The following is a 57,671-nucleotide window of genomic DNA, read 5'->3' on the forward strand; positions in this document are numbered from 1 at the left end:
AAGAGAGCATTCCAACGGGCGCTTAATTTGTGTATTTGGGTGTGGTGGTGATAGGGATCGAGGCAAACGACCTTTGATGATGGCGGCCGCCATGCAAAACGCAGATTATGTTTGGTTGACGTCGGATAACCCACGTACCGAATCAATAGACCAAATTTTTTCCGATATTTTGTCGCAGACGAATCAGGGCGAGGCGTTTAGCTTTGAGCCGGATCGTAGAGTGGCAATTCAACAGGCTATTTTATCTGCCGGACCTAATGATGTTGTATTAATCGCAGGAAAGGGGCATGAATCTTATCAGGATATAAAGGGTGTGAAGCACCATTTTGATGATAAAGAAGAGGCGCTGAAGGTGGTGAAAAGCTATGTTAATTAATCTGACTCTTTCGGATATTGCTCAAGCTTGCGATGGTGAGCTTGTAGGTGCAGATTGTTTGATAGGTTCCGTTGTTACAGATACACGAAACATTTCGCCTGGTTGTGTCTTTGTTGCTCTTCAAGGTGAGCGTTTTGATGGACATGATTATGCCAGTCAGGCGATTGATAACGGAGCACTTGCTGTGGTCTCTGATCGAGAGATTAATGTTCCAAGTTATGTCAAAGTGCGCGATACGACATTGGCTTATGGTGCAATAGCTCGCTTGGTTAGGGATGCGTTCCAAGGAGATATTGTATGTATTACCGGCAGCAATGGTAAAACAACCGTAAAAGATTGGTTGGCTCAGTCCCTTGCAGATAAAAATGTGTTAAAAACACGCGCCAATTTAAACAATCAAATTGGTGTGCCGCAAACATTGCTTGAATTGGAGGCTGGTCAGGAGGTAGCAGTCATTGAAGCGGGTACCAGTTTTACTGGCGAAATTCCGCTGCTAGCGAGGATTGCGTATCCAGATATAGTGATATTAACGAATGCCAGTGGAAGCCATTTCGAAGGTCTGGGTGATCTTGAGAGCATAGCCAAAGAAAAAGGTGGCTTAATTTCAGGGGCATCGCCTAATGCTAGAGTGGTGTTAAATGCTGATGATGCATACTTTCATTATTGGTGTGAACTAGCTGAGCAGCGCGAAGTTTATTCTTTTGGTTTTACTGAATCGGCTAGGCTTTATGCTTCTGATATAGAATTAGGCTCAGAGTCCAGTTCTGCATTGTTTCATTATGATGGGGAGGCGTTACCGGTGACTATTGCGGGTGCCGGGAAACATCAAATTGCTAATGGTATGGCGGTTGTGCTGGCTATGCTGATCTTAGGGATTGATTTTAAGCAGGCGACTGATAAATTAGCCGCGCCTGTGATGGTTTCTGGCCGGTTAGAGCGCCTTAAAGCAAAAAATGGCGCTCTATTAATTAATGATTGCTACAATGCCAGTCCAAAATCCGTTGAAGCCGCAATAGATGTGTTATCTATGCAGTCTGTAGAAGATACCTGGTTAATTTTGGGGGCTTTAGGTGAATTGGGTGAGCAGCGAGATGCGATTCATTATGGTTTGGGTGAATATGCAAAAGATAAGGGAATATCCTATTTGATTTGTGTCGGCTCGGTAGCAAAAGTTGCTGGAGTGGCATTTAGGAATAAAGGGGGTAACGCGATATTTTGTGAAACCCATAATGAAGCGGCAACGGTTGTTAGACCACTAGATAAAAAACACGCCATTTTAGTAAAGGGATCTCGGTCCGCTAAAATGGAAAATGTCATTGAAGCATTAATTAATTAGGATATTCCTTAACAATGTTACTTCTGCTCACGGCGTATTTAAGCAAATACCACACTTTTTTTACCGTATTCAATTATTTATCTTTGCGTGCCATTTTGGGTGTGCTTACCGCGTTGGCTATTTCCCTTTTGATAGGTAATAAAGTCATCGTTTTATTGCAACGCTTGCAAATTGGTCAGTCGGTTCGAAATGACGGCCCTCAGACTCATTTGGCAAAAGCGGGCACGCCGACTATGGGCGGTGCTCTGATAATATTTTCGATCTCTGTTAGTACATTGCTATGGGGGGATCTACGTAACCAATATGTTTGGGTTGTTTTGTTGGTTATGTTGGCGTTTGGGATAGTTGGTTGGGTTGATGACTATCGCAAAGTGGTTGAGAAAAATTCGCGTGGTCTTCCGGGGAGATGGAAGTACTTTTGGCAAAGTGTGTTTGGCTTGGCTGCTGCCTTTTATTTGTATTACACCGCGAGTACTCCTGCTGAAACCGCTTTAATTGTGCCTTTATTTAAAGATGTTGCTATTCCGTTGGGTGTGTTTTTTATAGTGCTGACTTATTTCGTTATTGTCGGTACGAGTAATGCGGTGAATTTAACCGATGGTTTGGATGGCTTGGCTATTTTACCTACAGTTCTGGTAGGTGGCGCTCTTGGTGTTTTTGCCTATCTCACTGGTAATATTCGATTCGCAGATTATTTGCTTATTCCTTATGTGCAGGGCTCGGGGGAGTTGCTGGTGTTTTGTGCTGCGCTGGCTGGAGCCGGTTTGGGGTTCCTATGGTTTAACACTTACCCAGCTCAAATTTTCATGGGTGATGTGGGATCTTTGGCTTTGGGTGCTGCATTAGGAACGATTGCTGTTATTGTTCGCCAAGAATTAGTTTTATTTATCATGGGTGGTGTTTTCGTAATGGAAACGGTGTCGGTCATTCTGCAGGTTGCCTCATATAAGCTGACTAAGCGAAGGATATTTAGGATGGCGCCAATTCATCACCATTTTGAATTAAAAGGATGGGCTGAGCCTAAAGTGATTGTGCGATTTTGGATTATCACTGTTTGTCTTGTTTTAGTGGGTTTTGCCACCTTAAAAGTACGCTAGGAGCTTTGCATGTCGTTGATCGGGTCAGATCGGATAAGAGCCGTTGTCGGCTTGGGAGCGACAGGCTTGTCTTGTGTGCGCTTTTTAGCCAGCAAAGGCATTGAGTTTTACGTGGTGGATTCTCGTGAGAATCCACCTGGCTTGGAAGAGGCGAAAAAACTTTGTCCTGAAGAGCGAATTTTTACTGGTGATTTGGGTGTGCTTGAAACCCTTGGGGTGACAGAGCTATTTGTTAGTCCAGGTATCGCATTACGGACACCTGTTCTCTCTCGTCTGGCTGAACGGGGTGTTGCCATGCGTGGCGATATCGATTTGTTTCGCGATTATGTCGATGCGCCTTTTGTTGCCATTACAGGATCTAACGCCAAAAGTACGGTAACGACTTTGGTGGTTTTGCTGCTTCAGGCTTGTGGGAAAAATGCTAAGGCTGGCGGTAATTTAGGTTTGCCTGCATTAGATTTACTGTCTCCTAATACTGACTTCTATGTACTTGAGTTATCTAGCTTTCAGCTTGAAACCACACATGGCCTACAGGCTGATTTAGCCTGTCTCCTCAATGTTTCTGAAGATCATATGGATCGTTATAAAGATTTATATGAATACCAGAGAGCCAAGCAAAAAGTCTATCGCGGCTGCAAAGCAGCGGTCTGTAATAAGCAGGATATCTTAACAGCGCCATTGTTGGCGGAAGGTGTTCCTGTTCGCGCTTTTACTACGAAAAGTCCAGACTTGAAAGAATATGGCATGCTGAAAGATGGTGATGGCGCTTGGCTGTGTCATGGTGTTGAAAGGCTGTATCACACTTCTCAAGTCGCCTTAAAGGGCTCACATAATCACGCCAATGTGCTGGCTGCTTTGGCAATGATTGAGCTGTTGGGTATGGATGTAATGTCGGAGGCAGTTGCGAAAGTATTAAGTGAGTTTTGTGGGTTACCCCATCGTTGTGAGACAGTTCGTGTGCGTAATGAGGTGACTTACATTAATGACTCAAAAGGTACTAATGTGGGTGCAACCTTGGCGGCGCTTCAAGGTCTTGGTTCTTCTGCTGCTAAGAATATTTTACTTATTGCTGGCGGAGATGGAAAAGGAGCGGATTTTCGGGCGCTTGCGAAGCCGGTAAATGATTTTGTGCGTACCACGTATTTGTTTGGTAAAGACGCAGAGCAGATTGCTGAAGTGTTGCCTGTAGGCGCTGAAGTAAAACGTTTCGAAACCTTGGATCAAATTGTTGCTAGTATCGGCAAAGATGGTAAAGAGGGGGATATCGTTTTGTTCTCACCCGCTTGTGCTAGTTTAGATATGTATAAGAACTATGAAGTGCGCGGTGAGCATTTTGCTCGATTGGTTAATGAATTATGAAGTGGTTAAAGGTATTTGACCGAGTTTCTATTCGTGAGTTTGCTCAGGTTGATGTCGTTTTTGTTGCTTCTGTTGTTGCCATTCTAGCGCTTGGAATGGTGATGGTCTCAAGTGCTTCCATTTCAATCTCTGAAGATATTCATGGTCACCCTTACTTTTTTATGGTGCGGCAAGCTCTGTACCTAATTATCGGCTTAATTTCAGGTTGGGTTCTACTGTCATTACCAACAAGTCAGCTGCATAAATGGGGCATTCTGATGATGGGGTTGTCCCTAATTTTGCTCATTCTTGTGTTGATGCCTGGTATTGGTAAGAGTGTCAATGGTAGTCGCCGTTGGATTAACCTTGTGGTGTTCAATCTGCAGGCGTCTGAAGTTGCAAAAGTTTGTATGGTGGTTTACGTCTCTGGTTATCTCGTGCGCCGAGCGGATCGAGTGAGAGAGGGGTGGGTTGGTTTTGTACTTCCTCTTTGTCTTTGTAGTATTTTTCTGTTGTTTTTATTGTTTGAGCCAGATTTTGGCGCATCCGTTGTTTTACTTGGGACTGTGATGGTGTTGCTCTTCTTAGGTGGAGCGCCCTTGTATCAGTTTTTATTGCTGATGGTCGGCGCGGTTTTGATGTTGGGCGTAGTTGCGATTTCTGAAAGCTACCGATTAAAGCGGTTGATGAACTTTATAGATCCATGGGCGGACCCTTTTAATGAGGGCTATCAGCTTAGTCAGGCTTTAATTGCTTATGGTCGTGGGGAATGGTTTGGTCTAGGTCTTGGGAATAGTGTTCAAAAGCTGTCTTATTTGCCAGAGGCTCATACGGACTTTGTGTTTTCTATTTGGGTTGAAGAAACCGGCATGTTTGGTGGCTTGCTGCTGATATGTTTATTTGCATTAATGGTGGCGCGTGCTTTTAAAATTGGCCGTCATGCTATGACTTTGTCTCGTCCGTTTGCTGCGTACATGTGCTTCGGTTTTTCTATTCTTATTTTGGCTCAGGTGATCATTAATATTGGTGTGAATACGGGTTTTTTACCGACTAAGGGACTTACTTTGCCTCTTATTAGTTACGGCGGTAGTAGTCTTATTATTACTTTGAGTAGTTTGTTTGTTGTTGCGCGTGTGGATATTGAAAATCGACGTGTTGAAAATGATTCTGGAGAATCTTCTAAATTGAAAGAGAGTGCAGCATGAGTGATGTTAAGAAGGTCATCATTATGGCTGGCGGAACGGGTGGTCATATTTATCCGGCTTTGGCTTGCGCTCATAGTTTTAAAGAAAAGGGCTTAGACGTTCAGTGGTTAGGTTCTAAAGGGGGAATGGAAGAGTCTCTAGTGCCCAAGCAGGATATTGTTTTGCATTCTTTATCTATTAAAGGGGTGAGAGGCAAAGGTGTGCTTGGTTTATTAGCGGCTCCGTTTAGAGTTTTGCATGCAATAGGCCAGGCGGTTGCTGTTTTACAAAAGGTTAAGCCTGATGTTGTGCTGGGTATGGGCGGTTTTGTCGCTGGTCCTGGTGGTGTTGCAGCTCGACTTTTGGGGATTCCTTTGGTGATACATGAGCAAAATGCCATCGCTGGGACTACGAATAAGCTACTGTCAAAAGTGGCGAGTTTAAGGTTGCAAGCTTTTGATGGCGCTTTGCCAAGCGCTATTAGTGTTGGTAATCCTATTCGGAACGATATTTTGGACCAACGTGTTCGCGTATCTAGAAGCAGTGTGGCGCGACCGCTACGATTACTTGTCGTTGGTGGTAGTTTGGGGGCTAAGGCTATTAATGACGTAATGCCGCAAGTTTTAGCGCAATGGCCTTTTTCTCAGCGGTTGGATGTTTGGCATCAGACGGGGGTTCGTAACTTTGACTTGGTCTCTGAATTGTATCGTGCGGAAGAAGTAGAGGCCCGTGTTGAGCCTTATTTGGAGAACATGGATCAGGCGTATTATTGGGCGGACATTGTTTTGTGTCGAGCTGGCGCTATGACGGTGAGTGAACTTGCAATTGCTGGACTGCCGTCAATATTGGTTCCATACCCTTATGCAATTGATGATCACCAAACGGCAAATGCACGCTATTTAGAGAAAAATGGAGGCGCTTATTTATTGCCTCAGCCACAGTTAACTTGTGAAAAAATCATATCATTGCTTTCTGAGTTTGTAGAGAGCGAAGAGACATTATTGAAAATGGGAGAGCAGGCCAAGTTGGTTGCTCATCCAAATGCAACGCAAGATGTTGTTGCACACTGTTTAAGGTTAATAAAATCATGATAAACAATAAAACTCAGTACGATATTCCAACCATGCGTCGCATCCAAAATATCCACTTTATAGGTATAGGTGGTGTTGGTATGTGTGGTATTGCCGAGGTGTTGCATAACCAAGGTTACCAAGTTTCAGGATCTGACTTGAAAGCGTCATCGACAACAGAGCGACTTGAAGAACTTGGGATTAAAATCTATCTCGGGCATTTAGAAGAAAACGTCTATGATGCGCACGTTATTGTTGTGTCTACTGCGGTGAATGAGCAAAACCCAGAAATCATTTGGGGGAAAGAGCATCGAATTCCGATTGTGCGAAGAGCTGAGATGTTGGCTGAGCTAATGCGCTATCGCCACGGTATTGCTGTTGCAGGAACGCACGGTAAGACAACAACAACCAGTTTGATGGCATCTATACTGGCGTCTACAGGTGAAGCGCCAACATTTGTTATTGGTGGTCGCCTAACAAGTGCTGGCGCGAATGCGCAATTGGGTAGTAGTGCATATCTTGTGGCTGAAGCAGATGAGAGTGATGCGTCTTTTCTGCATTTGCAGCCGCAAACAGTCATAGTAACTAATATCGATGAAGATCACATGGATACTTATGATGGTGACTTTGAGAAGGTAAAACACACGTTTGTAGAGTTTGTGCACAATTTACCATTTTATGGTTTGGCTGTTTTATGTGTTGATGATGAAAATGTCCGTGAAATTTTGCCATTACTAAGTCGACCTGTTTTGACCTATGGGATTGATCAAGAAGCCGACTTCTACGCAACTGATATTGTTCAGACTGGTCGCTACTGCGAGTTTTTAGCTCATCGCCCCGAGGGTGAGCCGTTAAAAATTCGTTTGCCAATGCCTGGCCGTCATAATGTATTAAATGCGCTTTCTACAATTGCAGTGGCGACTGATTTGGGTGTTGATGCAAGTGCAATTCAAGCTGGTTTGATGGGATTCGAAGGTGTTGGGCGCCGTTTCCAAGAGCAAAAACCGTTAGAGCTTCCGAATGGTTCTAGCGTAATGTTCGTTGATGATTATGGCCATCACCCGAGTGAAGTTTTAGCGACCATAAAAGCCATTCGTGCTGGTTGGCCAGAAAAACGATTGGTTATGGTGTATCAGCCACATCGTTACACAAGGACCCGTGACCTTTACGAAGATTTTGTTAGGGTTTTGTCACAAGTAGATGTGTTGTTGTTGCTTGATGTTTATGCAGCTGGTGAGATCCCTGTTAATGGTGCTGACAGTCGTTCTTTATGTGGCAGCATTCGTCAGCGTGGTAATGTTGATCCAATTCATGTTGGTAGTGAGGCAGATCTACGCTCCATTTTAAGCAATGTCCTGCGCGAGGGTGATTTGTTTATCACCCAAGGTGCTGGTGATATTGGTACGGTGTCGAAAAACTTATCTGTGAGCGGAATTTAAGATGTCAAAAACACTAAAAGAAGCTGTAATTGTTGTTATTTATGGTGGCCGATCAGCAGAGCGTGAAGTGTCGATGCAAAGTGGTCCTCTGGTCGCGGAGGGGCTTAGAACAAAAGGCTTTCAGGTGGTTGAGTTGGACCTTTATGGTTCAAGTGCCACTCTGGATCCTATTGTGCAGTTGCAGTCTATTGAATTTGATCTTGCTTTCATAGCGTTACATGGTGGGGAAGGTGAGGATGGTCGAGTTCAGGCTTTGCTTGAAATGTTTGGTAAACCTTATACTGGTAGTTCGCCTTTGGCCTGTGGTCTTGCAATGGATAAAGTCCTAACCAAGCGCTTTTGGCATGGTATTGGGATTCCAACACCGGCTTATTTGTCTTTTGTCGGGCACGCCAATGCAGATGTTATTGAAGAGCAAATGTCTTATCCCGTGATAGTGAAGCCTTCAAGAGAGGGTTCGACCATTGGAATTAATAAAGCAACCAATAGAATCGAGCTTGATGAAGCACTTATTAAGGCGCTTGAGTATGACTCTGATGTTCTGGTTGAAGAGTTTGTTGATGGGCCTGAGTTTACAATTACTATAATCGATGACGTGGCTTACCCTCCAATAGGGCTTAAGCCTGCTCCAGACCATAAACTTTATGATTACGAGGCTAAGTACATAGCAGATGATACAGAGTATCTTTTACCTTGTGGTTTGAATGAAGATGATGAAAATGAGCTGCAAATGTTAGCGTTGGATGCTTATCGTTCATTAGGTTGTTCTGGTTGGGGGCGTGTTGATGTGATGCGCGATCAAGCAGGTGTTTTTTGGGTGCTGGAAGTAAATACTGCGCCAGGTATGACGTCTCATAGCTTGGTTCCTATGGCTGCTAATTATGTTGGAATTGACTACGCTTCACTTGTAGAAAAAATTGCGCAAAATGCCTGGGATAAAGTAGGGCGTAACTAAGTCATGAGAATAGCGGCACTCATTGGGGCGATATTACTAATATTGGTAGCCACGTTTCAGGGAAAAGATTCCTCTGAAACTTGGTTTGCTATTGAAAATATTGAGATCAAAGGTGATTTGAAATATGCGACTAAAGCAGAGTTGCAGTCAGATTTTTCTTCTTTGCTCGATCAAAGCCTTTTAAGTGTTTCTTTATCTGATGCTTTAGCAACGGTTTTGTCATCAGAGTGGGTGGCAAGTGCAGAGATTCGTAAAGTTTGGCCAAATACATTGCAGGTGCTTGTTCATGAGCATGCGCCTCTAGCATACTGGGGTGATAGGCAAGTTCTTTCCACCTCTGCTGCCGTTATTACCCCGAAAACGGTTCCTGATTTGCCGCTTACTCGGCTTTATGGTCCAGAAGATTCAAGTGATATTGTGCTTGAGCAGTTTGGGTTGGTGAGCCAAGTGCTTGCTTCATCCTCATTGCGCATATTTTCCCTTACCTTAGAGCCAAGGGGGGCATGGAATATTGTTTTTAGTAACGGTGTGGCGGTTAAGCTGGGGAGGAGCGAGATATTAGAGCGGTTACAGCGCTTTATAGCGGTGTATAAAAGTGATTTATCGGGTAGAATAGATCAAATAACGTCTGTCGATGCTCGCTATCCTCATGGGGTAGCAGTTGGTTGGACAAAAAATAAATAATGTTGGCCTGTTTGTTGCTTTTTTAAACAGTATAAAAGAGGTCATCATAAAAACACGTAATGCCGGGAAGGTAAAATGATAGTCGGTTTGGATGTAGGCACATCGAAAGTTATCTGTTTGGTTGGCGAAGTTCTGGCTGATGGTAGTTTGGAAATTGTCGGTATTGGCTCTCATAGTTCAAAGGGTATGAAACGTGGTGTTGTCATCAATATTGAGTCAACAGTACAGTCTATCCAAAGAGCTGTTGAAGAAGCGGAGTTGATGGCAGGTTGTAATATACATTCTGTTTATGTCAGTGTTGCTGGGAGTCATATACGTAGCCTGAACTCTCATGGCATTGTTGCTGTGAAAAATGGTGAAGTGCAGAAAGAAGACATAGATCGAGTAATTGATGCTGCACAAGCGGTACCAATATCCTCAGATCAGCGAGTCATACATATTTTGCCTCAGGAATACCATATTGATTCACAAGAAGGTATTAAAGATCCTTTGGGTATGTCTGGTGTTCGTTTGGAGGCTAACGTTCATTTAATATCCGGTGCTGTTAACGCTGTGATGAACGTAGAAAAGTGTATTAAACGTTGTGGGCTGGGAGTGGATGGCGTCATTCTCTCACAGTTGGCTTCGAGCGAATCTTCACTAAGTGAAGACGAAAAAGAGTTAGGTGTTTGTTTAATAGATATTGGTGCTGGAACATCTGATATCGCAGTTTGGCTTGATGGTGCCTTGCATCATACCGCTGTGGTTCCAGTGGCGGGTGATCAGGTCACGAACGATATTTCGATGGCTCTGCGTACACCGACTCAGCATGCAGAAGAAATTAAAGTGAAGTATGCATGCGCTATGTCTTCTATGGCATCTGCAGATCAGGTTCTTCAGGTGCCAAGTGTTGGTGATCGTCAGCCAAGATCGATCACACGCCATGCCTTAACCGAAGTTGTAGAGGCTAGGTACGAAGAAATTTACAATTTAGTTTTGGATGAATTAAGACGCAGTGGATATGCTGAGCGTATACCTGCAGGTATTGTTATTACTGGGGGTACGTCCCTAATGGAAGGGGCGGCTGAACTGGCGGAAAAGGTTTTCCAGATGCCTGTTCGACTATCTTTACCAGATTGTACTAAAGGAATGTCGGACATTGTCGATAACCCTATATATTCAACAAGTGTTGGATTATTGGCTTATGGCAGTAAAGAGGCTGAAGTAACCGAAATCTCGAAGCGGATGATGTCTAAGACGCAAACTAAACGAGAAACGTCAGTTCTGGCACCTAAAGAAATCGGGTCATCCTTCAGTGCAGCGAAGGCGTGGCAGAAACTTAAACACTGGTTTCAAAGTTATATTTAGTCAGAAGTGATTACGAATTTATTGAGGAGCGATAAGCCCATGAATGTCTTTGATTTAGCCGAAGATAATCTATCAGACAATGCTGTTATTAAAGTTATTGGTGTTGGTGGCGGTGGTGGCAATGCCGTACGTCACATGCTTGAGAACCGACTGGAGGGCGTTGAGTTTATTTGCGCCAATACAGATTCAAAAGCGCTGATAGGTTTTGAGACAGGAGTTTCTTTACAGCTGGGTTCAACGATTACCAAAGGATTGGGCGCAGGTGCAAATCCAGAAGTGGGTCGTGATTCTGCATTAGAAGATCAAGAAAAGATTACTCAGTTATTAACTGGCGCGGATATGGTTTTTATTACCGCTGGTATGGGTGGCGGTACAGGTACAGGTGCTGCACCAGTGATTGCTAAGGTAGCGCGTGAGCTTGGAATATTGACGGTTGCTGTTGTTACTAAGCCTTTTCCATTTGAAGGTCGTCGACGAGCGCGTGTTGCAGAAGATGGTGTTAAAGAATTGCGCGAAAATGTCGATTCATTAATAACAGTGCCAAATGAACGTTTGTTGCCAGTATTGGGTAAAAATATTTCCTTACTGAAGGCGTTTGGTGAAGCAAATAATGTTTTGTTTAATGCGGTTCAGGGTATTACAGATTTGATCATGCGACCTGGTTTGATCAACGTCGACTTTGCAGATGTAAGAACGGTTATGTCTGAGATGGGGATGGCGATGATGGGTACTGGGTCTGCATCAGGTGAGGATAGAGCGAGAGTGGCTGCCGAGGCTGCAATCCACAATCCATTGCTTGAAGATATCAATCTTAGGGGTGCACGTGGTGTGCTAGTAAACATTACAGCCAACGAAGAGGTTGGGTTGTCTGAGTTTACTGAGGTTGGTGGAATTATTGAAGAATATGCATCGGAAGATGCTACTGTCGTAATTGGTTGTGCTATCGATCCTAGTGTAGGTGATGAGATGCGAGTTACGGTGGTTGCTACTGGTTTAGAGGGTCGTACCGCAGTTGAAATGAAGTCTGCTGTTGGTGAATCTGCTGTCTCTCAACCGGTTGTGACAAAGGTCGAGCAAGTTGTTGAAAACACTGAAGCGAAAGTGTCAGTGGCTCAGCCTGAGTCTAAGCCTTCGGTTAATACCAAGGTGGAAGTTGTAGAGAAAAACTTGGATGAAAAAAATGAGTCTGCTGATTCATCTTCTATTTCAAGTAGCGATAAATTGTCATACTTGGACATTCCGGCTTTTCTGCGTCGACAAGCTGACTAGTTTTAGCAAAAACGATGCAATATCAAAAGGTTGGATTGTATATAAAATGTGTTATTGATATTATTTGTAAAGAATAGTATCCAGTCATAAAAATGTAGGAATCAAATGGTACGCCAACACACACTAAAAAACATTATTCGAGCAACTGGAGTGGGTTTACACTCTGGCGAGAAGGTGTATTTGACATTAAAGCCTGCTCCTGTAAATACGGGTATCGTATTTGTTCGTACAGACTTGGATCCAGTTGTAGAGATTCATGGCGACGCAAAGGCGGTTGGGTCAACAAATTTTGCTACGGCTTTATGTCAGGGTGATGTGAAGGTTAGTACTGTAGAGCATTTGTTATCTGCAATGGCGGGTTTGGGTGTTGATAACGCCTATGTAGAAGTAAGTGCTAGCGAAATTCCTCTTATGGATGGAAGTGCGAGCCCTTTTGTTTTTCTTCTGCAGTCCGCTGGGTTGGAAGCTCAAAACGCACCTAAGCGATTTATTCGAGTTAAGAAGCCTATCCGAGTTGATGAGGGTGATAAATTTGCCTCTCTTGAGCCTCACTCCGGTTTTCGACTGTCGTTTACAATTGATTTTCAGCACCCAGCCATTGGTGAAGATGTTCAAAGTACGTCGTTTGACTTTTCAACGACTACTTTTGTGAAAGAAATTAGCCGAGCTCGTACTTTTGGTTTTATGAAGGATTTAGAATACTTCAAAAATAATAACCTTGCTCGTGGCGCGAATATGGAAAATGCAATTGTTCTTGATGATTATCGCGTCTTGAATGATGAAGGTTTGCGTTACCGTGATGAGCTAGTTCGTCATAAGGTATTGGATGCGATTGGTGATCTTTATCTTTTGGGTCATAGCTTAATTGGTGAATACAAAGCTTATAAATCAGGCCACGCTCTGAACAATAAGCTTTTGCTAGCCTTGCTTGAGCATCAAGATGCTTGGGAGTATGTTGTTTTCGAAGATGAAGCGCAAACAACGCCTATTTCTTATGTAGAGCCCGCTTTTGTTGGTGCTTAATGAGTGATTAAATCTTGATCGAATACATAAAAACCAGACTATATGTCTGGTTTTTTTGTATTTAGGTCCTTGATATTTCATGTTTTGTCTCACATTACCGTGGTAGACTGTATTTATTACTAATTGGCTACGTTGAGTTCAAGATGCTAGGAAGTGTAATTAAAAAAATTGTCGGCACAAAGAATGACCGAGAAGTAAAACGATTCAAAAAAGTCGTTACGCAAATTAATCAATTCGAAGAATCTTTCCAAAAGTTATCAGATGATGATTTGTCTGGAAAAACCAGTGAATTCCGTGAGCGCCTAGAAAAAGGTGAATCGCTTGATTCTATTTTACCTGAGGCATTTGCTGTCGTCAGAGAAGGTAGTAGTCGCGTGATGGGTATGCGCCACTTTGATGTGCAGCTCATTGGTGGAATGGTACTAAACGAAGGCAAGATTGCTGAGATGCGAACGGGTGAAGGTAAAACACTTGTAGCAACGCTGGCGGTGTATCTAAATGCATTAACGTCTAAAGGCGTTCACGTTGTTACGGTAAATGATTACCTGGCCAAGCGTGATGCGAATTGGATGCGTCCTTTGTATGAGTTCTTAGATATGAGTGTTGGAGTTGTTTTTTCTGGTCAAGAGCGAGACGAGAAAAAATCAGCTTACTTGTGCGATATTACTTATGGAACGAATAACGAATTTGGTTTTGACTATCTTCGTGACAATATGGTGTTCCGTTTAGAAGATCGCGTTCAACGTGATTTGAACTTCTCTGTCGTCGATGAAGTTGACTCCATCTTAATAGATGAGGCGAGAACGCCTCTGATTATTTCTGGTGCTGTAGAAGACAGCTCAGAGCAGTACCGCAAGATTAATCAGTTAGCTCCATTACTGGTTAAACAAGAGGACGCTGATGCTGACAGTGATGAGATTACAGGTCATTACGTTTTTGATGAGTCACAGCGTAGTATAGAGCTAACGGAAGAGGGGCACTCATTTGTTGAGGGCTGGTTGGTAGAGCAAGAGCTATTAGGTGAAGGTGAAAGCCTTTATGCTGCAGGCAACCTTTCTTTATTACACCATGTTCATGCTTGTATGAAAGCGCATGTTATCTTCAAGAAAAACATTGATTATGTGATCCAGGGAGATCAGATTGTTATTGTTGATGAGCATACGGGCCGAACGATGGCTGGTCGTCGCTGGTCTGAGGGTATCCACCAAGCGGTAGAAGCAAAAGAAGGTGTGACTATTCAGGCGGAAAGCCAAACATTAGCGTCAACAACCTTCCAAAATTACTTCCGTCTATATGACAAACTATCTGGAATGACGGGTACTGCTGATACGGAAGCCTTTGAATTTCAGCAGATTTACGGCCTATCCGTTATTGTTATTCCGACCAACCGTCAGGTTCAGCGTAAGGACTATAACGACTTAATTTATATGTCGACGGAAGATAAGTTTGAAGCGATCGTCCTGGATATTGAAGAGATTGTTGGGCAAGGGCGTCCAGTATTGGTCGGTACCGCTTCGATCGAATATTCTGAGCTGCTTTCAAATTATCTTGTTAAGAAAAATGTAAAGCATAACGTTTTGAATGCCAAGCAGCATGAGCGTGAAGCAGAAATTGTAGCTGATGCGGGTCGTCCTGGTGCTGTAACAATTGCAACCAATATGGCTGGTCGTGGTACGGATATAGTGTTGGGTGGTAACTTGCAGGTTGAGCTAGCTCGACTAGGCGAAGGAGCTAGCCAAGAAAGTATTGATGCATTGAAAGCAGATTGGAAGTCTCGTAATGATTCAGTATTGGCTGCAGGTGGTTTGCATATAATCGGTACTGAACGACATGAGTCTCGTCGTATTGATAACCAATTGCGTGGTCGAGCAGGCCGTCAAGGTGATGTTGGTTCTTCACGTTTCTATTTGTCATTAGAAGACAACTTGATGCGTATTTTTATGTCTGACCGCATCAAGAAAATGATGATGGCATTGGGTATGGAGAAAGGCGAAGCCATAGAGCACAAAATGGTTTCGAATGCGATTGAGAAGGCTCAGCGTAAGGTTGAGGGTCGTAACTTTGATATTCGTAAACAGTTACTTGAATACGATGACGTGGCAAATGATCAGCGTCAGGTTATTTATCGTCAGCGCTTTGACATGATGGTGTCAGAAGATCTTTCTGAGGCTATTTCAGCGATGCGAGAAGAAGTTGTTGCTGGTGTCATTGATGAATTTATTCCGCCGCAAAGTATTTTTGATATGTGGGACCTTGTAGGGTTAGAGGATAAGATTCGTAATGAATTTGGCCTAGAGCTTCCTATTTCTGCATGGGTGGAAGAAGATAAAAAGTTATATGAAGAGCCTCTTCGTCAAAAAATCTTGGATGCTTTTGTTGATGATTATCAGTCAAAAGAGAAAGTTGCTGGTGAAAGCTCATTTAGATCCTTTGAGAAGCAAGTTCTTCTACAGGTTCTTGATACTCTTTGGAAAGAGCATCTCCAGACCATGGATATGCTTAGACAGGGTATTCATTTGCGTGGTTACGCACAAAAGAATCCAAAGCAGGAATATAAGCGTGAATCGTTTGAGCTTTTCCAAGGCTTGCTAGAGCAGATTAAGTTTGAAGTGATTCAAATTATTACTCGTGTGAGAGTGCAGTCTGCAGAAGAGGCCGAAAAAATAGAAGCGGCTCGTAAGAAGCAAGAAGAGAAAATAACTGTAAGCATGGTTCATGAATCATTAAATGCTTTAGAAGAGGGCTCTACTGAGACTCAAGAGTATCCTAAAGTAGGCCGAAATGAGCCTTGTCCATGTGGTTCTGGTAAAAAATATAAACAATGTCACGGTAGTCTGGTTTAATTGGAGAAAGTTTAAATGGCTGTAGGGTTGCATGATTTTCCTCTTATTCCTGAAATAAAAGGAATAAGAATTGGTGTTGCAGAGGCTGGAATTAAAAAGCCCAACAAAAAAGATGTTGTGATTTTTGAGTTATGCGAAGGTGCCTCTGTTGCTGGGGTTTTTACTCAAAATGCTTTTTGTGCAGCTCCTGTGCGTATTTGTCAGAAGCATTTAGGCTTGTCCGATGGCAGTCGTTATCTGCTAATTAATACAGGTAATGCAAACGCTGGTACGGGGAAATCAGGACTCGATACTGCTTTAAAAACTTGTGAGGTTTTGGCTCATGAGACTGGAGTGAGTGTCGAATCTATTTTGCCTTTCTCTACAGGTGTTATTGGTGAGCCGTTGCCAGTGGCGAAAATTGTTGCCGCTATTCCTAAAGCGCTTGAGAATTTATCAGGTGATAACTGGAAGTCAGCTGGTGTTGGCATTATGACTACCGATACTTTGCCAAAGGGTTCTGTTCGAACTTTTGAATTTGAAGATCGAACTTTTTCTATTGCGGGCATTTCAAAAGGTGCCGGCATGATTCGTCCTAATATGGCGACCATGCTGGGCTATGTTTGCAGTGATATTGCGATGGATGTTGAGGTGCTTCAGGCAATCTTGAAGGATGTGGTGAATAAGAGCTTTAACCGTATTACGGTTGATAGTGATACTTCCACCAATGACTCTTGTATTGCTGTGGCAACTGGCATGGCAGGAAACGCGAAAGTGACTTCTGTTGATGAGCCGCTAGCGCAAGCTTTTATTGCTGCCTTTACCGAGGTCATGCAAGAGTTGGCTCACGCTATTGTTCGTGATGGTGAGGGGGCAACTAAGTTTGTTACCGTTGAAGTTGTTGGTGCGGCTGTTGAGCCTGATGCGACAAAAGTTGCATTTGAAATTGCGCATTCGCCTCTGGTTAAGACGGCGCTTTTTGCTTCTGACCCGAATTGGGGTCGTATTTTGGCGGTCGTGGGTCGTGCTGGTGTTGATGGTTTAGATGTTGATCGTGTTCAACTTCACATCAATGGTTTTGAGGTGGCTCGTGATGGCGGCCGTTCTCCAGATTATTTAGAAGAGCATGGCAAGCAGGCAATGGCTCCAGAAGAAATACATGTAGTGCTCGACATGGGCATGGGGTCTGAATCTGACATTGTTTGGACGACTGATTTCTCGCATGAGTATGTCACTATTAATGCAGAGTACCGTACCTAATGCTGGTCAGGGTTGCAGCAGGTATTATTCTTCGAGATGATTCTGTTTTCATTGCTCTGCGCAAATCAAACCAGCATCAAGGTGGTTTGTGGGAATTTCCAGGTGGTAAGTGTGAGTCTACAGAGTCTCCGGAGAGTGCTTTAAGTAGAGAGCTAAAAGAGGAGTGTGGCATAGTTGTCACTGAGAGCTCTTTTTTTAAAACCATTGCCCACGATTATGGAGATAAGCAAGTTGAGCTTTGTTTTTATAAAGTAACAAAGTTTGACGGTGAGCCTATGGGTAGTGAAGGTCAGCAAGCTTCTTGGGTGCCAATTTCTGATTTGTCTTCATATGACTTTCCGGAAGCGAATAAAGAGATTGTTGCCGATTTGCTGCTTTCTTAGGTGGTAGTAATTCTTTTAGATTAAAAAAAGAGCTTCGGTTGAAGCTCTTTTTTTTGTTTTTAGCTCAGTATTTTTGCCAGTAATTTTCTTACTGTGCTGGGCTCAAAAGGTTTTCCGCAGATAGCATCAACCCCTTCTTGGGCGATATTTGATAGCTGACTGTCTTCTGCATTAGAGCTAACCATCAATATCGGTATATGTGCTAAAGATGGATCCAATCTAACGGCATCAGTAAGCTCTAGGCCATCCATTTCAGGCATATTATAGTCTGTAACAATAAGATCGAATTCCATTTCATTGAGTAGGAGTATTGCTTCCTTACCGTTTTCAGCAAATTGAATATCTTCAATTCCCATTGTGTTCAGCGTTTTGCTAATGTGCTTTCGCGCCATAAGGCTGTCGTCCGTGATAAGCACTCGCAGTGTTCTTGGGTCGAATAACTCTAAATCAATTTCTTCTTCAATAATTAAATCTAGAGTGGCGTGAATGGCTCTTTTTAAGTCTTTTTGGGTGAAAGGTTTAGGTAATATTGCAAGTACGCCTGATTGTCTAAGGTGTTCTAGATGTTCTCGATTTCTTTCGCTAGAAATTAACATGAAACACTGGCTTTCAGTGTCTGGGTCAGCGCGAATTTTATCAATAAGTTCATTTGCTGTTCCGTCAGGAAGATACATCGACGAAATAACTAGATCTGGCGGAAAAGAGGTGAGCAAGCTCATTGCTTCTTGGATGCTGTTTGCGTACTCGATTTGCTTTATGCCGGCATCTTCAAGCGCTTTTGTAATAATCTTTTTCTGAGTGTCTGACGGTTCTACTAGGAGAAAAGACAGGTCATTTATCGCTGCATAAGTGCTCATATTGTAAAGTTGCCTATTCTGTTTTGTGTTGTTACGACGTTTACTTGGACTATTTCGCGTTAATGGTTGCTTACTGCTTAATTTGATTATACTAAATAGGTTAACATGTTTTATCTAGTCTATTTGAATTGTGGGAGTGGTAATGTCGACGGCAAGTGCGTGTCATATCTTGGTAAAAACCAAAGCGGAAGCTGATTCATTAAAAGTTAAGTTGGATAAAGGAGCTGACTTTCATAAATTGGCCAAACAATTTTCAACTTGCCCTTCCGGTAAGAAGGGTGGAGATCTTGGTGAGTTTCGCAAAGGAGATATGGTTCCTGCTTTTGATAAGGCTGTATTTGGTGGGCCTCTTTATAAGATTCAGGGGCCAGTTAAAACACAGTTTGGTTTCCATTTAATTAAAGTGTTATATCGTTCGTAAGGGTGGGTGAAAATGAATAATTTAGTTCAACTAGATGGCTTGTATTATGTTGCACCTCAAATCTTGGTAGAAGATATAGAGACGTTAAAGGGTTTGGGGTTTGAAAAAATAATTAATAATCGCCCTGATTTAGAATCGGATGACCAGCCTACAGATAATGATTTGCGCGCTGAGGCTGAAGTACTGGGTCTTGAGTATGTTAGTAATCCAATTGACTTATCTAAGTTATCAAAAGAGCATGTTAGAGTTCAGGCTGAAGCATTAATTGACAGTAAAAAAACGTTGGCTTTTTGCCGTACAGGAACTCGCTCATCAGTATTGTGGCTGTTGTCTGAAAATGCCAAGGGTAAGTCGTCTGATGAGCTTAGTTCTTATGTGGCGGGGAAGGGGTTTGATCTTTCTCGATGTGCAGCTGCAATGGCGCCTTTGTTAAATAAATAGCGGTCAGTATGCTTCTGGGAATATCTGAGGTTTAACAGGCATTTTTCTTTCTTTGTGAATATGTAGTAATGGTAATTTATGGTTAGTCGACCGTCGTTAGAAACAGCCACAGCTTCTGATCCTGATCGTTTTGTTGAGCCGTTAGAGCTGGGGAAGCGTGTTAAGGAAATTCGCCTTGCAAGAGGGTGGACGCTGGAAGAAGTGGGGAAAAAGACTGGAATCGCACGCTCTACATTGTCGAAAATTGAAAATGATCAAGTCTCGCCTAGTTTTGCTATTGTTCAAAAGCTTATAAATGGTTTGGAAATGGATTTGCCTCAGTTGTTTGTTGAGGCGAGTGAGCATTCTATTGCTGGGCGAAGGGATGTGACGCGTAAAGGTCGAGGAGAGCCTCATCCTACAGCAACGTATGAGCATGAATTGCTGAATTTTTCTATCAGTCGTAAAAAAATGGTGCCCTTCAAGACTACTGTAAGAGCGAGGTCCTTTACAGAGTTTAAAGAGTGGGTGCGCCATGATGGGGAAGAGTTTCTATTGGTCTTGCGGGGGAAAATTAATTTTTTCTCTGAACTCTATGAGCCGATTGAATTAAAAGAAGGTGATAGTGTGTATTATGATGCATCTATGGGGCATGCCGTTGTTTCATTGTCGGCAAAAGATGCTGAAATACTTTGGGTTGTGGCCCGTTGATATATTAATTAATAATTTTTGAGAAGGTTGTATTGCGTTATGGAGCAGTGGGGATTAACAAGTTGGAGAGATAAAACGGCGCTGCAGCAGCCAGTTTATCCTAATGCTGAGCATTTGGCTCAGGTAGAGAATACATTAGGTAAAATGCCTCCTCTTGTTTTTGCAGGTGAAGCGCGTCAGCTTAAAAAGGCCTTGGCTCAAGTGGCTAATCGGCAGTCGTTTTTATTGCAAGGTGGTGATTGCGCGGAGAGTTTTGCGGAGTTTCATGCAAATAATATTCGCGACACGTTTAAAGTTATGCTGCAGATGGCTGTAGTTTTGACTTATGCGGGTAAGTGTCCTGTTGTGAAGGTTGGCCGTATGGCTGGTCAGTTTGCTAAGCCAAGATCTGCGGGTACAGAAGTGATTAATGGTGTTGAGCTGCCAAGTTATCGTGGTGACATTATTAATGGTATTGATTTCACCGAGCAAGCTCGTATTCCTGATCCTGAACGTCTGGTGCAAGTTTACAATCAGAGTGCTTCGACAATGAACTTGCTTCGTGCATTTTCACAAGGTGGCTTTGCGGATTTGCATCAAGTTCACCAGTGGAATTTGGACTTTTTAAGTGCAAGCCCTGCAGGCGGTCGCTATCAAGGTGTCGCAGATAAAATTGATGATGCTTTGCAATTTATGGAGGCTTGTGGTGTTGGTGCAGGCTTATCTCAGCTTAAGGAAACCGACTTTTATACGTCACACGAAGCTCTATTATTGCCTTATGAGCAGGCGTTAACTCGTAAAGACAGTTTGACTGGTGAGTGGTATGACTGTTCGGCTCATATGTTATGGATCGGCGACAGAACGCGTCAATTAGATGGTGCGCACGTTGAGTTTCTGCGTGGTGTTCAGAATCCTATTGGTGTGAAAGCTGGCCCGTCTATGGATCCTGAAGATCTATTGAAGTTGTGTGATGTTTTAAATCCAGATAATGAAGCGGGCCGTTTGAATATTATTGTTCGAATGGGTGCGGATAAAGTTGAAGATGGTATGCCTAAATTGATTCAGGCTATTCAGCGTGAAGGCAAGAACGTTGTGTGGAGTAGTGACCCAATGCATGGTAATACGGTTAAGGCTTCTACTGGCTATAAGACGCGTCGAGTGGATGATGTGTTAAAAGAAGTTCAGCAATTTTTTCAAGTGCATCATGCTGAAGGTAGTTACGCTGGCGGTGTTCATTTTGAAATGACAGGACAGAATGTTACTGAATGTGTGGGTGGTGCTTTTAAAGTGACTGAGGCGGATTTGGCTGATCGTTACCATACTCATTGTGATCCGAGGTTGAATGCTGATCAGTCATTAGAATTGGCGTTTATGATTTCTGAAACACTTAAGAAGGCGAGATCATAATTTTTCGCATTCCTTGATGGGATAAGTGATTATCGAAAAAAAGCTCAGTTAGATTTCTAACTGAGCTTTTTTATGGTTATCTGCTAAAGCTGTTAGCCTTTTCGGCGTCGGAAGGCTGATGTGGAAGATTTTGATGTCACATCAATCTTTGCCATGATCAGAGCCATTTCTTCTGCTTCTGCTTGTTGTTGTGATTTTAATTTTTCTTCACGTTCTTTTTTTGATGCTTTTTCAGCTTCGTTGAGCATTTTTTGTATGCTGGCTTTGCTTTTGGTTCGGGCTGGCGCTTTTTTCTTTTCCGGTTCCTTGGCAGCAGCTGCACCACTTAGTCTTTCTTCTCCAATAAGTTCGCCGAAGAAGGATTTGGCTGTTGGTGCTGGCTCAATCGTTTTTTTTGGCAGTTCAACTGTTTTTTTGGTTGCTGCTTTTCTTGTTTTCTTTGGCTGCTCTGCTGTTGATACACCATTAGCGTCAAACAATGCTTTTTTGCCAAAGCTTAAGCCGGCTGATTTTTCGGCTGTTTGAGCAATTTTGTAACCTCGTAAGCTTTCACCGTTATAGATTGATATATAGTCGGTTTCTAGTTCATACAATTCTTGCTTGTCGCTGGTTTCAAATAGTTCTTCGACGGTAAACGCCTCAATGCCATTCTCCCTAATGTCATTGTATAAAGGAAAATCTAGTCCTTCGTTTGTTGCTTCAACGTATTGTTCGAAACGTTGGAAGCCGCTATTGAAAGAAGTTCCAATATAGTGCTTTCCAGTGATGTTATTTGTGATTTTAAAAACGACCAAAATCGCTGCCTCTTACGTAATATCTTTTTAATAGCACATAAACCCCATTCACCTGAGGAGACCCAAAGGTGAATGGGGTTTATAAGAAATAGGGTTAGTGTTTTACGACGATATTTAAACCGTCGCGAACATTCAGATGAACGTTCTCAACTCGCTTGTCTTGCGCAATTAAGCGGTTGACTTGGTTGACAGCGAAATCGCTGTTTTCTTTTGGGTCTAGTACTCGTCCTTGCCATAGGGAGTTATCGATAATGATAAGTCCACCTGATCTCACAAGCGGTATTACTGCTTCGTAATAATTAAGGTAGTTGCGTTTATCTGCATCGATAAAGACAAGGTCAAATTGCCCGTCAAGGGATTTGATGGTGTCGAGGGCTGGGCCAAAAATCGCTTTGATTTTCTTACCGTGTTCGCTACGATCAAAAAAAGTTTGAGCAAATTCAATCGCTCGAGGGTTCGTTTCACAGCAAATAAGCTCACCATCTGAAGGCATGCCTTCTGCGATGGATAAAGCGGAATAGCCAGTAAACATGCCAATTTCAAGAGCACGCTTTGGCTGAGCTATTTTTGTTAATAGCTTCAGTGTGCGGCCAATGGTTTTTCCTGATAACTTATTCGGGTAGCCCATATCTGAGTAGGTTTTTTCAACCAGCTCAATTAAAAGCTCAGGTTCTGATTGAGTAGTCTCAATGCAGTAGTCGTCAAGAGTATTAAGATCCATAGTGCCTTTTAGAACGCGAAGTCTGTGTGAAACGGATGCCAATTTTACTCCGCGTGACGATAATGTCTATGGCTGAAACGTAGAAAAAAGGCTTGATTTTTGTGGATGTCCCATACATGCAGATAAAAAGGCGATTTAAATTAGATTCGCATGAATAATCGAAAAATGGTAATTTATGCGCTGAAATTTACATGTGCTCTTTGGTATGGAGCACCACTGACTCCGATAGGGGAATAAAATGCCTGTAATTACTTTGCCTGATGGCAGCCAACGTTCTTTTTCAAGCCCAGTCACTGTTATGCAAGTCGCCGAGGATATTGGTCCGGGTTTGGCTAAAGCAACAGTAGCAGGACGTATTAATGACCAGCTTGTTGATGCGTGCGAATTGATTTCTGAAGATGCGAAATTGAGCATTATCACAGGGAAAGATGCTGAGGGTGTAGAAATTATACGTCACTCATTTGCTCACCTTGTTGGTCATGCAGTTAAGCAGTTGTATCCAACCGCAGAAATGGCAATCGGTCCTGTGATTGAGCATGGTTTCTATTACGATATTTCATATGAGCGTCCTTTTACGCCGGATGATTTAGTGGCGATCGAGAAGCGCATGGGTGAATTGGTGAAAGCCGATTACGATGTTGTGAAAAAAATGACGCCTATTGCTGATGCTCGTCAACAGTTTGTTGATCGTGGTGAGTCCTATAAAGTCGCCTTGATCGATGATATGGATGAATCAGTCAAAGAAGTTGGATTGTACAATCACGAAGAATACATGGATATGTGTCGTGGTCCTCACGTGCCAAATACTCGTGTATTGCGTCATTTTAAATTAATGAAGTTGGCCGGCGCTTATTGGCGTGGCGACTCTAATAATGAAATGTTGCAACGTATTTATGGTACGGCTTGGAACGACAAAAAAGAATTAAAAGCTTATCTGACACGAATCGAAGAAGCTGAAAAGCGTGACCATCGTAAGTTGGGTAAGAAATTAGACCTTTTTCATGTGCAGGAAGAGGCACCTGGTATGGTGTTCTGGCATCCTAAAGGTTGGAGATTATATCAAGCTGTTGAGCAGTATATGCGTCAGAAGCAGATTGATAATAACTATCAAGAGGTGAAAACGCCTCAGATCGTTGATCGCGTGCTTTGGGAGAAGTCAGGGCATTGGGGTAAATATCACGAGAATATGTTTACAACGCATTCTGAAAATCGTGATTACGCCGTTAAACCGATGAACTGTCCATGTCATATACAAGTTTATAATCAAGGTCTTAAGAGCTACCGTGACCTGCCATTTCGTATGGCTGAGTTTGGCTCTTGTCACCGTAACGAACCTTCAGGCGCATTGCATGGCATTATGCGTGTTCGTAACTTTGTTCAAGATGATGGTCATATCTTTGTAACAGAAGGTCAAATTCAGTCAGAAGTTTCTGAGTTTATTGACCTGCTTCACGAAGTGTATGCGGATTTTGGCTTTGATAACATCGTGTATCGTTTATCGACACGCCCAGAACAACGGGTCGGTTCAGATGAAGTGTGGGATAAAGCTGAGAAAGCCTTGTCTGATGCATTGGACTCTGCAGGGCTTGATTGGGAAGAGTTACCAGGTGAAGGGGCTTTTTATGGTCCTAAAATTGAGTTTTCATTGAAAGATGCCATTGGCCGAGTTTGGCAGTGTGGTACTATTCAGGTTGATTTCTCGATGCCAACTCGCCTAGGTGCGCAATATGTATCGGAAGATGGCTCTCGTCAGACACCAGTTATGTTGCATCGTGCGATTGTTGGATCGCTTGAGCGCTTCATTGGTATTTTGATCGAAGAGACAGAAGGAGCCTTTCCGGTCTGGCTTGCGCCTGAACAAGTTGTTATCATGAACATTACTGATCGCCAAGCAGACTATTGTGCTGATTTGGAAAAAAGATTGAATTCAAATGGCTTTAGAGCAAAACTTGACTTGAGAAACGAGAAGATCGGGTTTAAAATCCGCGAGCATACTCTACAACGAGTGCCGTACATGATCGTTGTCGGTGATAAAGAGGTTGAGCAACAGCAGGTTGCTGTTCGAACTCGTACCGGTGATGACCTTGGAGTGATGAGCATTTCCGATTTTGAAGACTTGCTTCAAAAAGAAGTTGCTCGCCGTAGCCGTAAACAAGAAATGGAGATAGTACTATAAAAGGTAATATGAATCGTGGACGTGCCGCTAGTAAGCAGCGTCCTCTAATCAACGAAAACATTCGAGCTACCGAAGTGCGTTTGATCGCTGCTGATGGTGAACAAGTTGGCGTTGTCTCTCTAGAAGAGGCACTAAAAGCGGCTCAAGAGGCTACTTTAGACTTAGTGCAAATTGCTGATTCAGATCCGATTGTTTGCAAAATCATGGACTACGGTAAGCATATTTTTGAAGCGAAAAAAGCGAAAGCTGCTCAAAAGAAAAATGCTAAGCAGATCCAAGTAAAAGAAATGAAATTCCGTCCAGGGACGGAGGAAGGGGATTATCAGGTAAAACTCCGCAACCTGATACGTTTCCTTGAAGGCGGGGATAAGGCCAAAGTATCACTACGATACCGCGGTCGTGAAATGGCCCATCAGGAGCTTGGCATGCAACTTATGAATCGAGTCGCTCAAGACTTAGAGGAATATGGTGCAGTAGAGCAAGCCGCGAAAATGGAAGGTCGTCAATTGACGATGGTGCTAGGCCCCAAAAAGAAGAAGTAATTTTAAATAACTTGGCTTTAAGGGTTTCGGCTCTTAAAGACTGATTTATTAAGAAATTACACTAACATTAACGAATGCGAGAGTGGTTTTATCATGTCCAAAATTAAGTCACACAGTGGCGCAGCTAAGCGCTTCAAACGTACCGCGAATGGTTTTAAGCATAAGCAGTCTCATACTAGTCACATTTTGACTAAGAAATCGACTAAGCGTAAGCGTCATCTTCGTTCTATGAACCAGATTGCGCAAAGCGACAAAGCGTTAATTGTACGCATGTTGCCATACATCTAAGTCTAGATTTTTTTAGTTCATTAATTTATTAGTATAAGGTTTATATTATGCCTCGCGTAAAACGTGGTGTTCAGGCTCGTCGCCGTCACAAGAAGATTTTAAAGCAAGCTAAAGGTTACTACGGTGCACGTAGCCGTGTATTTCGTGTAGCAAAACAAGCTGTTATCAAAGCTGGTCAATACCAATACCGTGACCGTCGTCAGCGTAAACGTCAATTCCGCGCATTGTGGATTGCTCGTATTAACGCTGCTGCACGTATTAATGGTCTATCTTACAGCCGTTTCATTGCTGGCTTGAAAAAAGCGGCAATTGAAATCGATCGTAAGGTTTTGGCTGACCTAGCTGTGTACGAGAAAGAAGTTTTTGCTGCTATCGTTGAAAAAGCGAAAGCAAGCTTGGCTTAATTTCTGACGTAGCCTTAGGGTGATTCGATCTTGATAGATTCAATCTTAATAGAACGATCACTCAATGCAGTCTTTGATAGGGGAAGAGCCAATGGTTCTTCCCCTATTTTATTTTTTGGAGTGTATAAATGGAGAACCTAAAGCAGATTCTTGCTGATGCGCTAAGCGCAGTGGCTGCATCTGAGAGTGAGTCCGCGTTAGATGATGTACGAGTGCATTATTTAGGCAAAAAGGGCGCACTGACTGCTTTGTTGAAACAGCTTGGTAATGTCTCAGCAGAAGAGCGACCAAAGTTTGGTCAGATGGTCAACGAAGCAAAAGATCAAGTTCAGCAGAAAATTACTGAACGTAAAGCTTCTCTTGCTAAAGCAGCGCTTGACGCGAAGCTTGCAACAGAAACAATCGATATCTCCTTGTCTGGTAAGGGTCAGGAAGTGGGTGGTTTGCATCCAGTGACTCGTACAATGGAGCGTATTGAAACTTTTTTTCGTGGAATTGGCTTTGATGTGGCTGCAGGGCCAGAAATCGAAGATGATTATCACAACTTTGAAGCTCTAAACATTCCAGCGCATCACCCTGCGCGTGCAATGCAAGATACCTTCTATTTTAATCCGACAACCGTACTAAGAACACATACATCTCCTGTTCAAGTGCGCACCATGGAAACGACGCAGCCGCCAATTCGAATTATTTGTCCTGGTCGAGTATATCGTTGTGATTCGGATCAGACGCATACCCCTATGTTTCATCAGGTTGAAGGTCTATTGATCGACGAAAATATTTCGTTTGCTGATCTGAAGGGGATTTTGCAGCAATTTTTGAATGTCTTCTTTGAAGATGATTTAAAAGTTCGCTTCCGACCAAGTTACTTTCCATTTACTGAGCCTTCAATAGAAGTGGATATCATGCGAACCAATAGCAAAGGCGAAGAGTCTTGGCTGGAAGTGTTAGGTTGCGGCATGGTGCACCCGAAAGTGCTTGAAATGTCAGGAATTGATTCTGAGAAATACACTGGTTTTGCTTTTGGCATGGGCGTTGAGCGTTTTGCGATGCTGCGCTACAAAGTAGACGACCTTCGTATGTTCTTCGAAAACGATTTGCGCTTCCTTAAACAATTCAAGTAACCAGTCGACCTAGGATGTTTTTATGAAAATTAGTGAGAATTGGCTAAGAGAGTGGGTCAATCCAGACATCAGTAGCGATGATTTGGTTGCTCAGATAACGTTAGCTGGCCTTGAAGTGGATGAAGTGTTACCTGTTGCCTCTGAATTTTCAGGTGTGGTAGTAGGGGAGATTATCGGAGCTGAGCCTCATCCGAATGCTGATAAGTTGCAAGTTTGTCAGGTGTCTGATGGCGTAGATGTTTTTCAGGTAGTTTGTGGTGCGCCAAATGCGCGTCCAGGTATCAAGATTCCATTTGCTAAAATTGGCGCTGTTCTAGGTGCAGATTTTAAAATTAAAAAAGCCAAACTTCGTCAAGTAGAGTCTTTTGGTATGTTGTGCTCAGCCTCTGAATTGGGATTGAGCGACGACCATGATGGCATTATGGAATTACCAGCTATTGCGAAAGCGGGCGAAGACTTCCGTGCTTTTTTGAATCTTGATGATCAGATTATTGATGTAGATTTAACCCCTAACCGTAGCGACTGTTTAAGTGTTGCTGGCTTGGCTCGCGAAGTCGGAGTTTTGAATAAGACTGATGTGACGCCTGTTAAAATCACACCAACTGATGTTGTTGTTGATGATGCTTTCCCTGTGAAAGTAGAAGCGACAGAAGCTTGTCCTCGTTACCTGGGCCGTGTTGTGCGTGGTGTCAATGTTGCTGCTCAAACGCCTTTGTGGATGGTTGAAAAGCTTCGTCGCAGTGGTATTCGTTCTATCGACCCAATTGTAGATATCACTAACTATGTGATGTTGGAATTGGGGCAGCCAATGCATGCTTTTGATCTAGCGAATCTATCCGGCTCTATTGTTGTGCGAATGGCCAATAAAGATGAAAAAATCGTCTTGCTTGACGGTCAGGAAGTAGTACTTCGCTCAGATACTTTGGTAATCGCTGATGAAAAATCACCTCTAGCCATTGCTGGTGTAATGGGTGGCGAAGGATCGGGTGTTAACGAAGCAACAAAAGATATTTTCCTTGAAAGTGCTTTCTTTGCGCCATTGACTTTGGCGGGTAAGGCGCGTTCTTATGGATTGCATACTGATTCCTCTCATCGATTTGAGCGCGGTGTCGATGCAACGCTTCAGGAGCGAGCTTTAGAGCGAGCGACTGCGTTAGTTGTCGAAATTGCTGGCGGCCAAGTAGGTCCTATAACTCATGCTGTGAGTGAGTCGTCTTTACCTGAAGCTGCAGTTGTTACTTTGCGTCGTAAAAAGCTTGATCAGTATTTGGCGATGTCTATCGATAAAGACTTGGTGACGGATATTTTAACTCGTCTTGGTCTAGAGATGGTTGAAGTGACGGATGATGCTTGGACAACAAAAGCGCCATCACATCGTTTTGATATCGCAATAGAAGCGGATTTGATTGAAGAGGTTGCTCGTATCTACGGTTATGACAATCTTCCGTCTTCAATGCCTCAGGCGGCAGTGAATTTTACGCCTCTGTCTGAAACAAAAACTCAGATTCAAGTGATGCGCTCTATTTTAGTATCGCAGGGTTATCAAGAAGCAGTAACTTATAGCTTTATTGATCCTGTCTTGAGTAAGCAGTTTTTACCTAATATCGAGCCTGTGCCGTTGGCAAACCCAATATCAGCAGATATGGGTGTCATGCGTCCAAGTTTGGTGCCAGGTTTGGTTAAAGCCTATCTTTACAATCAAAATCGTCAACAGTCCCGTGTTCGCTTGTTTGAAACAGGTCGTCGCTTTATTGGTACGGTTGATGCGCTAGCGGATTTGGATCAGCAGCAACAAGTAGCTGGTTTAATCGCAGGTACTCGCCATGCTGAAGCTTGGTATCATGGTAGCGAGAAGGTCGATTTTTATGACCTTAAAGCACACATCGAAGCCTTGTTTGCATTGAATGATGGTGGGAAACCTACGTATGAGCGTTCTAGTTGTGAGTTTTTACATCCAGGCCGTTCGGCTGATATCTTTTTAGATGGTAGGTTTGTTGGTTTGATGGGGGAGTTGCACCCACAGCTGTCTAAGACATTAGGTGCCAATCAGCCAATCTATGTATTTGATATTGCATTAGATGCTGTACTGAATGCGACGTTGCCTGAGTACGAAGCCGTTTCTCGTTTTCCTGAGGTTCGTCGTGACCTAGCGTTATTGGTTGATCGCACTGTACCTGTTAGCGAGTTGGAGAAGGTGATTTCTGCAACGGCGGGTGACGCGTTCAAAAATGTGTTGGTTTTTGATGTATATCAGGGCCAAGGTATTGATGAAACGAAAAAAAGTGTCGCTTTAGGCTTGACGTGGCAGCATCCTTCACACACTCTTAGTGATGAAGAAGTGAACAATTCTGTCGAAAAAACTGTTGCGGCATTATCAGAGCAATTGGGAGCCGTTGTAAGGGGGTAGATTTATGGGATCGTTGACGAAAGCGGACCTTGCTGAAAACTTAGTGGATTCAATTGGTCTGAGTAAAAAAGATGCGAAAGATCTTGTTGAGGGGTTTTTCGAGGTTGTTCGTAGTTCACTAATAGAGCGGCAGCAAGTTAAGTTGTCGGGCTTTGGTAATTTTGAAGTGCGAGAAAAGAGTCAGCGACCAGGTCGAAATCCTAAGACGGGAGAAGAGATCCCTATTACGGCACGTACTGTCGTTACTTTTCGGCCTGGGCAGAAGCTTAAGTCAAAAGTAGAAGACTATATGCAAGAGTGATTTTTGAAGTCACTAAAAGGCCACCCAGTAGGGTGGCCTTTTTTATATGCTGCTAATCCGATAGCCCTTATTTGTCATCAACTCTGTCTAGAAGAGCTTTTTGCTTTAATCGATACCTAGATAAAGTAGAAAGATATTTAGATCAATGTTTAAGCAATCAATTTTGAATATTCTACTGTCATGATTAAATTGAAAAAAAGTTTATAAAAGTCTTCCCTTTTCAATTCGTTATAGTAATATACGCACCCGCTGGCAGGGACAGAGTTTAACTCTTCAACTGTTGGTTTCGGGGCGTAGCGCAGCCTGGTAGCGCACTAGCATGGGGTGCTAGTGGTCGCAGGTTCAAATCCTGCCGTCCCGACCAAAAATTGAGAAATGCCGCTATAGCTCAGTTGGTAGAGCATCTGACTTGTAATCAGAGGGTCCCGAGTTCGACTCTTGGTGGCGGCACCATTTTTGGTCAAAGTTTCTTTCTTTAGAAATAAAGAGCAGAGATAAAAAAAGATTTTGCTTTTATTGAAGCCGCTATAGCTCAGTTGGTAGAGCATCTGACTTGTAATCAGAGGGTCCCGAGTTCGACTCTTGGTGGCGGCACCACTTCTTAGGAAGTAATTTAAAAGTGAACTGCGTCATGTAATGCCGCTATAGCTCAGTTGGTAGAGCATCTGACTTGTAATCAGAGGGTCCCGAGTTCGACTCTTGGTGGCGGCACCATTTGCTTGCGATATGTGAGTAAATTTAAAGATTTGATTTAGCGTTAAGCCGCTATAGCTCAGTTGGTAGAGCATCTGACTTGTAATCAGAGGGTCCCGAGTTCGACTCTTGGTGGCGGCACCACTACTTAATAAAGTAAGTTGGAATAATAACGTTAAGCAATGATTGGGTGTGTAGCTCAGTTGGGAGAGCGTCGCCCTTACAAGGCGAATGTCGGGAGTTCGAACCTCTCCACACCCACCACTACTAAGCAGTGGTACTTATGAGTAATAAGTAAAAAGCTAGATTGTGTTGGAGTGGTAGTTCAGTTGGTTAGAATACCTGCCTGTCACGCAGGGGGTCGCGGGTTCGAGTCCCGTCCATTCCGCCATTACTTACTAAAGTGTGGCAAAGAGTTAAAGGTAACTTAATGGTTATCTAGAAATGGGTGTGTAGCTCAGTTAAGAGTTTTATCTTAACAAGGCGCATATCAGAGGGAGTTAAGAACTCCACATCTCATAGATGTAAAATATGATTGGGTGTGTAGCTCAGTTGGGAGAGCGTCGCCCTTACAAGGCGAATGTCGGGAGTTCGAACCTCTCCACACCCACCACTTACTAAGCAGTGGTACTTATGAGTAATAAGTAAAAAGCTAGATTGTGTTGGAGTGGTAGTTCAGTTGGTTAGAATACCTGCCTGTCACGCAGGGGGTCGCGGGTTCGAGTCCCGTCCATTCCGCCATTACTTATTAAAGTGTGGCAAAGAGTTGAATTTACGAGCGGGTGTGTAGCTCAGTTGGGAGAGCGTCGCCCTTACAAGGCGAATGTCGGGAGTTCGAACCTCTCCACACCCACCACTTACTAGACAGTGGGCTTCTTACTCAGGTAAAAGCAAAAATACTAGATTGTGTTGGAGTGGTAGTTCAGTTGGTTAGAATACCTGCCTGTCACGCAGGGGGTCGCGGGTTCGAGTCCCGTCCATTCCGCCATTACTTACTAAAGTGTGGCAAAGAGTTAAAGGTAACTTAATGGTTATCTAGAAATGGGTGTGTAGCTCAGTTAAGAGTTTTATCTTAACAAGGCGCATATCAGAGGGAGTTAAGAACTCCACATCTCATAGATGTAAAATATGATTGGGTGTGTAGCTCAGTTGGGAGAGCGTCGCCCTTACAAGGCGAATGTCGGGAGTTCGAACCTCTCCACACCCACCACTTACTAAGCAGTGGTACTTATGAGTAATAAGTAAAAAGCTAGATTGTGTTGGAGTGGTAGTTCAGTTGGTTAGAATACCTGCCTGTCACGCAGGGGGTCGCGGGTTCGAGTCCCGTCCATTCCGCCATTACTTACTAAAGTGTGGCAAAGAGTTAAAGGTAACTTAATGGTTATCTAGAAATGGGTGTGTAGCTCAGTTAAGAGTTTTATCTTAACAAGGCGCATATCAGAGGGAGTTAAGAACTCCACATCTCATAGATGTAAAATATGATTGGGTGTGTAGCTCAGTTGGGAGAGCGTCGCCCTTACAAGGCGAATGTCGGGAGTTCGAACCTCTCCACACCCACCACTTACTAAGCAGTGGTACTTATGAGTAATAAGTAAAAAGCTAGATTGTGTTGGAGTGGTAGTTCAGTTGGTTAGAATACCTGCCTGTCACGCAGGGGGTCGCGGGTTCGAGTCCCGTCCATTCCGCCATTTTCCTTAGTTCTAATATATAAATCTATTAACTCAGGAAAAGGTAACTCCACATCTTATAGATGTAAAATATGATTGGGTGTGTAGCTCAGTTGGGAGAGCGTCGCCCTTACAAGGCGAATGTCGGGAGTTCGAACCTCTCCACACCCACCATCTATTTCTTCATTAATATCTCTTATAAGAGTTTTCATTGCTTCTTTTTACCTTTTAATTACTCTCTGCTTAAACACATTTCTGTCTTAACTCTCTGTGTCAAAATTTTATAGCTCTTAAGTGTAATAACGATTTAGATAAAGCTTGATAGGTTTTCTGGCTTGCTTGTGTTGCAGTCTGCTATTTTTAATTTGATGAGATAATTTACAAATATTGTATTGCGTAAGACATACTTACTGGTAATATCAGGTTATGTGCTTCTATACTTGAAGCGTATAAGGGATTTAAAGATTAAAAATAAATTTTCCAATAAAAATAACAATGGAGCTTATTTATGACTACCTCCTCAAAATTCTTGTTTCGTGCAAGTCTGGTTGCCGCTTCGGTTGCTGCAGCGTCATCAGCTTACTCAGCAGGTTTTGCCTTAAATGATCACAGCGCCACAGCTTCGGGTAAAGCCTTAGGCGGGGTGGCGGCTTCGAATGAAGACATCTCTGCTAGCTTCTGGAACCCTGCTTTATTAACTAATGCTAAATCAACGACCGTCTATGTATCTGGCGCTTATGTTATACCCACAATGGATGTAACACTTAACTCAGCTGATGATGCTACTCCAGCTTTAGCGGGGGGAGCGAAAGATTTATCAGCTGATGGTGCTACAAATGATTCTGTTGACAACACTTTGGTTCCTTCTTTTTACTTCGCTAAACCAATATCTGATAAAACAGTTGCAGGTATTGCATTAAATGTGCCGTTCGGTTTGTCTGGTGACTATGGGCAAGATTGGGCTGGGCGCTTCCATGCGACAGAAACGGCCATTCAAGATATAGCACTTAGCTTTTCTCTAGCGCATCGTGTTAATGATTGGGCATCAGTTGGCGCGAGTGTTCAGATCCATAAGGCGGAAGTTGTTCTTGAGTCTGCTGTTGGTACTTCTACTGCGGCGGCGGGTGGAGAAGGTATTGGTCGGATCGAAGCGGATGATACCAGTTATGGTTACAGTCTTGGTGTAGCGTTAGAGCCAAGAAAGGGGACTCGCATTGGTTTGGGATATCGCAGTGAAGTTAGCTTTGATTTTAAAGGCGATGTTAAATACCAAAATGTTGCCGGTGTAAATCAAGGGCTTACTACTGCTGGAGCGGGATACCAATTGATTAATACTAATGTTAGTGATTCAATTGATTTTCCTTCAGTGCTTACATTAGGTGTTGAACAGGACTTAACACCTAAGTTGACTTTAGGCCTTAGTGCCATACGCACTGGTTGGGGCGCAATGGATGGTATCAATATTGACTTTGATAGCAATCAGCCAAATTCAGTTCTTACTTTCGGGTTTGAGGACCAGTGGATGTATTCTGCGGGCTTAACCTACGCGCATTCAGACAAGCTGACTTTGCGTACTGGTATTGCAATGGATAACTCTCCTGTGACGGATGAATACCGTTCTGCTCGTACACCTGATGGCGATCGTAAGTGGATTTCAGTGGGTGCTACATACGATTTCAACGACATGACGTCCGCGACCTTTGCTTTTACCCATGTGATGATAGACGATGTATCGGTTGATCGTAATTTTACAGCTAGCGGTCAAGAAGACGCTTCTCGCGGTACTTTAGACGCAGATTACAAATCGTCTGCCAACGTTATCTCTGTAGCGATGAACATGGCATTCTAAGTTGTTCTGATAGATGTAGTGTTTAAAAAAGCCAGAGTTCAAATTGAACTCTGGCTTTTTTATATCTGTAGTTTGGTGGTTTTGTGAGCGCGCAAATGTCTTGTTGGTTTGATCTTAATAAACCATGCGCAGTTCTTTTGCTTTGGCGTTGTCTTGTGCCGTCCAATCAGACAGAGGAGAAGGTTTAGCGAAATAGTAGCCTTGTAGTGTGTTACAACCTAGAGCAGCCAATAATGTGGCTTGTTCTTTTGTTTCTATGCCTTCGGCAATGACTTTCATGCCAAGTGATTCAGCAAGCTGTATGGTGGACTTCACTATATCGACATGGCGTTGGTCACCTGGTAAAGGTGACACAAAGCGACGATCGATTTTAAGTATGTTCGCTGGGATATCTACTAACTGACCTAAAGAGGCCTGTCCCGTACCAAAGTCATCGATGGCGATTGAGTAGCCATATTGAGACAAGCTTCTTAAGCGTTTATGTATTAACGGGTGAGTCATTACCGAGCTGGTTTCAGTGATCTCTAGTTCCATCATATCAGCCAACCATGGGTTATCCGATATCAGGGCCATAAGCAGAGCGAAGAAAGTGTCGTTCATTAGTTCTTGGCCGGCTAGGTTGAAAGCAACTGGTGTGTATATGTGCTCTTTGTGCCACTCGGATAAGGTGGCGACAAGCTCTCGAACTAGATTCTCTGCTAATAAAGGCAGTAGGCCTAGCTTCTCGGCAACTTTGATAAAGGTGGTGGGAGGAACGAATTTTCCATCATTTTGCCAGCGGGCCAAGGCTTCAAATGAGCATATTTGTCCGTTTGGAGAAACTTGTGGCTGAAGCCAAATACAGATTTCTTTATTTTTAACCGCCGAGCTTAGCTTCAGGCCTAACTTGTGCTCTTCAACGAGTTTGTTTTCAAGGTTGTGATTGTAGTAGGAAAGACGTTCGGTGCTGGTTGAATATTCTAGTGCCATTTCACAGTGTTCAAGTAGCTCTTCTGCGTTCTTCCCATCTGTATGGTAATAAGCTATACCGACTTGATAGTCCATGTTAAGGCGACTGCCATTAACCATAATTTGATTGGGTAAGACGGAACGAATGAGCGTCGATAGGTTTTTTTGAATCAAATAGGCTTGTCCAAGCGGTACAAAACAAGCAAATTTAACACCACGCAATCGACCTATAATCGCTTGGTCTGACAGCTTTTTCTGAAGTGTCTTGGCAAAGTTAAGAATGACTTTGTTTGCGTTGTCTTTGCCATATTGTTTATTGAGTAGCTTGAACTGGCTGATTCTAATGATAAACATGGCACCGGTTAAGTGCTTGTCTTGCTCTTTAATTCGTTGGTTGATCTGTGTGCAAAAGTGTCTATGGTTTGGCAGCAAAGTCAGTAAGTCAAAATGTGCTAATCGGCTATTGGTTTGTTGGGTGCTTTCCAGTTCTTGTTGGATAGCATATAGCTGCGTGTTGTTATGTAGGTGGAGCGCGTAATGGCCGTGTTGTGTCAGTGTGACTCGGCGAATCTCAATATACATATCACTTTTTTGTTTTAAGGTGCACTCCACAAGGCTAGATTGCCAAAATGCCTTTTTAGTCTCGTGCACTGGTGTGAGCCAATCTATTATGCTTGAGTCTACAAAGTCATGTTGCTCTGCTCCTGTTAGTAATTCACGAGCTAGTTGATTGGCTTTTAATATTTTTCCTTTCTGATCGCATAACAGAGTCGGTGTACCTGTATTTTCAAAAAACTCTTCATACATAGCGTAATTATCATTGAGCTTTTTGTAGAGTAGTCTCATGTGAGAGACATTGTTTTCAAGCATTTGAATGATTCTTGAAACAGCAAGAGGTAGACCAATATTAAGTGTGACAAAAGTGAGCAGCTGAAAATAAAAAGACGTCGTATCTATTTGCTCAAGGTCATTGTTTTTTATTGCTATCAAGCAAAAAGGCAAGAGGTTAAAAGCCATTGCTGCTAGAGAGGCTTTAAAGCTGAATAAAAGCCTCGTAATGAGTGGTAACGAGTATAAAGAGACGAGAGCGTATTTTTCAGCATAGGACTCGTTGCTTAAGCTTAATAGCAAAATACTCGTGGTGATAAGAACTAAAAGAAACAATACCGCGGTGACTTTTGTGTACTTGTTGCTAAGTAGAAGCAGCCCAACAAGCAGGCTAAGGTAAAGCGTATTTAACCCGATTAGCGCAATATCACTGTGTGCGAATAAAGAGTGTAATTCTGATATTGCGAATATGCAGATAGTAAGCGCCAGTAAAATTCTGAGTGCGCTTTGCTGGAAGGTCTTTTGGCCTTTTCCGATTGATGAGTCTGAATCGGCTAAAAAATAAGTCTTAAGAAAATCAATAAACATTAATCAACTTCATAATGCGAAAAATAAGCCACAGTTATTTGTGGCTCAAAATAAACAGTACCTAAAAAGAGGTTATTTGACTACGTTAGTTTTTCATATATTTGAAAAATTATGTAGCTATTAGGCGTAAATGGTTATCCCAGTGCAGGCTTGTATGTTTCTTGATCAGAGTGGTTGAGTTTTGTACTGGGTTACTTTTAAGTATTGCGCCAGTTCCACTGGTTAATAAAAATTCGTGGGCATTGTTGGTTGTTGACAGGCCACAAACATCTCGGCAATTATCGATACCCAAAAACGTTTTTGAGTTGACGTGCCAATAGGCAACCAAGCCGCCTTTTGGTGTGCTTATGGCTAATATTTCTCCAGATGCATCGAAACAGACACTTCCGCAGTATTGCTTAAAGCGAATTCTTACTTCTTCTGGGATAGGTAAATATTCTAAAGTTGATTGGTCAAGCTGGGATAGCGCAACAAGAGGCACTTGATCCCATATTTCACCTTGATATTGAAAACCCAGTGCAACCGTACCTTGCTGATTAACATCTAGGTGACGAATGCTTAACTGGTGTAAGTCGTTGCTATTCTTTGATTGATTTAATACCTTGCCGTTATCGAGGTTTAGGTAAGTGACATTGGGTTGCATGGTGTCCAGATTCAAAATCTTTCTGTCTTCATCCGGATGGGTCATGAGACCGCCATTGGCAATCACCAAAGTATTATCACCTAAGAGCACGGATTCATGTGGGCCAACACCATTACTGCTAAATGACTGAATAATGTCACCGCTCGGCCATTGGCGGATAAATACTTTGCCTTGTCCTGATGGGTAATGGTTCTCTTGAGTAATCAGGTGTTTACCATCTTTACTGAAAAGGGCGTGACCATAAAAGTGATGCTCTTTGCTCGGTGTAATATGAAGAACTTTTTGATGGGTTGAGACATCAAAAAACTCCATAAAGAATCCAGGGCGTCGAGCAACAATTCCTATAATACTTTGCGTTGGATGAACAACTGGAGCATGTGCTCTAGCACCCAACTTAGTTGCCCATGATAGATTTCCTGTGTCGTTAAATAGTCCAAAATAATGTTCTTGTTTATTGAGTGAGTACGCAGAGGCGTAGAATTTTGTGTTGGCATCTTGGTCCACCAAGGCAGCCCATGAAGGTGCTGAGATGACTGAACCGCCCAAAGCGCTACTCATCGCAAGGAAAGACCGTCTTGAAAGCATCGTTTTTTAGTCTCCATCTCTACTGTTAAAGCCAATTTGGAAACCTAGTTGGGTGACTAAGCTAGTTAGGTAGGATTGGCTGTTAGAGATTGATTGAACTAAAGGTTTTGCGAGAGCAATGCGTTTTTCTTGCGAGTATGTGGCGTTGAGGTGAAAAAAATCACTGGGTAACTGGAGTGCTAGCTTAAGGTTTTGAGTAAGTTGCGCTTCAAACTGTTCTGCAAGCTCTGGGTCTTTCTGTTTCGCGAGATCGAATAACGAAGGAGAGCCTGCATGATATATTTCGCGATATGATTTAAGATTTTTTTGGATAGCTTTAAGCGGGAGGTCACTTCTATAGAACTCGGCTAGTTTTAAGTTCTCACGGCTATTATAACCAATAGGTGTTTCAAGTTTGGCGTCTTTAACGGCTGACATATGCTCGACCCATTGCTGTAGAAATTGCTCTAAAGCGATTTTTTCAGGATCAAGCCCCATGCCTTCTTCATCAAATACCCAATCTTGTGCTTTGCCATTTTGCCACTGAGTCGCAACCGCGTCGGCGCTTTCAAAATGATGTATTGTTACTTTTTCCAGCAATCGGCAATGCTTAGCAGCCTGGACTGGCTGGAAGTCTGGGTGATAAAGCAAGCTTTCTATAGCGGTCAGGCCGCGTACTGCAATACTTGCTGATGTCCAGAATTTGGGTGCGTCCATTACTTTTGATTCGCCTTGTGCAAGCGATCTGAGCTGTCGTTGAGTTACGCCTTTTTTATCTGGCCAATATTCAAAAGCATAATAACGCATAAAGTAGGTGACAGGACCAAAGTTTAGCCACTGAACTTGCTGCCAATCTAGAGCGTTGTACTGAAAGGCATCTTGTGCGTTTTTAAGAGTTTCTTGTGATGGGGAGCGGCAAAGTGTGTTTGTTTTTTGTTGTAGTGTTTTGGAAGACTCGGAATATGATGCGTAGCCTTGTTTTACGACATTATCGACAATACCATTAAGAGGACCTTCCCATTGGCCTGCAGACGCTAACAAAGGGGATGTAGCACTAATTGCTATGGCAATTAGTTTTGGAAAGTATTTCATTAAAGCGACTCCAAAAAGTAGATGAGTTTTTCACGTTGTTCTTTATTGAGATTTTTGTAAAATTCTTTGCTCTGATTCGCTTCTCCACCATGCCAAAGAATAGCTTCTTCGATGGTTTGAGCTCTGCCATCGTGAAGGAAGCTCACACGGCCTGACACTTTTTTTGATAAACCAATACCCCATAAGGGCGCTGTGCGCCATTCAGCTGGACTGGCTGAAAAGCTTGGGAAGCCACTGGCGAGTGCAGGTCCCATATCATGTAGCAACATATCGGTAAAAGGGTAGAAGGTCCGATTGTTTAAAATGGAAAATTCTGAGCTACTGCCGGTTTTCATTTTCGGTGTGTGGCAGCTAGCACAGCCGCCATCATCAAAAAAACGTTTGCCCTCTAAAAATGTTTTATTAGACAAGTTGCGCATTGCAGGAGGTGAAGACAGAGATACAAATAAATCTACCAATCTAGTCTGTTGTTTGTCGACTTCTAAATTGTCTAAATGTGGGCTATTGCCTGTTGGGCTTTCTAGGCAATCTCTTTGAAATTCAGTGCAGTCACCGTAGGGTGATGGGTTTAATGGTGTTGATAGTCCTAAGTCAGTGTTAAAGGCTGACTGATTTTGTGCGCTAACCGTGGGCATCGATGCCTTATAGCCAAAACGGCCTACAAGGATATTGTCTCCATTTTTTATCCAACTAACGCGACCGCTTATACCATCGTTGTTACTATCGTCTGGATCTGCCTTGGCAATAATGTCTTTCGCTGGGATATTACCGAGTAAGCCCATTCCTATTAGCGCTGGTGAGGTCAGCATGGTGAACCGAGTGCTTTTTTCAAAATTACCATAATTAAGAGTGTGCCAGTGGAGATTTGGGCTTCTTAACTCGACCTTGGTGTTGTCTTTTAATGTTTCAATATGTGTGTCGTAAGTGAGGTAATAATCTCCCTCAGGCTGAATACCAGGTGAGCTTTGGCCTTGAAATTGATGTCCGTAATGTTCGTCTCCAGTATGAGGGTAAATATTTTGAGGCGGTGTGTATGAAGCCGGATAAGACTTTCCAAGGCGTATTAAGAAAGACGGTACAGATACGCCACTAACATTTTCTTCAGGAGCATGACCGCGGCCGTTATTGATATGGCAATTGTTACAAGAGCGAGTATTAAATAAAGGGCCTAAACCATCACTGGCTGTTGTTGATGACGGTGAGGGTACCCATAGCTTTTGAAAGACGTTCTTTCCTATATGGAAATCGAGTTTGTCTTCAATTCCAATTCCGGAAAGAGGTTTAGAATAGTTGTCGGCAATGGCAAGATTCTGGAAACAAAAAAAGCTGGCGTAAACGCCAGCTATGAGAAAGCACAATTTTCTATAATACGCTGTCATAAATAGACAAATACCATTAACTGACTAGATGACAAAGTCTTCCCTGACTTTTATTAGAGCTTTTATTGTAAGCAATTATTTATTCAAACACAGCGCCAGGGTTATCTAGGCTATCTGATCCTTCAAGCGCAATGCCTTGTAGGTCCAGTTGATGAATAATCGCTTCAGTAGTACGGGTTTCATTAACTAAGGAATCAACAAAAGTTTGGACGAGTTGATTGCCTTTAGTGTTATTCATTGCAATAAGCACATCAAAAGTTTGGCCTTTTTTAGCCGCATCTACCATTGCTTGAGCAGCCGCTTCTGTTTCATTTAGCTTTTGCTTCATTTCTGAATCTAACTGAGGGTTTTGTTTAGATACAAGATTAGATAGAGATGCGCCTTTTACCCAGCTACCATCGACACGTTTGTATTCACCTAGGTAAGCATTTTTGATGCCTTTGGCGTCATAGTAATGTGACCAATGAGTGTTGTCAGAAAAACAGTCATGCTCTTCTTCAGGGTCATGAAGCATTAAGCCAAGTTTAGTACGCTCACCACCTAATTCACCATACGCCAAGCTTCCCATGCCAGTTAAGATAGTGGATAGGCCTTGTTCTGGTGTTTGCTCAAGTAAGGCAACACGTGCAGCACCACCATTTTTCCAATTGTTAGCCATTTCTTCTAAGTCAGAAATCAGCAAGTCGGTAGCCGCAACTAAGTAGTCACGACGACGATCGCAGTTACCATTAGTACAGTTATTAAGATCGAAATCGGTAGCAGGGCGTTCGCCAGCACCAGGGTTTGTGCCATTTAGATCTTGACCCCATAGCAAAAATTCAATGGCGTGATAACCACTGGCAACATTTGCTTCTACGCCATCAGCTTCTTGAAGGCTGTTGGCAATAAGCTCAGGGGTGATATGAGTGGTATCGACTTTCTCGCCGCCGATAATAAGGCTTTTAGATGCGATAACATTAGCGGCATAAAGTGGGTTTAGATCGGATTCTGTGCCGTAGCTATCGGCTGCAACATAATCGATTAGGCCTTCATCCAGTGGCCAAGCATTTACCTTGCCTTCCCAATCATCAACGATTGCATTGCCAAAACGATAGACTTCACTTTGTTGGTAAGGAACGCGAGCTACAATCCAAGAGGTTCGAGCTGCTTTCAAATTAGCTTCTGTTGGATTGGCTAAAAAAGTATCGATAGAGGAGCGTAACGTTTTCGCTGTAGTTAGTGAGTCACTATAAACTGCTTCTGCAATATCAGCGTAATGAACAACAACGGAATCTGCAGTAATGGCGCTAGACTGTTGTTTTACTGTGGCTGGTCCACACGCTGTAAGCATCGCACCTGTAACGCACATTGCGATGGGGGTTAACAATCGTTTCATGTTTGAGGCTCCAAAATTATTTGTGCTTGCATAATATTGGAGATAAAAACGATTATCAATAACTTTCTTGCATGTTTTTTGCGTTTTCTGTACTTGCGCTATTGTCCGCACTGATATTGAAATGTATTTCCGGCTGTATTGTGAAGACTATATTCACATGCTTTATCTCTCAATAAACTTTGGCCTTCCCAAGAAACACTCATACTAACGGGTGATTTATGTTTATAGCTTGGAATAAAGCGATAAGCAGCAACCACATCAATACTACTATCTGGTCCCAATTGAATAGATTGTCCAATCAATCGCTGGCGAGTTTCTGAGTTATATAAGGTGTAATCAGTAGTGTATTCCTGATCGCCATTCTCATGAGAAAAGTTAAGCCAAATTTTACGGTATGTTTGAGGTTCTGATGTCGGATTACTAAAACGTAATTTTGTATAGATGATTTGTGAGCGAGAAAGGCTTGTTTGTGCATTTTGATTCACTTTGACATAAGAAGAGCTCGCTTCCTGCCAAGGCATATTAGTACCAAATGATGCATCGATGATCTGAATACTTTCTTTTGAAAAATGTGTTTCAGAAAACTTAATAAGGTCTTTAGCTGGCGCGTACAAAGCCAAAGCAATAACGCCTAGAAGTGCGATTTTATGAATATTATGAGTAGGGCTTAATAGCTTGATCATATCTACATCCTTAAAATATCTTTACTGTTTATTTATACAGTACTGTATATCCAGACAGTTAATTTGTACAGAGACTTTTTTAAAAATAGTTTGCATTTCTAGAAAAAATTATTGATTTTGACCTAGATAAGGTTTTTTAAAAAATTAAAAAATAATGTTTGATTTTATTTACTTGATTGAATTTAAAGGGGTTTTTAATGATTCCCACAGCCTTCTTAACGGTTTCTGTGGACAAGATTTTGATGTTCTTTTTTTGCTGTAATTTGATACAAAAGTCATCTGATTCGATGGCAATAAATGAGCTAGACACTATAATGCAGCCACAAATAAGCAAAGAGGTTGGTTGTGGATAACGTTGATGTGATCGTAATTGGTGCCGGAGCGTCTGGTTTAATGTGTGCGGCGACTGCGGCTTACCGTGGTAAAAAAGTAGTGGTGTTGGATCACGCCAATAAAGCGGGGAAAAAAATTCTGATGTCCGGTGGTGGACGTTGTAACTTCACAAACTTGGATGCTGCCCCTAAACATTTCTTATCTGAAAACCCACACTTTTGCATTTCTGCACTACGTCGCTTTTCATCTCAAGACTTTGTTGATCTCGTGGATCGCCATGGTCTGGACTATGTTGAGAAAGCGCCAGGGCAATTATTCTGTGAACACTCCGCAAAAGACCTGCTTGATATTTTACTGACTGAACTTGAGTGGTCTGGTGCAGAGCTAAAGTTAAACGCAAAAATTCATAATATTGATTTTCAAGACGGGCAGACCGTTGTTAAAACTAATCAAGGAGACTTTGTTTGTGAATCGCTTGTGGTTGCCACAGGTGGTTTATCAATTCCTACCATGGGCGCGACAGGTTTTGGTTACGATATAGCCAAGCAAGTTGGACATGATATTTTATCGACACGTGCTAGCTTGGTACCTATTACTGTACAGCCAGATCGTAAAGCACAATTTTCTGATCTATCAGGTATTGCCTGTGAAATATCCGCAACGGCAAATGGCGTCACTTTCCAAGAGCCAATGCTGTTTACCCATCGTGGTGTTAGCGGGCCATCTATTTTGCAAATTACTAACTTCTGGCAACCAGGCGAAGCCCTTAGCATTAATATCGTTCCGACCTTGTCGTTAGACGACTTACTTGATGTTCGCCAAAGTACTCCGAAAAAGAGCTACGAGGGCTTCTTGTCTAATGTTTTGCCAAAGCGATTGGTAGAGCTAATAAAAACTGAATTCCCTTGGTTAACTGAACGCAGCGCACAAACCTCGAACGAACAGATCGACAGCTTGTTCAATTATCTCGCGAACTTTGACATTTCTCCTAATGGCACCGAAGGCTATCGCACTGCAGAAGTAACCCTAGGTGGCGTAAACACCAACGAAGTGTCTTCGAAAACTTTTGAATCACAAAAACAAAAAGGTCTCTACTTTATAGGTGAAGTGCTCGATGTGACCGGCTGGCTTGGCGGCTATAATTTCCAATGGGCCTGGGCGAGTGGTTTTTGTGCTGGACAGTATGTTTAAAGTGTTTTTGAAATTAGATCGTTAGTGAAGCAGTTTTATAGTAGTTGAGTAAGATTAGGGGATGTGGGAATTCCCCTAATCTTAAATGCTCTCTAAGTAGGCATAGCGGTATTTACAGATCTTGTTTAATATTCACTTACCCTATTTATTTGAGGTGCTAGAATCCATTCTGCGCTATCGTTTAAGACGTCCATTTTGGTTATTTTTCCATTTCGGACTTCGAAGCGATCAGTGTATCGATTTCCATGAAATTCTTGTCCATTTGGCCATTGACCATATAAAAAACCAATAGAGTACACGACACAATGATCGTCTTTTTGCACAGCATCATATTGCTTTATTGATTTTTTTACCCACAAATAACGATCTTTGTTGAATGATGTTATCGCTTGAGTATTCGCCATTTCTCTGCGGCCAGTAAAAGTGATTTTTACATCTTCACTCATAAATGTAGCTGCTTTTTCTGGGTCTGGAACCATTGAAAAAGTTAAGAAGTTACTGACTACCTCAATTGCGCTTTCTAATTCAGTCATGTGTTTATTATTCCTCTGCAATTAATTTACGGGCTTAACTAGTGCGTTTTTTTTCATTTTGCTCTCAGGTAGTGCGTTTTATCTATAAATACCCCCCAATAAAGCTTGGCATCTATATTGCTAGCAATTAATACATAATAGCTAGCAATTAATCAACGAGAGGGTATTTTATGATCTTTGAAAAATTAAAAACAACCGTAAAAAAAACTTTTTGCCTTGCCAGTGCAGCTTTACTGGTTAGTTCTATAAATGTTCATGCAGCAGAACCTATCAAAATTGGTTTAGTGGCTGCACTTTCAGGGCAGTCTGCAAAGTCAGGTGAGGCTATTACTCGAGGCCTTACTATTGCTATTGACGAAATTAATACTAGCGGTGGTGTTTTAGGGCGCCCTCTAGAGTTGATTCGTCGGGATGATGAAAGCAATCCATCTAAAGGGTTACTTGCTGCTCGTGAATTAATCCAAAGAGAAAAGGTTGCGGTTTTGTTTGGTGGTTTAGATACACCTGTATCAATGGCTATTGTTCCGTTGGCTAATCAAATGAAGTTTCCGTTTATGGGGGTTTGGGCTGCAGGAACACCTATTACCAAGAATGGTGCGAAGGAGAACTATGTTTTTCGTGTGTCAGCGGTAGATGAAATTGTTGATGAGGCCTTAGTGAAATACGCTATAAAGAACTATGCGATGAAAAAACCAGGCATGATTTTGATCAATAACCCTTGGGGTGAATCAAACGAGCAAGGTTTCAAAGCTGCGCTAGAGTCTCGAGACATTGCCTATACAGGTATAGAGCGTATTGAATCAAGTGATTTGGATGTTGTTCCACAATTAACGCGTTTAAGAGAAAAAGGTACGGATACTCTATTAATGGTAGCTAACGTTGCACCGTCTGCTCAAGTTGTAAAATCATTAGAGCGAATGGGGTGGGATGTGCCTGTTGTCTCTCATTGGGGGCCTGCAGGTGGTCGTTTTGGTGAGTTAGCAGGTCCAACAGCCGATCGTGTGCATTTCATTCAAACCTTTGTATTTACAGATACAACATCAGGCAAAGGGGGCGAAGTATTCTCTGAGCTACAAGCAAAATACCCTGAAATTAAATCAACTGCGGATGTGACGCCAGCGGTAGGTATTGCAAATGCTTACGATGCTATGCATCTGACAGCTTTAGCTATCGAAAATGCTGGCTCTACGAAAGGCAAAGATATCCGTAATGGTTATTATGCAATTGAATCTTACACTGGCTTGATAAAAACCTTTAATAAACCATTCAGTCATGATCAACACGATGCTATTGGTCCAGACGATTACGTTTTCACCCAGTTTGTTAATGATCAAATTGTACCTGTGAAGTAATTTCATATATCTCTAAGCAAGGACGCTTTTATTTAATTTGAGGTTTTTCATGTTATCAGCAGCAATAATAACTGGTTTAGGTTTAGGCAGTATGTATGCCTTGCTGGCTCTAGGTTTTCACATTACTTATATCGTTAATAATACTGTTAATTTTGCTCAAGGGAGCGCCATGATGATCGGCGCTGTACTGGCATACACTCTCTGTATTACTTGGGGAGTATCTTATTGGATTGCGTTCTTTTTGACTTTACTGATATGCGCAGTTTATGGCTTAGCTATCGAACGATTTTTAGTAAGGCCTTTTGCTAGTAGAGGTTCTGAAGCTTGGTTAATGGCTACCGTCGCTGGCGGGATTTTAGTTGATAATTTAGCTTTATTTTCATTTGGTAAAGAGCCACGTCAGTTCACAAGTGAGCTAGCTAATTTTAGTTTGGATATTTTGGGGGCCGGAGTGTATGCCATGCAGATAATCATTCCTGTTGTCGGTTTGGCTATCGCTATTGCTTTAGTGGCAATCCGCAAATATACGAAATTAGGTAAAGTATTACAGGCATGTGTACAAAACCCAAAATCTGCTCAGTTGATGGGCATTAATGTGACAAAAGTCGTCGCAATTAGTTTTGCGATATCAACTGTATTTGCTGCTGTTGCTGGTATTTTAATCGCACCATTATTTGCTGTGCACTCTGACATGGGGACACTATTTGGTCTAAAAGCATTTGCAGTGGCAATTTTAGGTGGCATTTCTAGCGCTAAAGGTGTTTTTGCTGCAGGGCTTATCTTTGGTTTAACAGAGGCCATTATTACCATTTATTTTGGATCTGCATTTACTCAGATCATTACATTTTCTTTAGTTATTGCGGCATTAGCTATTAAACCTAATGGCTTATTTGGTCGCGGGCAGGCGGTTAAAGTATGACAATGATGAATAATAAATCATTCTTTGGACTAGGGTTATTAACCCTAGTTAGTTTTACCTTATGTTTTTTGCTAGATAGTTATTCGTTATTAGTCTTCACGCTCTGTGTGTTAACTGTACTTGTGGGGGTGGGGCTAAATATTTTAATGGGAATGAGTGGGCAAATCAGTTTTGGCCACATTGCTTTTTACGCGATTGGCGCCTATGTAAGTGCACTGCTGCTCATAAATGAAGTGCCATTTGTATTCGCCATTATTATTGCCGCATTTGTGAGTGGTTTTGTAGGTATTCTTCTTGCTATTCCTGCCTTACGAGTAAGTGGACCTTACTTAGCTATGATAACTATTGCATTTGCATTTGCAGTTCATCACGGTCTAATGGAGTGGCGTGGTCTCACCGGTGGTGCCAACGGGCTAATGGGGATTCCCATGCCTACTTTAGGCGATATTGATCCCAATCAGTTATTAGCATTAGCTGCTTCATTTTTAATGTGCATCTCTCTCTTTGCTTATGCTCTGCTGTATAACAGTGGTTGGGGGAAATCCATGCGAGCAGTTAAAGCGAGTCCAATTGCGGCTCGTTCATTAGGCTTTAATCCCATTCAAACAAAAACAGCCGCTTTTGCTATATCGGCTTGGTTTACTGGTCTAGCGGGGGCTATTATTCCTCCATTGATGATGTATATCAGTCCAAGTACCTTTCCATTTTCACAATCAATTTTATTTGTTTTAGTCGTTATTATAGGAGGGACCGGCACATTATGGGGGCCTGTGTTTGGCGCGATAATTGTGGTTGTGTTACCGGAAATGCTGTCTCCGCTAGCAGAGTATCGTTTACTGATTTTTGCAGCACTTTTACTTTCTGTTCTATGGGGCGCACCTCGTGGGTTATTTGGGGAATTACAAAGACGTTTTGCTAAAACTCAAATTGAGCTACCACCTAAATTAGTTAATCAGCAGTTACTCCTCCAGTTTTATGATCGTGCGAGCAATGCCATAACTGGCTTGAAAGTAGATAATATTGGTATTCAGTTTGGTGGCGTTAAAGCAGCGCAATCTGTCAGCTTTGACGCCTCTTTAGGTAACGTGACTAGTATTATCGGTCCTAATGGAGCAGGTAAAACTACCGTACTTAATATGATTAGTGGCTTCTATCAGCCGGATCAAGGCTGTATTGAACTTGGTGAGCAATTAGCGGGTAAAAATGCGTATCAAATCGCACGTAGTGGTATTGCCCGCACATATCAAACTAGCCAACTATTTGATGACATGTCGGTATTGGAAAACCTTTTATCGGCCATGCAGCAAGGCTACATGGGAACCCCATTTGTTTCTCAAAAAACAGGTCAAAAAGAACTGGCTTTAAATTTATTGGCTTTAGTTGGCTATAGCGGCTCAATTCATACACCCAGCCAAGACTTACCGCATGTAGATCGTCGATTAGTAGAAATTGCACGTGCCTTAGCGACTCGTCCTTGGGTGTTATTGCTTGATGAGCCAGCCGCAGGTTTAAGTCGACAAGACACCGACAAGTTATCAGCATTGTTAAGGGTAATCGCAAGTTATGGTATTGCTGTTATTTTGGTTGAGCATGATATGCCATTAGTTATGGAAGTTAGTGATCAAATACTTGTATTGGATGCTGGAAAACCCATTGCTCAGGGAGCACCGAATATTATTCGCCAAGATAAAACTGTTATTGAAGCCTATCTGGGAGGGACTGATTATCAAGCTCAACCAAGAAAATCTCCTTGGAAAGGTAATAAGGATGCTGTTCTGTTTTGTAAAAAGTTAAGCGTTGATTATGGAGCAGCACCTGTCGTTCACGATGTTGATATTGTCGTTTATCCTGGTGAATTAGTTGCTATATTGGGCGCTAATGGAGCCGGGAAAAGTAGTATTTTACAAGCGTTAGCTGGACTGAAAAGGCCAATTTCAGGTCACATTGGATTACAGGATGAATATATTAATGAATTGAGTGCCAATGAAATTGCACATCGAGGTTTAGCACTGGTACCTGAAGGGCGCCAGCTTTTTACGAATTTATCAGTGAGAGATAATTTATTAATGGGGGCCTATTCACGTACGGATATCGTTGATGAAAATGCTGAGATAAATGAAATTTTAAACCGCTTTCCCAGACTGAAAGATCGTATTGACTCAGAGGCTGGACTCTTGTCTGGAGGAGAGCAACAAATGGTCGCTGTTGGGCGTGCGCTAATGGCAAAACCGAAAGTCTTATTGTTGGACGAACCTTCTTTAGGCTTGGCTCCAGCTATGATAGGTGAATTGTACGATGCTTTAGCAACATTGCGCGATGATGGTGTTACTATTTTATTGGTAGATCAAATGGCTAATTTAGCATTACAAGTTGCAGATCGAGGCTACGTGTTAGAAACAGGTCGAATTGTAAAATCTGCTAATGCTAAAGAGTTATTAGCTAATCCAGAGCTTGAGCAAGCATACATGGGGGGCAGTTAATGTCGGCAGATGTCATTATCAAAAATGCTCGATTAAATGAAAAAAATGAACTTTATTCATTGTTTATTAAAGATGGTAAATTCATTGATATTCAGAGCCTAAAGCAGAAAAAAGAGGAAGGGTTTAAAAAACAAAATCTTGAAAATAAATCAGCGCTTTCGAATAAAACTATTATCGATGCTGCAGGTCAGCTTATATTGCCAGCTTTAATTGAAACACATATTCATTTAGACAAGGCATGCATTTTTTCCCGCTGTCAGTTAAAAGAGGGCACGCTAGAAGAAGCCATTACGCAAACTGCAAAAGCAAAAGCCTCTTTTACTTATGATGATGTATATCAACGTGGAAAAAAAGTGATTGAAAAAGCGATAAAACAAGGTACAAGTTTTATGCGTACTCATGTTGAAATTGACCCTGTTATTGGTTTAATTAGTTTCAATGCCATTAAACAATTAAAAATTGACTATGCTTGGGCCATGACTGTTGAACTCTGTGTATTCCCTCAGGAAGGCTTACATAATAATCCAGGTACATTTGAGTTATTAGAGCAAACATTGCAGCAAGGAGCAGACCTCCTAGGTGGGTGTCCATACACTGACAGTGAACCTCAACGGCAAATTGAAACGCTTTTTAAGTTGGCTTCTAAATACGACGTTGATCTAGATTTTCATTTAGATTTTGATCTTAATCCTAATAATATGAGCCTGCCTTATATTATCGAGATGACCGAAAAATTTAATTATCAACACCGTGTAACTGTTGGACATGTTACAAAACTATCAGCTATCGAACCTGAGAAGCTTTATATAATAGCCAAAAAAATGGCTTCTGCTGGCGTACAACTGACAGCGTTACCTAGTACTGACTTATTCCTAACTGGGCGGGACCATCAATATAATATTCCACGAGGAGTTGCACCATTAATGTCTCTTGCTAAAGCTGGCGTTTGTTGTTCGATATCAAGTAATAATATAGAAAATCCTTTCACACCCTACGGTGATGCGTCACAAATACGCCAAGCTAATTTGTACGCCAATGTGGCGCAATTAGCGACTCAAAGCGAGTTGTCAAAGTGTATGCACTGGATATCTACTGACTCAGCTAAATTAATGAGTTTATCAAACTATGGAATAAGAGTTGGAATGGATGCTGACGTCAATTTTTTTAATGCTCAAAATGAGTCTGAAGTAATTGCCACAGTGTTAGCACCAACTATGGGCTTGAAACGAGGTAAAATAACGTTTGAACGCAAAGAAGTAGAGCTATTTTTTCCTGACTAGTAAAATCACATAAAGTGGGTGTTGGAGGGCACCCACTTTATTGATTACTTGATTTAAATATCCTTTAGAGCACTGGCTAAATCAATATCTAATCCTTGGTTGTCATCTAAAACAAGCTCAGCTTCAAGATTATTTAAATGTTCAAGCATCACTTTTACTGCCAAATCATTATCGCCTAGACGCAGCGCATCAAGTACTTTTTTATGCTCATTGTGTTGGCATGTTGGCACATCATTGCGTTGGTACAAAGATACAATTAATGAACTACGTACCATTAAATTGTCGAATATTTCTTTAAGAACTGTGTTATCACATATATCAGCCAGTAAGCGGTGATAATCACTTAATTTTCCTACAATAGCTTGTCGGTCAGTACCGCTTGTAACTTCAAGCTCACCTAACATATGGGCGTTAATTATATCCCAGTGTCTTTCAATTTTTTCTATTGAGATAGCTTCGACAATACCTCGCTCGACAGATCGGCGTGCAGCAAATATTTCTCGAGCTTCTTGTGCGCTTGGCTGAGAGACAAATGCACCTCTATTTGGCTCAATTGTCACAACTCGCTGTAAAGAAAGTCGTTGTAAAGCGGTTTGAACATGATTTCTATTCACATTTAATGCTCCAACAATCTGAGCCTCAACTAAACGTTGTCCAGGCTTTAAACGGTGTTGTGCAATTGCTTTAGACAGAGTGTCGATTATTCGTTGTACCTCAGCTTGCTTTTTACTTGAAGCCTTCGATTTGCTTTGTGTCATGTAGTGAAGTTACCTTGAGATTGATCCGAGTTGTTAACGCTAGAAGTCATCCGAGAACGATAATTAGATAGCACAAAATTCACTCACAAAGAGGCAGAGCTATTTTACGTCGAATATAGACAACGTCTTTAGCAATATAGAAATAGAGTATATGAGAAAGTATAGCATGAATCATTGCTAGCAATAATTTGTCAATATAGCCTTTATCTCGGTCTCGCCTATGAATTTGAAAGGTCCATCCACGCCGAATGAAGATTAAAGTCATTGTTAAGCATGCTATTGCCAAATCAGCGAAAGCCAGTTTAACTGGTTACCGACAACTCTAAATATCAGGGTATTGCTGCCTTTCATGCATTGTGCATAGAGCTAGTCGCAGCCATTATTGCCGATTCAGGCCTGCCAGAAGGAGCGTTCAAAAAGTATTGATGTGCTCATTACTCAACTGGCTGGCTTGGTGGCTATAACTTCCAGTGGGCGTGGGCGAGTGGTTTTTGTGCTGGGCAATATGTTTGATTGGTAATATTTAAAACAAAACAATGAGCTATAATAAAGCCAAGGTTCATGCTTTTACATTCATGCACCTTGGCTTTTTTGTGCCATTTAAAGGGCTAATGTCATTTAGTAAGCATATTACGCAATACATATTGCAATATGCCGCCGTGTTTGTAGTAGTCCCATTCTTTTGGAGTGTCTATGCGCAAATCGGCTTGGACGTTTATTTTTTCACCATTGTCTTTTTCAGCCACCAGAGTTACTTCATCGACTTTGTCACGTAAACCCTCGATAGAAAACACCTCTTGCCCTGTAAGGCCTAAAGACTCATGACTTTCCCCGTCTTTAAACTGCAGCGGTAACACGCCCATGCCAATTAAATTGGAACGGTGAATTCGTTCATAACTTTGTGCAATAACCGCCTTTACGCCCAGAAGCAGAGAGCCTTTCGCTGCCCAGTCACGGGATGATCCCGTACCATACTCTTTGCCGGCCAGAATAATAAGTGGCGTATTCTGTTTCTGATATGACATTGCCGCATCGTAGATACTGGCTAGGTTATTGTCAGGTTGGGTACGAGTTACACCGCCTTCCGTACCAGGGGCGAGAAGGTTTCTCAGTCTTATGTTGGCAAAAGTGCCACGCATCATAACTTCGTGATTGCCGCGACGTGAGCCATATGAATTAAATTGAGCTTTTTCAACGTCGTTTTCTTTTAAGTACGTACCTGTAGGAGAGTCTGCCTTAATAGTACCTGCTGGGGATATATGGTCTGTGGTGACAGAATCCCCAAGTTTCGCTAAACAGCGTGCATCCTTTATCGTAGGAATACCTGGAGGCTCGACGGTCATACCATCAAAGAAAGGGGCTTTTTTAATATACGTAGATGAGTCATCCCAGTCGTATAATTTTCCATCAGGAACCTGAATTTGTTGCCAACGATGGTCACCTTCATAAACGCTTGCGTAGTTCTTTTCAAACATGCTCTTGGTGACCGTTTCTTTTACCAAGTCACTAACTTCTTTTACGCTTGGCCAAATATCTTTTAGATAAACATCGTTACCTTGTTCATCGTGCGTTAATGGTTCATTGTAAACATCAATATCTGTTCGTCCTGCAATGGCATAGGCAACAACAAGTGGTGGTGAAGCCAATAGGTTCATTTTAATATCTTGATGAATGCGGCCTTCAAAATTGCGGTTGCCCGATAAAATAGAGCTTACTATGAGTTGGTGCTTTTGAATCGCATCTGATATTTCGCTCGCTAATGGACCTGAGTTACCAATACAAGTGGTACAGCCGTAGCCGACTAGGTTAAAACCAAGATACTCTAAATCGTCCATTAAGCCTGCTTTTTGCAGATAGTCGGTTACCACTTTGGAGCCAGGGGCCAGCGAGGTTTTTACCCATGGCTTTACATTAATACCTAGCTGTTTGGCTTTTTTAGCAACTAAACCTGCCGCTAAAATAACGCTTGGATTAGAGGTGTTGGTACAGCTAGTAATAGCAGCAATGACACAGGCACCATCATTCAGTTCAAATTCGTGGCCTTTAAATTTAACATTCGCGGCCCCCATAAATTGGGCTTCATTGACCGGTTCATCGACATCATTTGCAGGGCCTTCACTTTCGATAACAGTGTGGTTTTGGTCATTCCTTTCACGACGTTCCAAGCGTTCATTTTGAAAGTCTTTTAGATGGTTGCGTAACACTTTGCCTGCTTGGTCAAGGGCAATCCTGTCTTGTGGACGCTTAGGTCCTGCTAAACTTGGTACCACATCACCCAATTTTAACTCTAAAGAATCGGTGTAATCTGCTTCATCACCATTATTACGCCATAAGCCTTGGTGCTTGGCATACTCTTCAACGAGTGTAAGTTGTTGTTCGTCACGGTTTGTTAAGCGCAAGTAGTTGATGGTTTCGTCATCAATTGGGAAAATGCCGCAGGTAGCACCGTATTCTGGAGCCATATTAGCAATGGTTGCTCTGTCAGCCAGAGGTAGATCGGCGAGTCCATCACCATAAAACTCGACGAACTTACCCACTACGCCATGATTACGCAGCATCTCGGTAACCGTGAGCACTAAGTCGGTTGCTGTTGTACCTTCAGGCAGGCTGCCACTTAGCTTAACCCCGACAACTTGTGGGATAAGCAAGCTAATAGGTTGCCCCAGCATGACGGCTTCGGCTTCAATACCGCCGACCCCCCAACCGAGAACACCCAAACCATTAATCATGGTTGTGTGAGAGTCTGTACCGACTAGTGTGTCTGGATAGGCGAACTTTTGACCGTTTCTATCTTCATTGAAGACGACCCGGGCTAAATATTCTAAATTGACTTGGTGAACAATGCCGGTTGCTGGTGGTACGACTTTTAAGTTATCAAATGCGGTTTGCCCCCAACGCAGAAATTCGTAACGTTCTTTGTTTCGTTCGTATTCCAACTTTGCGTTTAAATCAAATGCGTTGTCATTACCATAACCATCGACTTGCACGGAGTGGTCAATCACCAATTCAACAGGAGAAAGAGGGTTTATTTTTGCCGGATTGCCACCCAATCTTTCCATCGCATCGCGCATGGCGGCTAAATCTACAATGGCGGGCACTCCTGTGAAATCTTGCATGACAACGCGGGCAGGTGTGAAAGCGACTTCTGTAGAGGGGAGTGCGTGAGGATCCCAGTCTAGTAGGGCTTGGATATCTTGCGCTTTGACACTCACGCCATCTTCATTGCGGAGTAAATTTTCAAGTAATATTTTTAAAGAAAAAGGTAGTCGTTTAGTGGCAGAGCCAAGTTCTTTCAAGGAGTTAATTTGAAATGCTTCGCCGTTAACTGTGAGTTGTTGCTGGGTGTTGAAACTATCGTTCATCATCGTCCCCTTCATTATTGATAAGGATTTACAGCCGTTTTTTCTCTTATATGTAAAAAAGTATATATTATGCTAACGGAATCTGCGGGCACGGAGGGAGTGTGCAATGACTAAATCAAATTGGTTGGATGTTATTTCCTTATTTTAAGTAAGGTGATTCATGCTACTTCACTACTTTATAAACTACGGCAATATCCGCTTCAGCAAAGACTGCTTTCATTGCTTGTTTGAAGACTTCACTGAGTTGGCAAAGGTTGCTCAAGTTGATTGTCTAGGGCGACAGCAAGGCGCGTGTCCTTTTGCATATGCTTAAGCTGATTGAAAGCTGCCGACCACTGCAAGAAACCCATTCTGCTCATTATATTACGATAGCTGCTTGGTCGACTTTGTTGTTTTTAATTCATCTAGTCCTGCTTGAAATGTCATCATTGGACGATAGCTTAAGTCTTGTTTGGCTTTGGTAATATCTAGGGTAACCTCTACAGCGCTTGTGGCGTATTCTTGGAAAGTAACAGGAAGTGGACTGCTTTTTGGGGCTAGACGACGGCGTAAGCTGTCTAGCTTTGCAATTACGAGAGGAATAAAAGCAGGGATGTTTTTATCTGGCACAGTTAGCCCGTGCGCTTCGATTATGCCGGAAATGGTCTCTCGGAATGGTCTATCATCGCCATCGCTAATGAAATAGATTGCCTTAGGGGTGCCGTGATAGAGAGAGGCTTCAATTGCATTGCATAAGTTAGCAATGTGTGTCGTTGACGAGAGATAGTGTCCGCCGCCGATCCAGGCAAAAGTTTGATTTTCAATAGCCTTTAGTATTTGTGGCATGGCTGTTGTATCGTCGCGACCCCAGACAAAGCGAGGTCTCAGCACAATAACAGTGAAAGTGTCACAATTCGCATTCAACACTATCTTTTCTGCTAGTTGCTTGGTGTGTGAGTAGTCTCCTACACTTTTTTTTGGATATGAGGCGTTTTCCGATACATTTTTTATAGGCTTGCCTGTTAGTAGTACTGAATCAGTGCTGATATGAATGAACCGTTTCACTCCAGCTGCCTTTGCGGCTTTGAGCAGTTGGGCTGTACCATCGACATTAGTTTTAAATTGGTTTTTGGAAAGGTTCTTGTGATCTGTATCCGCGGCTGTATGAATTACGATGTCGCAGTCTTTTAGGTCATTCGTTAGTGTGTGACTAAGTAAATCCCCATATACGAATGTTAATTGGGTGTCTTTAAGGATTTTGGTTTTTTCTTTGTCTCGTGAAAGACCAACGATCTCATGAGACTGAGCTAAGTGCCTAGCAACATTCCGTCCAACATAACCTGTAACGCCTGATATAAAAATTTTCATAGAGTACCTATATAAACTTGTAATTTAACATGTGAACATATTTTGTGATTTTGTTCACAAGAGGTAACTTAACAGGTTAACACTTGATGTCAATGTGTTTTTCAGACATGCTTTCGTGTCTACAGAAGATGGATAGAATTTAACGTAATGATTCTCAGAGAAGCGCAAAAACTCATTTTGAAATATGGGTACCCTAAAGTGACCATGACAGACATTGCCAATGCCTGTCAGATCTCTCGAACCACTCTTTATAAATCATACCCAAATAAAGAGTCGATTGTCGTAGGGCTAATTAATGAATCACTAGAGCATAATATTCGTGAGACAGAAGGGTTAGCTTTGTCTGATCTATCGTTTCGTGGAAAGCTTGAACGTTTTTTTGATGTTTGGACGCTTCAGCCAGCAGCTTCAGTGATAGAGTTGGATACAGGGCGAGATATTTTACAAAATGTATCTTCTTATGCGCCTGACGCAGTTAATAATCACTATGAAATTTTTCAGGCTATGCTTGCTGAGTTAATCAGAGGTGTTCTGCCAACGGATTCTAGTTTGGATGCTCAAGATTTAGCTTACATTTTTTCAGTTACTTCTCGTGGAATTAAGGCTGATGCACAAACTTTAGAAACATTAACAAATCAAATTGACCTATTAATCGATATTATAATTAAAACGGTCGAACCTGTTTTTTTAAATATGACTTGAAGCGAAGGTAAATGCCGAACGGCTTAATTTAATAACTCTCTTAATGGAATGTTGTTTTGTATGGTGTAGTCGATTGCTGCTGAATTTTAAGATTTCATTTTTCTCAAAAAATGCTCACGTAAGGACGCGGCTTACAGGCCAAGAAAGCTCATATTCCAATTTTATGGAGCGATGAATTTAGATAGCACACTGAGAAGAGAGAAAAGGAAAGAAGGTAGAGGAGTACTCCATTACCTTCTTAAATGTTACTGCAATCACTACTTTATTACTTTATAAACTGCGGCAATGTCTTCCTCTGCAAAGCCTGCTTTTATCGCTTGCTTAAAGGCTTCATTAGCAATAGCGGCGGTTGGCAAAGGCTGCTCAAGTTGATCGCCTAGGGCGACGGCAAGGCGCATGTCCTTTTGCATGTGCTTAAGCGGAAAGCTGGTGGTGTAGTCTTCCTTTAGCAGCATGGCGCCTTTGCCTTTAAACATCGGATTCGCCATGGCGCCAGCATCAACGATGTCTAAAATCTGCTGACCGTCTAAACCGGCTTTTTGTCCTAAAGACATGCCTTCACTGAAAATGCTTAGCATGCCGCCCATCATCATATTTACGACGAGCTTCATGTTTGCGCCTTGGCCGACTTCACCGAGGTAGGGTGACATTTTACCCATCACCTCAAACGCACTTTTTGCGTCGTCATAAAGCGATTGATCGCCCGCAGCAAGAATGATTAACGTGCCGTCTTCAGCGGGCTTTTTCGTACCTGAAACAGGCGCTTCTAAAAAGCGTCCGCCTGCTTGAGAAATTAAATCGGCAATGGCTTTTGAGGTTGTGTCGTCAACCGTCGACATATCAACGTAACCACGACCAGCGCCAATGCCTGCCGCGACGCTATCAGGGCCTTGGCAAAGAGCTAACGCCGCTTCAGGGTCAGACACCATGGCGAAGGTAATATCGCAATTTGTCGCTACGTCTTTTGGTG

The 57,671-nt window shown here is 42.4% G+C and carries 47 protein-coding genes and 16 tRNA genes (2 of these 63 cut by a window edge); 49 read left to right on the top strand and 14 right to left on the bottom strand.

From position 1 onward, the window contains the following. From JSY38_RS17165 to mutT, 15 genes are all read left to right on the top strand, one after another. A protein-coding gene (locus JSY38_RS17165; protein ID WP_205114359.1) for a UDP-N-acetylmuramoyl-L-alanyl-D-glutamate--2,6-diaminopimelate ligase crosses the window boundary here: on the top strand, positions 1–376 show its 3' end. It extends 1,091 nt beyond the left edge of the window; only the last 376 of its 1,467 coding nucleotides appear in the window; the start codon falls outside the window, past its left edge; it ends in the stop codon at positions 374–376. Continuing rightward, positions 366–1,712, top strand: coding sequence for a UDP-N-acetylmuramoyl-tripeptide--D-alanyl-D-alanine ligase (locus JSY38_RS17170; protein WP_205114361.1), 1,347 nt, complete (start codon positions 366–368; stop codon positions 1,710–1,712). Before JSY38_RS17165 ends, JSY38_RS17170 begins: the two co-directional genes overlap by 11 nt. A 14-nt stretch (positions 1,713–1,726) precedes the next feature. Then, positions 1,727–2,809, top strand: a complete 1,083-nt coding sequence (mraY, locus tag JSY38_RS17175; RefSeq protein ID WP_114411110.1) for a phospho-N-acetylmuramoyl-pentapeptide-transferase — start codon at positions 1,727–1,729, stop codon at positions 2,807–2,809. Between the two features lie 9 nt (positions 2,810–2,818). After that, the gene (gene murD / locus JSY38_RS17180; protein WP_205114362.1) at positions 2,819–4,168 is read left to right on the top strand and encodes a UDP-N-acetylmuramoyl-L-alanine--D-glutamate ligase; all 1,350 of its coding nucleotides are present in this window, start codon (positions 2,819–2,821) and stop codon (positions 4,166–4,168) included. After that, the gene (gene ftsW, locus JSY38_RS17185) at positions 4,165–5,352 is read left to right on the top strand and encodes a putative lipid II flippase FtsW (protein ID WP_114411108.1); all 1,188 of its coding nucleotides are present in this window, start codon (positions 4,165–4,167) and stop codon (positions 5,350–5,352) included. The genes murD and ftsW overlap by 4 nt, the downstream gene beginning before the upstream one ends. Beyond that, positions 5,349–6,422, top strand: coding sequence for an undecaprenyldiphospho-muramoylpentapeptide beta-N-acetylglucosaminyltransferase (murG, locus tag JSY38_RS17190; RefSeq protein WP_205114364.1), 1,074 nt, complete (start codon positions 5,349–5,351; stop codon positions 6,420–6,422). The genes ftsW and murG overlap by 4 nt, the downstream gene beginning before the upstream one ends. Continuing rightward, complete coding sequence (gene murC / locus JSY38_RS17195; RefSeq protein WP_205114366.1) at positions 6,419–7,840, top strand: UDP-N-acetylmuramate--L-alanine ligase; 1,422 nt, start codon at positions 6,419–6,421, stop codon at positions 7,838–7,840. Before murG ends, murC begins: the two co-directional genes overlap by 4 nt. Position 7,841: 1 nt before the next feature. Next, entirely contained in the window at positions 7,842–8,795 is a 954-nt protein-coding gene (locus JSY38_RS17200) for a D-alanine--D-alanine ligase (protein ID WP_114411105.1), read from the top strand. Positions 8,796–8,798: 3 nt separating this feature from the next. After that, positions 8,799–9,479 (top strand): cell division protein FtsQ/DivIB, encoded by a 681-nt coding sequence (locus tag JSY38_RS17205; protein WP_205114368.1) that lies wholly within the window; start codon positions 8,799–8,801, stop codon positions 9,477–9,479. Between the two features lie 75 nt (positions 9,480–9,554). Beyond that, positions 9,555–10,826: a cell division protein FtsA gene (gene ftsA / locus JSY38_RS17210; RefSeq protein ID WP_114411103.1), complete on the top strand. Its 1,272-nt coding sequence runs from the start codon at positions 9,555–9,557 to the stop codon at positions 10,824–10,826. 39 nt (positions 10,827–10,865) lie between these two features. After that, positions 10,866–12,095: a cell division protein FtsZ gene (gene ftsZ / locus JSY38_RS17215; RefSeq protein ID WP_205114370.1), complete on the top strand. Its 1,230-nt coding sequence runs from the start codon at positions 10,866–10,868 to the stop codon at positions 12,093–12,095. A gap of 105 nt (positions 12,096–12,200) precedes the next feature. Continuing rightward, complete coding sequence (lpxC, locus tag JSY38_RS17220; RefSeq protein WP_114411101.1) at positions 12,201–13,118, top strand: UDP-3-O-acyl-N-acetylglucosamine deacetylase; 918 nt, start codon at positions 12,201–12,203, stop codon at positions 13,116–13,118. Positions 13,119–13,261: 143 nt separating this feature from the next. Then, the gene (gene secA / locus JSY38_RS17225) at positions 13,262–15,961 is read left to right on the top strand and encodes a preprotein translocase subunit SecA (protein WP_205114372.1); all 2,700 of its coding nucleotides are present in this window, start codon (positions 13,262–13,264) and stop codon (positions 15,959–15,961) included. Positions 15,962–15,976: 15 nt separating this feature from the next. Then, positions 15,977–17,200: a bifunctional glutamate N-acetyltransferase/amino-acid acetyltransferase ArgJ gene (argJ, locus tag JSY38_RS17230; RefSeq protein WP_205114395.1), complete on the top strand. Its 1,224-nt coding sequence runs from the start codon at positions 15,977–15,979 to the stop codon at positions 17,198–17,200. Beyond that, complete coding sequence (gene mutT / locus JSY38_RS17235) at positions 17,200–17,583, top strand: 8-oxo-dGTP diphosphatase MutT (protein WP_114411098.1); 384 nt, start codon at positions 17,200–17,202, stop codon at positions 17,581–17,583. The genes argJ and mutT overlap by 1 nt, the downstream gene beginning before the upstream one ends. A gap of 59 nt (positions 17,584–17,642) precedes the next feature. On the opposite strand, the gene JSY38_RS17240 is transcribed toward mutT, so the two are convergent. Then, positions 17,643–18,440: a response regulator gene (locus JSY38_RS17240; RefSeq protein ID WP_205114397.1), complete on the bottom strand. Its 798-nt coding sequence runs from the start codon at positions 18,438–18,440 to the stop codon at positions 17,643–17,645. Between the two features lie 142 nt (positions 18,441–18,582). On the opposite strand from JSY38_RS17240, the gene ppiC reads away from it, so the two are divergent. From ppiC to JSY38_RS17260, 4 genes are all read left to right on the top strand, one after another. Beyond that, a complete protein-coding gene (gene ppiC, locus JSY38_RS17245) occupies positions 18,583–18,861 on the top strand; it encodes a peptidylprolyl isomerase PpiC (protein ID WP_205114399.1) in 279 nt (92 codons plus the stop codon). Between the two features lie 12 nt (positions 18,862–18,873). After that, on the top strand, positions 18,874–19,302 hold the full coding sequence (locus JSY38_RS17250) for a protein tyrosine phosphatase family protein (RefSeq protein WP_114411095.1): 429 nt from the start codon (positions 18,874–18,876) through the stop codon (positions 19,300–19,302). A 78-nt stretch (positions 19,303–19,380) separates the two neighbouring features. Beyond that, positions 19,381–19,992 (top strand): helix-turn-helix domain-containing protein, encoded by a 612-nt coding sequence (locus JSY38_RS17255; protein WP_114411094.1) that lies wholly within the window; start codon positions 19,381–19,383, stop codon positions 19,990–19,992. 39 nt (positions 19,993–20,031) lie between these two features. Next, positions 20,032–21,378, top strand: a complete 1,347-nt coding sequence (locus tag JSY38_RS17260; protein WP_205114401.1) for a class II 3-deoxy-7-phosphoheptulonate synthase — start codon at positions 20,032–20,034, stop codon at positions 21,376–21,378. Between the two features lie 92 nt (positions 21,379–21,470). On the opposite strand, the gene JSY38_RS17265 is transcribed toward JSY38_RS17260, so the two are convergent. After that, positions 21,471–22,172: a GIY-YIG nuclease family protein gene (locus JSY38_RS17265; protein ID WP_114411092.1), complete on the bottom strand. Its 702-nt coding sequence runs from the start codon at positions 22,170–22,172 to the stop codon at positions 21,471–21,473. A 94-nt stretch (positions 22,173–22,266) separates the two neighbouring features. Further along, positions 22,267–22,893, bottom strand: a complete 627-nt coding sequence (locus JSY38_RS17270; RefSeq protein WP_114411091.1) for an O-methyltransferase — start codon at positions 22,891–22,893, stop codon at positions 22,267–22,269. Between the two features lie 238 nt (positions 22,894–23,131). Here JSY38_RS17270 and thrS point away from each other — a divergent pair, with 238 nt between their 5' ends. From thrS to JSY38_RS17390, 24 genes are all read left to right on the top strand, one after another. Then, complete coding sequence (gene thrS, locus JSY38_RS17275; RefSeq protein WP_205114403.1) at positions 23,132–25,069, top strand: threonine--tRNA ligase; 1,938 nt, start codon at positions 23,132–23,134, stop codon at positions 25,067–25,069. Between the two features lie 8 nt (positions 25,070–25,077). Then, on the top strand, positions 25,078–25,611 hold the full coding sequence (gene infC / locus JSY38_RS17280; protein ID WP_114411089.1) for a translation initiation factor IF-3: 534 nt from the start codon (positions 25,078–25,080) through the stop codon (positions 25,609–25,611). A 93-nt stretch (positions 25,612–25,704) separates the two neighbouring features. Continuing rightward, positions 25,705–25,899 (top strand): 50S ribosomal protein L35, encoded by a 195-nt coding sequence (gene rpmI, locus JSY38_RS17285; RefSeq protein ID WP_012070284.1) that lies wholly within the window; start codon positions 25,705–25,707, stop codon positions 25,897–25,899. A 47-nt stretch (positions 25,900–25,946) separates the two neighbouring features. Further along, positions 25,947–26,303, top strand: coding sequence for a 50S ribosomal protein L20 (gene rplT, locus JSY38_RS17290; RefSeq protein ID WP_024023333.1), 357 nt, complete (start codon positions 25,947–25,949; stop codon positions 26,301–26,303). 128 nt (positions 26,304–26,431) lie between these two features. Continuing rightward, the gene (gene pheS, locus JSY38_RS17295) at positions 26,432–27,427 is read left to right on the top strand and encodes a phenylalanine--tRNA ligase subunit alpha (RefSeq protein ID WP_114411088.1); all 996 of its coding nucleotides are present in this window, start codon (positions 26,432–26,434) and stop codon (positions 27,425–27,427) included. Positions 27,428–27,449: 22 nt separating this feature from the next. Further along, positions 27,450–29,834 (top strand): phenylalanine--tRNA ligase subunit beta, encoded by a 2,385-nt coding sequence (gene pheT / locus JSY38_RS17300; protein ID WP_205114405.1) that lies wholly within the window; start codon positions 27,450–27,452, stop codon positions 29,832–29,834. A gap of 4 nt (positions 29,835–29,838) precedes the next feature. Further along, the gene (locus JSY38_RS17305; RefSeq protein WP_110571937.1) at positions 29,839–30,135 is read left to right on the top strand and encodes an integration host factor subunit alpha; all 297 of its coding nucleotides are present in this window, start codon (positions 29,839–29,841) and stop codon (positions 30,133–30,135) included. A gap of 287 nt (positions 30,136–30,422) precedes the next feature. Next, positions 30,423–30,499, top strand: a tRNA-Pro gene (locus JSY38_RS17310). Positions 30,500–30,512: 13 nt separating this feature from the next. Then, positions 30,513–30,588 (top strand) — tRNA-Thr (locus JSY38_RS17315). A 68-nt stretch (positions 30,589–30,656) separates the two neighbouring features. Beyond that, positions 30,657–30,732: transfer RNA gene (locus JSY38_RS17320), tRNA-Thr, on the top strand. Between the two features lie 41 nt (positions 30,733–30,773). Next, positions 30,774–30,849, top strand: a tRNA-Thr gene (locus JSY38_RS17325). 47 nt (positions 30,850–30,896) lie between these two features. Beyond that, positions 30,897–30,972: transfer RNA gene (locus JSY38_RS17330), tRNA-Thr, on the top strand. A gap of 44 nt (positions 30,973–31,016) precedes the next feature. After that, positions 31,017–31,092: transfer RNA gene (locus JSY38_RS17335), tRNA-Val, on the top strand. 50 nt (positions 31,093–31,142) lie between these two features. After that, positions 31,143–31,219 (top strand) — tRNA-Asp (locus tag JSY38_RS17340). Positions 31,220–31,365: 146 nt separating this feature from the next. After that, positions 31,366–31,441: transfer RNA gene (locus tag JSY38_RS17345), tRNA-Val, on the top strand. A gap of 51 nt (positions 31,442–31,492) precedes the next feature. After that, positions 31,493–31,569 (top strand) — tRNA-Asp (locus JSY38_RS17350). A 39-nt stretch (positions 31,570–31,608) separates the two neighbouring features. Then, positions 31,609–31,684, top strand: a tRNA-Val gene (locus JSY38_RS17355). Positions 31,685–31,739: 55 nt separating this feature from the next. Beyond that, a tRNA-Asp gene (locus tag JSY38_RS17360) sits at positions 31,740–31,816 on the top strand. Positions 31,817–31,962: 146 nt separating this feature from the next. Beyond that, positions 31,963–32,038 (top strand) — tRNA-Val (locus tag JSY38_RS17365). A 51-nt stretch (positions 32,039–32,089) separates the two neighbouring features. Beyond that, positions 32,090–32,166: transfer RNA gene (locus JSY38_RS17370), tRNA-Asp, on the top strand. 146 nt (positions 32,167–32,312) lie between these two features. Further along, positions 32,313–32,388, top strand: a tRNA-Val gene (locus JSY38_RS17375). Positions 32,389–32,439: 51 nt separating this feature from the next. Next, positions 32,440–32,516, top strand: a tRNA-Asp gene (locus JSY38_RS17380). 77 nt (positions 32,517–32,593) lie between these two features. Further along, positions 32,594–32,669 (top strand) — tRNA-Val (locus tag JSY38_RS17385). Between the two features lie 334 nt (positions 32,670–33,003). Beyond that, complete coding sequence (locus JSY38_RS17390) at positions 33,004–34,344, top strand: OmpP1/FadL family transporter (RefSeq protein ID WP_205114407.1); 1,341 nt, start codon at positions 33,004–33,006, stop codon at positions 34,342–34,344. Between the two features lie 114 nt (positions 34,345–34,458). On the opposite strand, the gene JSY38_RS17395 is transcribed toward JSY38_RS17390, so the two are convergent. The 6 genes from JSY38_RS17395 to JSY38_RS17420 all read right to left on the bottom strand — a co-directional run bounded on the left by JSY38_RS17395 (position 34,459) and on the right by JSY38_RS17420 (position 42,444). After that, positions 34,459–36,708, bottom strand: a complete 2,250-nt coding sequence (locus JSY38_RS17395) for a GGDEF domain-containing phosphodiesterase (protein WP_114412246.1) — start codon at positions 36,706–36,708, stop codon at positions 34,459–34,461. Positions 36,709–36,817: 109 nt separating this feature from the next. Further along, a complete protein-coding gene (locus JSY38_RS17400) occupies positions 36,818–37,936 on the bottom strand; it encodes a DUF1513 domain-containing protein (RefSeq protein WP_205114409.1) in 1,119 nt (372 codons plus the stop codon). A 6-nt stretch (positions 37,937–37,942) separates the two neighbouring features. Continuing rightward, positions 37,943–39,007 (bottom strand): imelysin family protein, encoded by a 1,065-nt coding sequence (locus JSY38_RS17405; RefSeq protein WP_205114411.1) that lies wholly within the window; start codon positions 39,005–39,007, stop codon positions 37,943–37,945. Then, positions 39,007–40,386 (bottom strand): di-heme oxidoreductase family protein, encoded by a 1,380-nt coding sequence (locus JSY38_RS17410; protein WP_205114413.1) that lies wholly within the window; start codon positions 40,384–40,386, stop codon positions 39,007–39,009. The genes JSY38_RS17405 and JSY38_RS17410 overlap by 1 nt, the downstream gene beginning before the upstream one ends. 79 nt (positions 40,387–40,465) lie before the next feature. After that, positions 40,466–41,761, bottom strand: coding sequence for an imelysin family protein (locus JSY38_RS17415; protein ID WP_205114416.1), 1,296 nt, complete (start codon positions 41,759–41,761; stop codon positions 40,466–40,468). Positions 41,762–41,859: 98 nt separating this feature from the next. Beyond that, positions 41,860–42,444, bottom strand: a complete 585-nt coding sequence (locus JSY38_RS17420; RefSeq protein ID WP_205114418.1) for a hypothetical protein — start codon at positions 42,442–42,444, stop codon at positions 41,860–41,862. 393 nt (positions 42,445–42,837) lie between these two features. On the opposite strand from JSY38_RS17420, the gene JSY38_RS17425 reads away from it, so the two are divergent. Continuing rightward, the gene (locus JSY38_RS17425; RefSeq protein WP_239544652.1) at positions 42,838–43,968 is read left to right on the top strand and encodes a BaiN/RdsA family NAD(P)/FAD-dependent oxidoreductase; all 1,131 of its coding nucleotides are present in this window, start codon (positions 42,838–42,840) and stop codon (positions 43,966–43,968) included. Between the two features lie 125 nt (positions 43,969–44,093). Here JSY38_RS17425 and JSY38_RS17430 read toward each other — a convergent pair whose 3' ends face one another. Next, positions 44,094–44,501 (bottom strand): nuclear transport factor 2-like protein, encoded by a 408-nt coding sequence (locus JSY38_RS17430; protein WP_114412239.1) that lies wholly within the window; start codon positions 44,499–44,501, stop codon positions 44,094–44,096. 170 nt (positions 44,502–44,671) lie between these two features. Here JSY38_RS17430 and JSY38_RS17435 point away from each other — a divergent pair, with 170 nt between their 5' ends. From JSY38_RS17435 to JSY38_RS17450, 4 genes are read left to right on the top strand one after another with little or no spacing between them, the layout of a single operon-like run. After that, on the top strand, positions 44,672–45,853 hold the full coding sequence (locus tag JSY38_RS17435) for an ABC transporter substrate-binding protein (RefSeq protein WP_205114422.1): 1,182 nt from the start codon (positions 44,672–44,674) through the stop codon (positions 45,851–45,853). Between the two features lie 49 nt (positions 45,854–45,902). Further along, complete coding sequence (locus JSY38_RS17440) at positions 45,903–46,772, top strand: branched-chain amino acid ABC transporter permease (RefSeq protein WP_205114423.1); 870 nt, start codon at positions 45,903–45,905, stop codon at positions 46,770–46,772. Then, complete coding sequence (locus JSY38_RS17445; protein ID WP_205114425.1) at positions 46,769–49,252, top strand: branched-chain amino acid ABC transporter ATP-binding protein/permease; 2,484 nt, start codon at positions 46,769–46,771, stop codon at positions 49,250–49,252. Before JSY38_RS17440 ends, JSY38_RS17445 begins: the two co-directional genes overlap by 4 nt. Continuing rightward, positions 49,252–50,532: an amidohydrolase family protein gene (locus JSY38_RS17450; RefSeq protein ID WP_205114427.1), complete on the top strand. Its 1,281-nt coding sequence runs from the start codon at positions 49,252–49,254 to the stop codon at positions 50,530–50,532. The genes JSY38_RS17445 and JSY38_RS17450 overlap by 1 nt, the downstream gene beginning before the upstream one ends. 53 nt (positions 50,533–50,585) lie before the next feature. Here JSY38_RS17450 and JSY38_RS17455 read toward each other — a convergent pair whose 3' ends face one another. From JSY38_RS17455 to JSY38_RS17470, 3 genes are all read right to left on the bottom strand, one after another. Continuing rightward, a complete protein-coding gene (locus JSY38_RS17455) occupies positions 50,586–51,290 on the bottom strand; it encodes a GntR family transcriptional regulator (RefSeq protein WP_114412234.1) in 705 nt (234 codons plus the stop codon). A gap of 614 nt (positions 51,291–51,904) precedes the next feature. Beyond that, the gene (acnA, locus tag JSY38_RS17465) at positions 51,905–54,652 is read right to left on the bottom strand and encodes an aconitate hydratase AcnA (RefSeq protein WP_239544654.1); all 2,748 of its coding nucleotides are present in this window, start codon (positions 54,650–54,652) and stop codon (positions 51,905–51,907) included. A 363-nt stretch (positions 54,653–55,015) separates the two neighbouring features. After that, entirely contained in the window at positions 55,016–55,999 is a 984-nt protein-coding gene (locus JSY38_RS17470; protein ID WP_205114430.1) for an NAD-dependent epimerase/dehydratase family protein, read from the bottom strand. 147 nt (positions 56,000–56,146) lie between these two features. Here JSY38_RS17470 and JSY38_RS17475 point away from each other — a divergent pair, with 147 nt between their 5' ends. Then, positions 56,147–56,701, top strand: a complete 555-nt coding sequence (locus JSY38_RS17475) for a TetR/AcrR family transcriptional regulator (RefSeq protein ID WP_114412231.1) — start codon at positions 56,147–56,149, stop codon at positions 56,699–56,701. Between the two features lie 257 nt (positions 56,702–56,958). Here JSY38_RS17475 and JSY38_RS17480 read toward each other — a convergent pair whose 3' ends face one another. Beyond that, positions 56,959–57,671: the 3' portion of an NAD(P)-dependent oxidoreductase gene (locus tag JSY38_RS17480; protein ID WP_205114432.1), read on the bottom strand. The gene runs 148 nt beyond the window's last position; 713 of the gene's 861 nt are visible here — the last part of the coding sequence; its start codon lies beyond the right edge, outside the window; the stop codon is at positions 56,959–56,961.

It is taken from the genome of Marinomonas foliarum, assembly GCF_016906065.1.
GTDB classification, from domain to species: Bacteria; Pseudomonadota; Gammaproteobacteria; order Pseudomonadales; family Marinomonadaceae; genus Marinomonas; species Marinomonas foliarum.

Coding starts and splice junctions, on each gene's coding strand:
- JSY38_RS17170 (WP_205114361.1), top strand. CDS start 366: ATGTTAATTAATCTGACTCTTTCGGATATTGCTCAAGCTTGCGATGGT.
- mraY (WP_114411110.1), top strand. CDS start 1,727: ATGTTACTTCTGCTCACGGCGTATTTAAGCAAATACCACACTTTTTTT.
- murD (WP_205114362.1), top strand. CDS start 2,819: ATGTCGTTGATCGGGTCAGATCGGATAAGAGCCGTTGTCGGCTTGGGA.
- ftsW (WP_114411108.1), top strand. CDS start 4,165: ATGAAGTGGTTAAAGGTATTTGACCGAGTTTCTATTCGTGAGTTTGCT.
- murG (WP_205114364.1), top strand. CDS start 5,349: ATGAGTGATGTTAAGAAGGTCATCATTATGGCTGGCGGAACGGGTGGT.
- murC (WP_205114366.1), top strand. CDS start 6,419: ATGATAAACAATAAAACTCAGTACGATATTCCAACCATGCGTCGCATC.
- JSY38_RS17200 (WP_114411105.1), top strand. CDS start 7,842: ATGTCAAAAACACTAAAAGAAGCTGTAATTGTTGTTATTTATGGTGGC.
- JSY38_RS17205 (WP_205114368.1), top strand. CDS start 8,799: ATGAGAATAGCGGCACTCATTGGGGCGATATTACTAATATTGGTAGCC.
- ftsA (WP_114411103.1), top strand. CDS start 9,555: ATGATAGTCGGTTTGGATGTAGGCACATCGAAAGTTATCTGTTTGGTT.
- ftsZ (WP_205114370.1), top strand. CDS start 10,866: ATGAATGTCTTTGATTTAGCCGAAGATAATCTATCAGACAATGCTGTT.
- lpxC (WP_114411101.1), top strand. CDS start 12,201: ATGGTACGCCAACACACACTAAAAAACATTATTCGAGCAACTGGAGTG.
- secA (WP_205114372.1), top strand. CDS start 13,262: ATGCTAGGAAGTGTAATTAAAAAAATTGTCGGCACAAAGAATGACCGA.
- argJ (WP_205114395.1), top strand. CDS start 15,977: ATGGCTGTAGGGTTGCATGATTTTCCTCTTATTCCTGAAATAAAAGGA.
- mutT (WP_114411098.1), top strand. CDS start 17,200: ATGCTGGTCAGGGTTGCAGCAGGTATTATTCTTCGAGATGATTCTGTT.
- JSY38_RS17240 (WP_205114397.1), bottom strand. CDS start 18,440: ATGAGCACTTATGCAGCGATAAATGACCTGTCTTTTCTCCTAGTAGAA.
- ppiC (WP_205114399.1), top strand. CDS start 18,583: ATGTCGACGGCAAGTGCGTGTCATATCTTGGTAAAAACCAAAGCGGAA.
- JSY38_RS17250 (WP_114411095.1), top strand. CDS start 18,874: ATGAATAATTTAGTTCAACTAGATGGCTTGTATTATGTTGCACCTCAA.
- JSY38_RS17255 (WP_114411094.1), top strand. CDS start 19,381: ATGGTTAGTCGACCGTCGTTAGAAACAGCCACAGCTTCTGATCCTGAT.
- JSY38_RS17260 (WP_205114401.1), top strand. CDS start 20,032: ATGGAGCAGTGGGGATTAACAAGTTGGAGAGATAAAACGGCGCTGCAG.
- JSY38_RS17270 (WP_114411091.1), bottom strand. CDS start 22,893: ATGGATCTTAATACTCTTGACGACTACTGCATTGAGACTACTCAATCA.
- thrS (WP_205114403.1), top strand. CDS start 23,132: ATGCCTGTAATTACTTTGCCTGATGGCAGCCAACGTTCTTTTTCAAGC.
- infC (WP_114411089.1), top strand. CDS start 25,078: ATGAATCGTGGACGTGCCGCTAGTAAGCAGCGTCCTCTAATCAACGAA.
- rpmI (WP_012070284.1), top strand. CDS start 25,705: ATGTCCAAAATTAAGTCACACAGTGGCGCAGCTAAGCGCTTCAAACGT.
- rplT (WP_024023333.1), top strand. CDS start 25,947: ATGCCTCGCGTAAAACGTGGTGTTCAGGCTCGTCGCCGTCACAAGAAG.
- pheS (WP_114411088.1), top strand. CDS start 26,432: ATGGAGAACCTAAAGCAGATTCTTGCTGATGCGCTAAGCGCAGTGGCT.
- pheT (WP_205114405.1), top strand. CDS start 27,450: ATGAAAATTAGTGAGAATTGGCTAAGAGAGTGGGTCAATCCAGACATC.
- JSY38_RS17305 (WP_110571937.1), top strand. CDS start 29,839: ATGGGATCGTTGACGAAAGCGGACCTTGCTGAAAACTTAGTGGATTCA.
- JSY38_RS17390 (WP_205114407.1), top strand. CDS start 33,004: ATGACTACCTCCTCAAAATTCTTGTTTCGTGCAAGTCTGGTTGCCGCT.
- JSY38_RS17395 (WP_114412246.1), bottom strand. CDS start 36,708: ATGTTTATTGATTTTCTTAAGACTTATTTTTTAGCCGATTCAGACTCA.
- JSY38_RS17400 (WP_205114409.1), bottom strand. CDS start 37,936: ATGCTTTCAAGACGGTCTTTCCTTGCGATGAGTAGCGCTTTGGGCGGT.
- JSY38_RS17405 (WP_205114411.1), bottom strand. CDS start 39,007: ATGAAATACTTTCCAAAACTAATTGCCATAGCAATTAGTGCTACATCC.
- JSY38_RS17410 (WP_205114413.1), bottom strand. CDS start 40,386: ATGACAGCGTATTATAGAAAATTGTGCTTTCTCATAGCTGGCGTTTAC.
- JSY38_RS17415 (WP_205114416.1), bottom strand. CDS start 41,761: ATGAAACGATTGTTAACCCCCATCGCAATGTGCGTTACAGGTGCGATG.
- JSY38_RS17420 (WP_205114418.1), bottom strand. CDS start 42,444: ATGATCAAGCTATTAAGCCCTACTCATAATATTCATAAAATCGCACTT.
- JSY38_RS17425 (WP_239544652.1), top strand. CDS start 42,838: ATGTGTGCGGCGACTGCGGCTTACCGTGGTAAAAAAGTAGTGGTGTTG.
- JSY38_RS17430 (WP_114412239.1), bottom strand. CDS start 44,501: ATGACTGAATTAGAAAGCGCAATTGAGGTAGTCAGTAACTTCTTAACT.
- JSY38_RS17435 (WP_205114422.1), top strand. CDS start 44,672: ATGATCTTTGAAAAATTAAAAACAACCGTAAAAAAAACTTTTTGCCTT.
- JSY38_RS17440 (WP_205114423.1), top strand. CDS start 45,903: ATGTTATCAGCAGCAATAATAACTGGTTTAGGTTTAGGCAGTATGTAT.
- JSY38_RS17445 (WP_205114425.1), top strand. CDS start 46,769: ATGACAATGATGAATAATAAATCATTCTTTGGACTAGGGTTATTAACC.
- JSY38_RS17450 (WP_205114427.1), top strand. CDS start 49,252: ATGTCGGCAGATGTCATTATCAAAAATGCTCGATTAAATGAAAAAAAT.
- JSY38_RS17455 (WP_114412234.1), bottom strand. CDS start 51,290: ATGACACAAAGCAAATCGAAGGCTTCAAGTAAAAAGCAAGCTGAGGTA.
- acnA (WP_239544654.1), bottom strand. CDS start 54,652: ATGAACGATAGTTTCAACACCCAGCAACAACTCACAGTTAACGGCGAA.
- JSY38_RS17470 (WP_205114430.1), bottom strand. CDS start 55,999: ATGAAAATTTTTATATCAGGCGTTACAGGTTATGTTGGACGGAATGTT.
- JSY38_RS17475 (WP_114412231.1), top strand. CDS start 56,147: ATGATTCTCAGAGAAGCGCAAAAACTCATTTTGAAATATGGGTACCCT.